This window comes from Hymenobacter bucti (assembly GCF_042681145.1).
GTDB lineage: Bacteria > Bacteroidota > Bacteroidia > Cytophagales > Hymenobacteraceae > Hymenobacter > Hymenobacter bucti.
The window spans coordinates 195,346-253,016 of the sequence record NZ_JBHUFD010000006.1; the positions used below are offsets into that span (position 1 = coordinate 195,346).

36 protein-coding genes (2 of these 36 only partly in view) are annotated in these 57,671 nt (G+C 60.8%); 31 read left to right on the top strand and 5 right to left on the bottom strand.

Going from position 1 to position 57,671, the window contains the following annotated elements; translation table 11 throughout:
- The 21 genes from ACFSDX_RS17240 to ACFSDX_RS17340 all read left to right on the top strand — a co-directional run.
- Positions 1-739, top strand: the final stretch of a protein-coding gene (locus ACFSDX_RS17240) for a glycoside hydrolase family 35 protein (protein WP_382315768.1). Its footprint begins 1,124 nt before the window's first position; only the last 739 of its 1,863 coding nucleotides appear in the window; its start codon lies off the left edge, out of view; the stop codon is at positions 737-739.
- Between the two features lie 154 nt (positions 740-893).
- Positions 894-3,281, top strand: a complete 2,388-nt coding sequence (locus tag ACFSDX_RS17245; RefSeq protein WP_382315770.1) for a glycoside hydrolase family 3 N-terminal domain-containing protein — start codon at positions 894-896, stop codon at positions 3,279-3,281.
- Between the two features lie 83 nt (positions 3,282-3,364).
- The gene (locus ACFSDX_RS17250) at positions 3,365-4,399 is read left to right on the top strand and encodes a sialidase family protein (protein WP_382315772.1); all 1,035 of its coding nucleotides are present in this window, start codon (positions 3,365-3,367) and stop codon (positions 4,397-4,399) included.
- A gap of 158 nt (positions 4,400-4,557) precedes the next feature.
- Positions 4,558-5,808, top strand: a complete 1,251-nt coding sequence (locus ACFSDX_RS17255; RefSeq protein ID WP_382315773.1) for an ROK family transcriptional regulator — start codon at positions 4,558-4,560, stop codon at positions 5,806-5,808.
- Between the two features lie 106 nt (positions 5,809-5,914).
- Complete coding sequence (nagB, locus tag ACFSDX_RS17260; RefSeq protein WP_382315775.1) at positions 5,915-7,858, top strand: glucosamine-6-phosphate deaminase; 1,944 nt, start codon at positions 5,915-5,917, stop codon at positions 7,856-7,858.
- A gap of 67 nt (positions 7,859-7,925) precedes the next feature.
- Positions 7,926-8,810 carry an ROK family protein gene (locus ACFSDX_RS17265; protein WP_382315777.1) on the top strand — a complete coding sequence of 295 codons (885 nt, stop codon included), beginning with the start codon at positions 7,926-7,928 and terminating at the stop codon, positions 8,808-8,810.
- 32 nt (positions 8,811-8,842) lie between these two features.
- Positions 8,843-11,143: a glycoside hydrolase family 20 protein gene (locus ACFSDX_RS17270; protein WP_382315779.1), complete on the top strand. Its 2,301-nt coding sequence runs from the start codon at positions 8,843-8,845 to the stop codon at positions 11,141-11,143.
- Between the two features lie 108 nt (positions 11,144-11,251).
- Positions 11,252-12,541: a sugar MFS transporter gene (locus ACFSDX_RS17275; RefSeq protein ID WP_382315781.1), complete on the top strand. Its 1,290-nt coding sequence runs from the start codon at positions 11,252-11,254 to the stop codon at positions 12,539-12,541.
- Positions 12,542-12,624: 83 nt separating this feature from the next.
- Entirely contained in the window at positions 12,625-15,279 is a 2,655-nt protein-coding gene (locus ACFSDX_RS17280; protein ID WP_382315783.1) for a glycosyl hydrolase 2 galactose-binding domain-containing protein, read from the top strand.
- A gap of 22 nt (positions 15,280-15,301) precedes the next feature.
- A complete protein-coding gene (locus ACFSDX_RS17285) occupies positions 15,302-17,590 on the top strand; it encodes a family 20 glycosylhydrolase (RefSeq protein WP_382315785.1) in 2,289 nt (762 codons plus the stop codon).
- 67 nt (positions 17,591-17,657) lie between these two features.
- Entirely contained in the window at positions 17,658-19,961 is a 2,304-nt protein-coding gene (locus tag ACFSDX_RS17290; RefSeq protein ID WP_382315787.1) for a GH92 family glycosyl hydrolase, read from the top strand.
- Positions 19,962-20,649: 688 nt separating this feature from the next.
- Positions 20,650-23,697, top strand: coding sequence for a SusC/RagA family TonB-linked outer membrane protein (locus tag ACFSDX_RS17295; RefSeq protein WP_382315789.1), 3,048 nt, complete (start codon positions 20,650-20,652; stop codon positions 23,695-23,697).
- Positions 23,698-23,709: 12 nt separating this feature from the next.
- Positions 23,710-25,302, top strand: coding sequence for a SusD/RagB family nutrient-binding outer membrane lipoprotein (locus tag ACFSDX_RS17300; protein ID WP_382315791.1), 1,593 nt, complete (start codon positions 23,710-23,712; stop codon positions 25,300-25,302).
- Between the two features lie 101 nt (positions 25,303-25,403).
- Positions 25,404-26,516, top strand: coding sequence for a carbohydrate-binding family 9-like protein (locus tag ACFSDX_RS17305; protein ID WP_382315793.1), 1,113 nt, complete (start codon positions 25,404-25,406; stop codon positions 26,514-26,516).
- 2 nt (positions 26,517-26,518) lie between these two features.
- Positions 26,519-27,616: a glycoside hydrolase family protein gene (locus ACFSDX_RS17310; protein WP_382315795.1), complete on the top strand. Its 1,098-nt coding sequence runs from the start codon at positions 26,519-26,521 to the stop codon at positions 27,614-27,616.
- Positions 27,617-27,750: 134 nt separating this feature from the next.
- Positions 27,751-31,014, top strand: a complete 3,264-nt coding sequence (locus ACFSDX_RS17315; RefSeq protein WP_465262257.1) for a VCBS repeat-containing protein — start codon at positions 27,751-27,753, stop codon at positions 31,012-31,014.
- Positions 31,015-31,016: 2 nt separating this feature from the next.
- Complete coding sequence (locus ACFSDX_RS17320) at positions 31,017-32,360, top strand: vanadium-dependent haloperoxidase (RefSeq protein WP_382315799.1); 1,344 nt, start codon at positions 31,017-31,019, stop codon at positions 32,358-32,360.
- 117 nt (positions 32,361-32,477) lie between these two features.
- Positions 32,478-33,830, top strand: coding sequence for a sigma-54-dependent transcriptional regulator (locus tag ACFSDX_RS17325; RefSeq protein ID WP_382315801.1), 1,353 nt, complete (start codon positions 32,478-32,480; stop codon positions 33,828-33,830).
- A gap of 209 nt (positions 33,831-34,039) precedes the next feature.
- Positions 34,040-35,347, top strand: a complete 1,308-nt coding sequence (locus ACFSDX_RS17330) for an esterase-like activity of phytase family protein (RefSeq protein WP_382315802.1) — start codon at positions 34,040-34,042, stop codon at positions 35,345-35,347.
- A 178-nt stretch (positions 35,348-35,525) separates the two neighbouring features.
- Positions 35,526-36,437: an MBL fold metallo-hydrolase gene (locus tag ACFSDX_RS17335; RefSeq protein ID WP_382315804.1), complete on the top strand. Its 912-nt coding sequence runs from the start codon at positions 35,526-35,528 to the stop codon at positions 36,435-36,437.
- 151 nt (positions 36,438-36,588) lie between these two features.
- Positions 36,589-38,046, top strand: coding sequence for a sensor histidine kinase (locus ACFSDX_RS17340; RefSeq protein WP_382315806.1), 1,458 nt, complete (start codon positions 36,589-36,591; stop codon positions 38,044-38,046).
- Here the strand turns inward: ACFSDX_RS17340 and ACFSDX_RS17345 are convergent.
- Entirely contained in the window at positions 38,024-38,479 is a 456-nt protein-coding gene (locus ACFSDX_RS17345) for a hypothetical protein (protein ID WP_382315808.1), read from the bottom strand. The two genes, ACFSDX_RS17340 and ACFSDX_RS17345, sit on opposite strands and share 23 nt — an antisense overlap.
- A gap of 332 nt (positions 38,480-38,811) precedes the next feature.
- Between ACFSDX_RS17345 and pulA the strand changes: the two genes are divergently transcribed.
- Positions 38,812-40,815, top strand: a complete 2,004-nt coding sequence (gene pulA / locus ACFSDX_RS17350) for a type I pullulanase (protein WP_382315810.1) — start codon at positions 38,812-38,814, stop codon at positions 40,813-40,815.
- A 4-nt stretch (positions 40,816-40,819) separates the two neighbouring features.
- On the opposite strand, the gene ACFSDX_RS17355 is transcribed toward pulA, so the two are convergent.
- Positions 40,820-41,383 (bottom strand): c-type cytochrome, encoded by a 564-nt coding sequence (locus tag ACFSDX_RS17355; protein WP_382315812.1) that lies wholly within the window; start codon positions 41,381-41,383, stop codon positions 40,820-40,822.
- Between the two features lie 356 nt (positions 41,384-41,739).
- Here ACFSDX_RS17355 and ACFSDX_RS17360 point away from each other — a divergent pair, with 356 nt between their 5' ends.
- The 9 genes from ACFSDX_RS17360 to ACFSDX_RS17400 all read left to right on the top strand — a co-directional run bounded on the left by ACFSDX_RS17360 (position 41,740) and on the right by ACFSDX_RS17400 (position 55,430).
- Entirely contained in the window at positions 41,740-44,961 is a 3,222-nt protein-coding gene (locus ACFSDX_RS17360) for a TonB-dependent receptor (RefSeq protein ID WP_382315814.1), read from the top strand.
- A gap of 165 nt (positions 44,962-45,126) precedes the next feature.
- On the top strand, positions 45,127-46,212 hold the full coding sequence (fbaA, locus tag ACFSDX_RS17365) for a class II fructose-bisphosphate aldolase (RefSeq protein WP_382315816.1): 1,086 nt from the start codon (positions 45,127-45,129) through the stop codon (positions 46,210-46,212).
- A 99-nt stretch (positions 46,213-46,311) separates the two neighbouring features.
- Entirely contained in the window at positions 46,312-46,989 is a 678-nt protein-coding gene (locus ACFSDX_RS17370; protein WP_382315818.1) for a response regulator transcription factor, read from the top strand.
- A gap of 110 nt (positions 46,990-47,099) precedes the next feature.
- The gene (locus tag ACFSDX_RS17375) at positions 47,100-48,395 is read left to right on the top strand and encodes a sensor histidine kinase (protein ID WP_382315820.1); all 1,296 of its coding nucleotides are present in this window, start codon (positions 47,100-47,102) and stop codon (positions 48,393-48,395) included.
- Between the two features lie 138 nt (positions 48,396-48,533).
- Positions 48,534-48,812: a hypothetical protein gene (locus tag ACFSDX_RS17380; RefSeq protein ID WP_382315822.1), complete on the top strand. Its 279-nt coding sequence runs from the start codon at positions 48,534-48,536 to the stop codon at positions 48,810-48,812.
- A 55-nt stretch (positions 48,813-48,867) separates the two neighbouring features.
- Positions 48,868-50,040, top strand: a complete 1,173-nt coding sequence (locus tag ACFSDX_RS17385) for an efflux RND transporter periplasmic adaptor subunit (protein ID WP_382315824.1) — start codon at positions 48,868-48,870, stop codon at positions 50,038-50,040.
- Between the two features lie 99 nt (positions 50,041-50,139).
- Positions 50,140-53,307, top strand: a complete 3,168-nt coding sequence (locus ACFSDX_RS17390; protein WP_382315826.1) for an efflux RND transporter permease subunit — start codon at positions 50,140-50,142, stop codon at positions 53,305-53,307.
- Between the two features lie 298 nt (positions 53,308-53,605).
- A complete protein-coding gene (locus tag ACFSDX_RS17395) occupies positions 53,606-55,072 on the top strand; it encodes an efflux transporter outer membrane subunit (RefSeq protein WP_382315828.1) in 1,467 nt (488 codons plus the stop codon).
- A gap of 91 nt (positions 55,073-55,163) precedes the next feature.
- Positions 55,164-55,430 (top strand): hypothetical protein, encoded by a 267-nt coding sequence (locus ACFSDX_RS17400; RefSeq protein ID WP_382315829.1) that lies wholly within the window; start codon positions 55,164-55,166, stop codon positions 55,428-55,430.
- Between the two features lie 152 nt (positions 55,431-55,582).
- Here ACFSDX_RS17400 and ACFSDX_RS17405 read toward each other — a convergent pair whose 3' ends face one another.
- The 3 genes from ACFSDX_RS17405 to ACFSDX_RS17415 form a co-directional block, all read right to left on the bottom strand.
- The gene (locus ACFSDX_RS17405) at positions 55,583-56,446 is read right to left on the bottom strand and encodes an SDR family oxidoreductase (protein ID WP_382315831.1); all 864 of its coding nucleotides are present in this window, start codon (positions 56,444-56,446) and stop codon (positions 55,583-55,585) included.
- A gap of 100 nt (positions 56,447-56,546) precedes the next feature.
- Positions 56,547-57,275, bottom strand: a complete 729-nt coding sequence (locus ACFSDX_RS17410) for a DUF92 domain-containing protein (RefSeq protein ID WP_382315833.1) — start codon at positions 57,273-57,275, stop codon at positions 56,547-56,549.
- A 173-nt stretch (positions 57,276-57,448) separates the two neighbouring features.
- Positions 57,449-57,671, bottom strand: the end of a protein-coding gene (locus tag ACFSDX_RS17415) for an EthD domain-containing protein (protein WP_382315835.1). 803 nt of this gene lie beyond the right edge of the window; the window shows 223 of its 1,026 coding nt (coding positions 804-1,026); the start codon falls outside the window, past its right edge; its stop codon occupies positions 57,449-57,451.

The following is a 57,671-nucleotide window of genomic DNA, read 5'->3' on the forward strand; positions in this document are numbered from 1 at the left end:
CATTACCCTGCCGCCCATCGCGCTCAGCAAGGCGGTCGAATTATTTGACTTGAAACGTGACTTGAAGCCCGTTTCTAACGATACACCGCTGTCGTTTGAGGACCTAGGCCAGAGCCACGGCTACGTGCTGTACAGCAAGCGCTTCACGCAGCCGGCGCAGGGCAAGCTTGAGGTGAAAGGCCTGCGCGACTACGCCACGGTGTATGTCAATGGCAAGCTGGTGGGCGAGCTGAACCGCCAGCAAAACAAGTACGAGCTGGACGTGCAGATTCCCTTCAACGCGACCCTGGAGCTACTGGTCGAGAACATGGGCCGCATCAACTATGGCGCTGATATCGTGCACAATACCAAGGGTATCATCTCGCCCATCGTGCTCAACGGCGCCGAGGTCACGGGCAATTGGAACATGTACAAGCTACCCTTCGACCGGGTACCCGACCTAGCCAAGTACCCGGCCAAAAACAAGGAAGGCAAGCCCACGCTCTACACTGGCTTCTTCGAAGTAAAGCAAACCGGCGATACCTTCCTGGACATGCGCAGCTGGGGCAAGGGCATTGTCTTCGTCAATGGCCATAACCTAGGGCGTTACTGGAAAATCGGCCCGCAGCAAACGCTGTACGTGCCCGGCTGCTGGCTGGCCAAAGGCAAAAACGCCGTGGTGGTGCTGGAACAGCAAAACGACGTGCTGCACAAAGAGCTAAAAACCACCGACAAGCCGATTCTGGAAGACGCGCAGTAGCCAGTAGCTTGGACTTTGTAGTCCGAGCGCGAGCGTAGTTCGCATCCGCGTTTGCCTGGCCATCACCAAATTACTTAGGTGCCAGATGCTCGCTGCGCGAGCGCTCGGACTACAAAGTCCAAGCTACACTCTCTCTATTCATTATCCCTCATCCATGCCTAATTACCTAGCGCTTAGCCTATGCCTGCTCGGCGCCACTGCCACCTACGCCCAGTCGAGCAAGCCGCTTTACCAAAACCGCCAGGCAACTACCGAGGCCCGCGTGCAGGACTTGTTGGGCCGGATGACGGTGGAAGAAAAGGTGGGGCAGCTCTCGACGCTCCTAGGGTGGGAAATGTACCAGAAAGACGGTCAGAAGGTTAACTACAGCACAGCGTACAAAAAGGCGGTAGATGAGCGCTACGTCGGCGCGCTGTGGGCTACCCTGCGCGCCGACCCCTGGACCAAGAAAACGCTACTCACGGGTCTGAATCCCAAGCTAGCCGCCGAAGCCACTAACGCCTTGCAGAAATACGCCGTGGAGCACACGAGGCTGCACATCCCACTGCTGCTGGCCGAGGAGTGCCCGCACGGCCACATGGCCATCGGCACCACGGTTTTTCCGACCTCCATCGGGCAAAGCAGCACCTGGGACCCGGCCCTGATTAAGCGCATGGCGGCTACCATCGCCACCGAGGCGCGGGTGCAGGGCGCGCACATTGGCTACGGCCCGGTGCTGGACCTGGCCCGCGAGCCCCGCTGGTCGCGGGTCGAGGAAACCTACGGCGAAGACCCCGTGCTCAACAGCCAGATGGGCGTGGCCATGGTGCAGGGCTTCCAGGGTAGCAGCCTCAAGAGCGGCGTCAATATCGTCTCCACCCTCAAGCACTTCACAGCCTACGGCGTGCCCGAGGGCGGCCACAACGGCGGCAGCATCAGCACGGGTCAGCGCGAGCTATTTCAGAGTTTCCTCCCCCCCTTCCGGGCAGCGGTCAAGGCCGGGGCGCAGTCCATCATGACGGCCTACAATTCCATCGACGGGGTGCCGTGCTCGGCTAATACGTACCTGCTCACCGACGTGCTGCGCAAGCAGTGGGGCTTCCAGGGCTTCACGGTATCGGACCTAGGCAGCATTACGGGCCTGGCCACCAACCATCGCGTAGCCGCCACGCCGCCCGAGGCGGCGGCGCTGGCCATTAACGCAGGCCTCGACGACGACCTGAGTGGCTACGGCTACGATAAGGAGCTGCTAGAAGCTGTTAAGCAGAAGCTAGTTGCACCCGAGGTGCTGGACCGCGCCGTGGGCCGCGTGCTGCGGGTAAAGTTTGAGATGGGGCTATTTGAAAACCCTTACGTGGACCCTAGCAAGGCCGCCAAACTGGTGAAAACGCCAGCCAACGTGCAGCTAGCGCGGCAGGTAGCGCGCGAGTCGGTGGTACTGCTGAAGAACGAAAAGGACCTGCTGCCGCTGACTAAAACGTTGCAGCGCATCGCCGTTATCGGCCCCAACGCCGATAACATATACAACCAGCTCGGCGACTACACCGCGCCCCAGCCCGAAAGCAACGTGGTGACGGTGCTGGAAGGCATCAAGGCAAAAGTTTCGGCCGCCACGCAGGTGACGTACGTGAAGGGCTGCGCCATTCGGGATACCACCAGTGCTAACATTGCCGAAGCCGTGGCGGCGGCCCGTAACGCGCAGGTAGCCATTGTGGTACTGGGTGGCTCCAGCGCCCGCGACTTCAAAACAGAGTATCAGAGCACGGGCGCGGCCACCGTCACGGCCGCCGCGGGCGGGCAGGTTATCAGCGACATGGAAAGCGGCGAAGGCTACGACCGCGCCACCCTCGACCTACTGGGCAAGCAGCAGGAGTTGCTGCAAGCGGTAGTGGCCACCGGCACGCCAGTAGTGGTGGTGCTCATCAAGGGCCGCCCCTTGAATCTCAACTGGATGGCAGTCCACGTGCCGGCCCTGCTCGATGCCTGGTACCCCGGCCAGGAGGGTGGCAACGCGGTGGCCGACGTGCTGTTTGGCGACTACAACCCGGCCGGCCGCCTACCCATCTCGGTGCCCAAGAGCGTGGGCCAGCTGCCGGTGTACTACAACGCCAAGCGCCCTACTCCACACGACTATGTCGAGGTCAATAACAAGCCACTCTACAGCTTCGGTCACGGTCTGAGCTACAGTAAGTTCGAGTACTCCGACTTGCATGTAAGCGCGGCCGAAACGCCGGGCGCGGTGCAAATAAAGGTGCGGTTTAAAGTCAAAAACACTAGCTCGCGGGCGGGCGACGAAGTCGCGCAGCTTTACCTAGGCGATGATGTCAGCTCGGTCGTAACCCCGGCCAAGCAGCTCAAAAAGTTTCAGCGCCTGTCGCTGAAAGCCGGCGAGCAGCAGGAAGTAACCCTGGAGCTAACGGCCGACGACCTAATGCTGCTGAACAGCGGCCTGAAATGGGTAGTGGAGCCCGGCACTTTCACAGTGCACCTAGGGGCTTCGTCGGAAGACATCCGGTTAAAAGCGCAGTTCAAAGTGAACCAGGCGGTGGAAAAAGCCCAGTAATTCAAGCCATTTTGTTCGCGGGTTTGGTCGGTGCTGCCCGCTGCTTTTACTCCAATTATTATCCTTCCTAGGTAGCCAGCTTTATGAAGAAAAGCCTCCTATTCGCGGTGCTTGCGCTAGGGTGCTGCCTGCCCGCAATGGCTCAGCAACAGTGGGCCATCGCTAAGCAAGAGCTGCTTTTTACGGCGGCGCCTTTCCAGCAGTGCCACGCCTCTACGCTGGTAGAAGTGGCCAAGGACAAATTCTTGGTAGCCTGCTTTGGGGGCACGCAGGAGAGCAAGCCGGATGTTGCCATTTGGCTCGCCACGGTTGATAAACAAGGCGTTTCGCAACCAAAAAACGTGGCCGATGGCGTGGTGAATGACACGTTGCGCTACCCCGCCTGGAACCCAGTGCTATTCAAAGTTCGCGGGGGTGACCTGCTCCTGTTCTACAAAGTGGGGCCTAACCCCCGCGAGTGGTGGGGTATGGTAAAATCCTCGGCGGATGGCGGCCGCAAGTGGTCGGCCGCGCAGCGGCTGCCGCCGGGCATCCTGGGGCCCATCAAAAACAAGCCAGTGCAGCTGGCCAATGGGACCATCCTAGCCCCGTCGAGCGTGGAGGAAGAGGCTGGCCGCTGGCGGGCTCACCTCGAAAAATCTACCGACCTAGGGAAAACCTGGCAGCTCATCCCGATTGATGCTACCTCGGAACTTGATGTTATTCAGCCCAGTATCCTAGCGTACCCGGCTGGGCGCTTACAGCTGCTGTGCCGCAGCAAGCAGGGGCGCATTGCGCAGGCGTGGTCCACGGATGGCGGCGCGAGCTGGGGCAAGCTGTCGCAAACGAACCTGCTGAATCCTAATTCTGGCACCGATGCCGTGACGCTGAAAAGTGGCGCGCAACTACTCGTGTACAACCCCGCCCTGCCGGGTAAAGACTGGGCCGATGGCCGCGGCAAGCTGCGGGTGGCCCAATCGGCCGATGGCCAGAATTGGCACGACATAGCCGTGCTGGAAGACGGCTCAACCGAAGAGTATAGCTACCCCGCTATTATTGAGGGTCAAAATGGGCAGGTGCACATCACTTATACCTACAATCGCAAGAACATCAAGCACGTAGTGCTACAGAAAAAATAGCATTCTGCCTGAGAATAGTTAAGTATGAGGGAATGAACGCGTGTTCATTCCCTCATTTTTTTATGCTTTAGGGTACACTTTTACTAAATTTTTATAAAAGTCCTTGGACTTCAAGAAAAAGATAACTTTATTTACAAAAAAATATAAGCTCCCTCCCTATGAGTTCATTATTAGCCCTGGAGGAAACTCACCTTGCGCGGCTCAATAACGTTGAGCGGCGCAAGCACATCCAAAAGCTTAAGATTGTTAAGCATTTGTATGTGAAAGGGGCTAAAACGAACGCTGATATTTGCACGCGCTTCAACATCAGCTCGCCCACGTCCATCGCTATTCTTAACGAGCTGGTGGCCGAAGGGCTGGTGGAGAAGCAAGGCCGGGGCAAGTCGCTGGGGGGCCGCAAGCCCGAGCTCTACGGGCTGTGCGACGGGTCGCTGTTTGTGCTGAGCATCCACATGGAGCAGTTCAAGACGCGGATGGCCATCTTTGATAATAACAACCATATTATCAGCGGCGTACATACCTTCGCTATCGAGCTCACGCCCGACCTAGGGGCGCTCACGCAGCTGCACGAGCACGCCCAGGCGCTGCTAGAGGAGTCGGGAATCGAACGGAAGAAATTGGTGGGCGTGGGCATTAGCATGCCGGGCCTGGTCGATTCGAAAGAAGGCAACAACCACACCTACCTGCTCACGGCCGGCCAGCCCGAGTCGTTGCAACAGCTTCTGGAGCAGCAGTTTGGCAAGCCGGTTTTTCTGCAAAACGACGCCAAGAGCGCGGCCCTGGCCGAGTACCGCTTTGGCCTGGCCCACGGCCTGCGCGACGTGCTGGTGCTGTCCATGGACTGGGGCATTGGCATGGGCGTGATACTGGACGGCAAGTTGCGGAGCGGCGCCTCGGGCTTCGCCGGCGAGTTTGGCCACGTTCCGCTCGTGGATGGGGGCGCGCTGTGCCACTGCGGCAAGCGCGGCTGCCTCGAAACGGTGGCCTCGGGCAGCGCCATTGTGCGGATAGCCACGGCCGGCATCCGGGCGGGGCAGCACACCATGCTGAGCCAGCTACCGGCCGCGCAAATGGCCCAATTAACGCCCGAGCACGTGTACGAAGCCGCCCACCACGGCGACCAGTTTGCCATTAATATCCTGGCCGAAGTTGGCACCAACCTAGGGAAGGGCATCGCGATTCTGACCCAGCTTTTCAACCCCGAGCTCATCATCTTGGGGGGCGCGGTGGCGCCGGCCAAGCAGTTCATTTTGCCTAACATTCAGCAGGCCATCAACACCTACTGCATGGCCCAGCTGCGCGAAAAAACCAGCCTGGTGGTGTCAGAATTAGGTAGTAATGCCGTGATACTGGGCTCGGTAGCCACCGTGATGGAAAATATCTTCGAAAGCTACCTCGAGCTAGCCTGAGCCGCCTAGGCTCCGTGGGCCCGCGGGGGCCGCGTGTAGTTGCCCCGTTCGCTTTGTTTTGCCTCATCCACTTTAGCACTTCCGCAACCTACTAAGCCTCAGCGCTATGCAGAACGTCACGCTACCCATCATGACCCGACTGAATCTCCTGGAGGAGACACGCTTTGAAAAGCTGCCGGTGACCGTTTACCGCAACAAGCAGGTGGCCTCCGTGAAGGTGGCCGAGCGCATCGCCGACCTGATTAGGGACAAGCAGGCGCGGGGCGAAAAAGCGGTACTGGGCCTGGCCACGGGCGCTACGCCGGTGGGCGTATACGAGGAGCTCGTGCGCCTGCACCGCGAGGAAGGCCTGAGCTTTCAGAACGTGGTGACGTTCAACCTAGACGAGTACTACCCCATGCACCCCACGTCGCCGCAGAGCTACGTGACGTTCATGAACGAAAACCTGTTTGACCACATCGACATCGAGCAGGAGAATGTTCACATTCCGGATGGTACGCTGGCCCCCGATGAGGTGGCCGCTTTCTGCCTCAATTACGAGCGCCAGATAGAAGCGCACGGCGGGCTCGATTTGCAGCTGCTGGGCATCGGGCGCACGGGCCACGTGGGCTTCAACGAGCCAGGCTCGGCCCCCAACTCGGGCACGCGCCTGGTGACGCTTGATGACCTGACCCGCCGCGACGCCTCGCGCGACTTTGGCGGCAAGGAAAACGTGCCGACCAAGGCAATTACGATGGGCATCGGCACCATTTTCAAGGCCCACGAGATAGTGCTGCTGGCCTGGAGCGGCAAAAAGGCGCCCATTGTGAAAAAGGCCGTGGAGGGCGAGGTGTCGAGCGAAGTGCCCGCCACCTACCTCCAGCTGGCTGATAACGTGGAGTTTGTGCTGGATGAGGACGCCGCCGCCGAGCTCACGCGCTTCGACAAGCCCTGGCTGGTGAAGGACTGCGAGTGGGATGATATGCTCATCAAAAAGGCCGTTATCTGGCTTTCGAATACGCTGAATAAGCCCATTCTGAAGCTGACCGACGAGGACTACAACGCTAACGGCATGGCCCAGCTGGCCACCGAGCGCGGCCCGGCCTACAACATTAACATCCACATTTTCAACAAGCTCCAGCACACCATTACGGGGTGGCCGGGCGGCAAGCCGGGGGCCGACGACTCGCAGCGCCCCGAGCGGGCGCTGCCCGAGAAGAAGCGCGCCATCGTGTTTTCGCCCCACCCCGACGACGATGTGATTTCGATGGGCGGCACGTTTATTCGCCTCATCGACCAAGGGCACGACGTGCATGTGGCCTACCAAACCTCGGGCAACACGGCGGTGTGGGACGATGACGTGCTGCGCTACATGGAGTTCGCCGTCGACTTTGAGGGCAGCCTAGGCAAGGATACCAACCAGCTGAAGGCGGTGTACGAGGATATGCGCCAGTTCATTCAGCACAAGCAGCCCAACCAGCCTGATACCCAAGAGATTCGCAACGTAAAAAGCTTTATCCGCAAGAGCGAAGCCATTGCGGGGGCGCGCTACGCGGGCCTCTCCGACGACCACATTCACTTCCAGGCACTACCGTTTTACGAGTCGGGCCGCACGGCGAAGCTCTCGGTCACGGATAAGGACATCGAGCTGACGATGGCGCTGTTGCAGCAGGTGAAGCCGCAGCAGGTGTTCGTGGCCGGTGACTTTGCCGACCCCAACGGCACGCACTTGGTGTGCTTCAATATCGTGACCGAGTCGCTGCGGCGCCTGCGCGAAACCGAGGCTTGGGTCGAGGACTGCTGGGTGTGGATGTACCGCGGCGCGTGGCACGAGTTCAAGCCCTACGAGATTGAGATGGCCGTGCCGCTCTCGCCGCAGGAGGTGCTGCGCAAGCGCAACGCCATTTTCAAGCACCAGAGCCAGAAAGACACGCCGGTATTCCCCGGCGACGATTCGCGCGAGTTCTGGGTGCGGGCCGAGCACCGCAACCGCGAAACGGCCCAGCAATACGACCGCCTGGGCATGGCCAACTACGAGGCCATGGAGGCCTTCGTGCGCTGGAAGTTCTAGGTTGATTCGCAGGACTTTTTCAAATTTCTGCTAAGGACGAGGCAGAGTGCACGCACGTTGAAACCACATGAGCAGCAGCAAGTACCTAGGCGTTGATATTGGCGGGACGAAGGTTCAGGTTGGCGTCGTGCAAGATGGCGAACTGATTCAGGAAGTCCGTTTCGAGACTGCCGCCAACGCCTCTAAGGAGCAGATTTTAGTCGAGTTGGTGCACCACCTAGCCCCGCTGGTGACGGCCGACGTGGCGGGCATCGGCATCGGCGTGCCGGGTTTGGTCGATGAGGAAGAAGGCATCGTGCACAACGTGCAGAATATCCCCTCGTGGCGCGAAGTGCACCTGAAACGGTACCTAGGCGGCCACTTCGAGCAGCCAGTGTACCTCACTAACGATGCCAACGCGTTTGCCATCGGCGAGAAGATGTACGGCCAGGGCAAGCCCTACGCCAACCTAGTGGGCCTGGCGCTCGGCACGGGGCTGGGGGCGGGTATCATCATCAACCACCAGCTTTATTCAGGTACGCTTTCGAGCGCCGGCGAATTTGGGATGATTCCGTACCTCGACAAGACGATTGAGGACTATTGCAGCGGCAAGTTTTTTGGGCAGCGCACGAGCCGGCCGGGCGCTGCGTGGCACGCCCTCGCCCAGCAAGGCGATACCGAGGCGCTGGCCGTGTATACCGAGTTTGGCCGGCACCTAGGGCAGGCGCTGCACATCATCCTGTACGCGCTCTCGCCGGAGGCTATCTTCCTGGGTGGCTCGGTGAGCCAGGGATACAGTTTTTTCCGCGATGGTTTGTACGAAAGCTTAGAAGCTTTTCCGTTTCGCCAGGTAACTGACCGTCTGGTAGTAGCGCCTTCGCTCATTGGCAACGCGGCCGTGCTGGGCGCGGCGGCTCTCTGCCACATGAAGCAGACCCCTACCTCCCACCCGCATACGGAACTAGCGCTATGAAAAGGAAATTGTTAGCCTCCGTGACGGCCCTAATGAGCCTAGGTTGTTGGGCAACCGCTTACGGCCAGCAGGCCCCGCCTAGCCAAAGTACTATTGCGGTTATTCCGCAGCCCGTGCGGCTCACGCCGGGCACTGGCAGCTTCGCCATTACCCCCAACACCAAGATTTACGTTGGCCCCAAGAACGACGAACTGCGCCGCATTGGGCAGTCGTTGAGCCATGAAGTCATGCGCGCTACCGGCGTGCAACCGCCCGTGGTGGCGGCCGCGCCGGGCAAGCAGCCGGCCGGGTCCATCTATTTGAAAATCACAGCCCCTGCCGATACCCTAGGGGCCGAGGGCTACACGCTCAGCGTGCAGACGGCGCAGGTGGTGCTGGCCGCCAACCAGCCGCAGGGGCTGTACCTAGGTACCCAAACTATCCGGCAATTGCTGCCCGCGCAGCGCACAGCGGGCGCCAGCCTACCCGCGCTGGAAATAGTGGATAAGCCGCGCTACAACTGGCGCGGCATGCACCTCGACGTGAGCCGCCACTTCTTCTCGACCGATTTCGTGAAGAAGTACATCAACTACCTGGCGCTGCACAAGATGAACACCTTCCACTGGCACCTCACGGACGACCAGGGCTGGCGCATCGAAATCAAGAAATACCCCAAGCTGACCACCGTGGGCGGCTACCGCGAGGGCACGCTCATTGGGCACTACGGCGAGAAAGTGCCGCGCTACGACAACGTGCGCTACGGCGGCTTCTACACCCAAGAACAAATAAAAGAAGTAGTTAAGTACGCCCAGGACCGCTACATCACGGTGGTGCCCGAAATCGAGATGCCCGGCCACGCGCTGGCGGCGCTCACGGCCTACCCCGAGCTGTCGTGCACCGGTGGCCCGTTTAAAGTGGGGCAGACCTGGGGCGTGTACGACGACATTTTTTGCGCCGGCAACGAGCAGACGTTCGCCTTCTTGCAAGACGTGCTGACGGAGGTGATGCCCTTGTTTCCGAGCAAAATCGTGCACATCGGCGGCGATGAGGCGCCCAAAACCCGCTGGAAAACCTGCCCCAAGTGCCAGGCCCGCATCAAGGCCGAACACCTCCAGGACGAGCACGAACTGCAGAGCTACTTCGTGCAGCGCATGGAGAAATTCATGAACGGCAAGGGCAAAACCATCATCGGCTGGGATGAAATCCTGGAGGGCGGCCTGGCCCCGAACGCCGCCGTGATGTCGTGGCGCGGCATGGAAGGCGGCATTGCCGCCGCCAAGCAGAAGCACCAGGTCGTAATGACGCCCGGCGAGTTTGTGTACTTCGACCACGCCCAGGGCGACCCTAGCCTGGAGCCGCTCAGCATCGGCGGCTACCTACCGCTGGAAAAAGTCTATTCCTTCGAGCCCACGCCCCCCGAACTGACCGCCGCCGAGCGCAAGTATGTCATCGGCGCGCAGGCGAACCTCTGGACCGAGTACATCCCGACCGAGCAGCAGGTCGAGTACATGGTGCTACCCCGCCTATCGGCCCTAGCCGAAGTGCTCTGGACGCCCGCCAACCTCAAAAATTGGGAGAGCTTTAAGGTGCGCATGCAGCCGCAATACCAGCGTTTTGCCGCCCTAGGGGCCAACTACGCCAAGAGCGCCTTCAACGTGCGCCAGCAGTTCGTGCCCGACACCACCAAGGGCGCCGACGTAGTGAGCCTGCTACTCGATGCCACCGGCCCGCAGATACACTACACCCTCGACGGCGCCGCGCCGACCCTCTCCTCCCCCACCTACACCGCGCCATTTGCCCTTACCAGCTCGGCCGTGGTTAAGGCGGCTTCCTTCGAAAACGGGCAGCCGGCGGGCAAGATGACCACTACGCAGGTACTGGCGCACAAAGCGTTTGCGACCCCTACCAAGCTGGCCAGCGAGCCTCATAAGAATTACCGGGGCACCGGCCCGCTCACGCTGGTCGATGGCCTGAAAGGCTCGCTCAGCCACACCGACGGGCACTGGCTCGGCTTTTTGGGCAGCGACCTAGTGGCTACGCTCGACCTAAAAAAAGCTGCGGAAATCAGCGCCGTGCGCAGCACCTTTTTACAGAAGCCGGAAGATAAAATACTATTACCAACTACGCTGGAAGTAGCCGTCTCGATAGATGGCCGCACCTACAAAACGGTGTATTCGACACCCGTGGCCGCCGCCCAGCCCGGCACCGGCATCAGCGAAGTAAAGGCCGACTGGAAAAAGACGAAAGCCCGCTTCATCCGCGTCACGGCTAAAAACGCCCAGCCCCCGGCCGCGGGCACCAGCCCGCAGGCGCCCGACACCTGGCTGTTTGCCGACGAGTTGGTGGTGCAGTAACGCGGACTTTTAGTCCGCGAGTACCAAGCGCTATCGACTTGCGGACTGAAAGTCCGTGCTACTGCCCGCCCCTACCCTCTCTCCTCGCTTTACCTCATCCCGAACAGCATGCCGAACGTAGCTTCCCCCACCAGCGCCGCGCTGGCGCCCCCAGCCACCAGCCAGCAAAACCGGTCGATTGTCATCATCGGGTCGCTGTTTTTCATCTTCGGCTTCGTCACCTGGCTCAACTCGGTGCTGATTCCGTACCTGAAAATCTCCTGCGAGCTCACCAATTTTGAGGCCTATCTAATTCCGTTTGCCTTTTATGTTTCCTACCTGATGGCCATTCCATCGGCCTGGGTGCTGAAACAGGTAGGGTATAAGAAAGGTATGTCAGTCGGGCTACTAGTGATGGGCGTCGGAGCGCTGCTGTTTGTGCCGGCCGCGCTCACGCGTACTTACAGCTTGTTTTTATTAGGCTTGTTTGTGCAAGCCACTGGCCTGACACTGCTCCAAACAGCAGCCAATCCTTACATCACCATTCTAGGACCACGCGAAAGCGCTGCGAAGCGCATCAGTGTCATGGGAATCTGCAATAAGGTAGCTGGCATGATAGCGCCAATCGCCTTAGGAGCCGTAGCCCTAAAAGACGCTGACGCCTTAGTGAAGCGCCTAGGAACCTTAGGGGCCGCCGCGAAAGCTGCTGAGCTTGATACACTGGCTGCTCGCGTAATTATTCCTTACCTGCTCATAATAGCAGTATTGGCGCTGTTGGCTGGGCTTATTTATTTCTCATCGCTACCCGAAATTGACACTGACCACGAAGATGAAGCCGTAGCAGCCGCTAATACTGGCAAATCTAGCATTTTTCACTTTTCCCACTTGCTGCTAGGAGCGCTGGCCATGTTCTTCTACGTAGGCGTGGAAGTCATTGCTGTCGACACAATCATCAGCTACGGCACAGCACAAGGCATTGCATTCAGTAGCGCTAAGTATCTAGCAAGCTGCGTCTTATTTGCCATGATTTTAGGATATGCCATCGGAATCGTGGCCATACCTAAGTATCTCTCACAAGAGAGAGCACTGCAAGTTTCGGCAGTAGCTGGGGGCCTTTTTGCTATAGGAGCCATCTTTACTAGCGGCTTCACATCCGTATTATTCATCATTTTACTGGGCCTAGCCAACTCTCTCATCTTCCCAGCCATCTGGCCACTCGCCATTGCGGGGCTAGGGCGCTTCACCAAACTAGGCTCATCGCTACTCATCATGGCCATTGCCGGTGGCGCGGTACTGTCGCTGATTTATGGGTTGTTAGTTGACCGCTTTACGGCGCAACATGCTTACTGGCTGGTCATTCCGTGCTACTTGTTTTTGCTGTTCTACGGCGTGGCGGGGCACAAGGCCCGGCGCGCCTAGGTACTGGCTTGCCCATTATGCAACGCGCAGCGACGCATGACGGCTTAAAATTTAAGACACTGAGATTTAGGTTTTCCTTTCGAATGACAAAGTTTCGCTACCTGCTTTTATTGCTCACCCTGGTCGGCGCGTACCCGGTGGCCGCCCAGCAACGCTACGAGCTAAACTCGGGCTGGCAGGGCCTGCCTATCGGCAAAGTAAAGGCCACCGGGCCGCAGCTTTCGCAGCCGGGCTACGCGCTTACGGGCTGGCAGCCAGCCGTGGTGCCGGGCACGGTGCTCACCACCCAGCTGGTGAATAAGCAGGTACCCGACCCTTTCTTCGGGATGAACAACGAGCGCATTCCGGACATCTACCGCACCGGGCGCGACTACTACACTTACTGGTTTGTCAAGGACTTCCAGGAAGCTGCTGCCGCGGGCGACGACCAGGTGTGGCTGCACTTCCGGGGCGTGAACTACAGCTGCGAGGTGTACTTAAATGGGCAGAAGCTCAACAAGCAGACGCACCACGGCATGTTCCTGCGCCAGGCCTACAATATCACATCCTATCTGGCCAAAGGCGGCCGCAACCGCCTGGCCGTGGTGGTGTACCCGCCCGACCCGGTGGGCAACCCCAACGGCGGCCAGGGCGGCGATGGTACTATTGCCCGCAACGTATCTATTCAGTACACCGCGGGTTGGGACTGGATTCGGCCCATCCGGGACCGTAACACCGGCATCTGGGACAAGGTGACGATTGAGAAAACTAAGCAGGTCAACCTCAAAAACCCGCATGTAGTAACCCGCGTGCCCGGCGTGCGCCAGCCCAAAGGTGCCCAGCAACCCGCCACCATTCAGGTAACGGCCGAGTTGGAAAACCCCACCGCCAAACCAGTGGCCGGCGTGGTGCAGTACACCCTAGGGGGCCAAGTAGTGAAGCAAGCCGTGACGGTGCCCGCCCGCACCACCCGGCAAGTGAGCCTGCCTGCGCTCACCCTACAAAATCCTAAGCTGTGGTGGCCCAATGGCTACGGCCCGCAAAACCTCTACCCGCTGCAAATGCAATTTCTGGTGGGCGGCAAAACGGTGTCGGACGAGGAAAATCTGCAAGTGGGCGTGCGCGAAATCGGCCACCAGTGGAATGCCAAAACCGAGAGCATGCAGGTGCTGCTCAATGGCCAAAAGGTATTCATCAAGGGTGGCAACTGGATTATCTCAGATGCCATGCTGCGCTTCACGAAGGCGCGCTACGATGCCGAAATCCGGTTTCACCGCGATATGAATTTGAACCTCATCCGGGTTTGGGGCGGCGCGCTGGTCGAGCGGCCCGAGTTTTACGAGGCCTGCGATAAGTACGGCATGCTCTTGATGCAGGACTTCTGGATGAGCGGTGACGCCAACGGCCGCTGGGTAGACCCCCAGAAGCTAGAGGACCAGTACACCCGCCGCAAGTACCCCAACGACCACCGGCTATTCGTGAACTCGGTGGCCGACCAGGTGAAGATGGTGCGCAACTACCCCTCGCTGGCCATCTGGTGCGGCGGTAACGAAATCACGCCGCCCAAGGATATTCTGGCCGCGATGCAGGACACCCTCCTGCCCCGGCTCGATGGCACGCGGTGGTTTATTCCATTCTCCAACGCCGACAGCATGTCCTACAACAACCTGGGCGGCAACGGCGACGGGCCCTACGGCATTCAGCCCATTAGCCAGTTTTGGGGGCACCGCACGTTCCCCTTCAACTCGGAAGTAGGCTCGGTGGGCGTGGGCGATATGGAGTCGCTGGAACGCTTTCTACCGACCGCCAACCAAACGCCGCCGCGCTACCTAGGCCCCACCAGCAAGCCCACCGAGCAGGTCGACTCGATGTGGACCTACCACACCTACATCAGCTACGAGCAGTACCTACTGCCCTACGGCGCCCCCAAAACAGCGCAAGACTTCGGCCTGAAGGCTCAGCTCGTCAACTATGACCAGTACCGCGCGCTCATGGAAGGCTTCAGCTCGCACATGTGGGACTGGTACACCGGCAGCATCATCTGGAAAACCCAGAACCCCTGGACCTCCCTGCGCGGCCAGATGTACGACTATTACCTCGACCCTAACGCCTGCCTCTACGGCCTGCGCAGCGGCAGCGAGCCCCTGCACGTGATGTACAACCCGGTGGACAGCATGGTGACGCTCGTCAATAACTCATTCGAGGTGAAGCGCGACATGATGCTGGTGGTGGACGCCTACGACATGGCTGGCAAGAAGACGCCCGTCACGCAAGTAATCGTCGAAATCAACCCCTCGTCGTCGAAGCGCTACCTGCCCATCAACGCGCTCGTGAAGCGGCTGGGGATGCAGCAGGGCATGTTCCTGTCGTTACAATTGCAAGACTTTGATAAGAAGGTCATCAGCAATAATTTCTACTGGCTGCCTGATGCTAAAGGTGAGTATTCAGGTCTGAAGAGCATGGCCAAAACGGCCCCTAGGCTAACCGCCCGCCAAGCGGCACCCGGCAAAATAGAAGTCACGCTCGCTAACCCGGCTAACGCGCCGGTGGCTTTCTTCAACCGCTTGTCTTTAGTAAATCCCAGCACGCAGAAGCGCATTCTGCCCGTGTTTTACAGCGACAATTACGTGTCGGTGCTGCCCGGCGAAAGCAAAACTGTGGTGCTCGACTACACGCCCTCCGCGGACGTGCCCGCGCCGCAGGTTTCGGTGGAAGGCTGGAACGTGGCCAAGCAATTGATTCATATTACCGGCAAATAATTAGCCTAGTAACAAGCACCTCATGTCCACTAAAACGCTCGTCTGCTTACTTGGATACCTGCTCCTGGGGCGGGCGGCGGGCGCGCAGTCGGTGGGCAATGAGTACGCGCTGATTCCGTACCCGACTTCGCTGGTGCCGGCGCGGGGCAGCTTCGTCGTCACGGCAGCTACCCGCCTGGCGCAGCCCAGCGGGGCCAAGTTCGCGTCGGAAGCGCAGCAGCTGCAAAGCTTGCTCGCCCACGGCCTAGGTAAGCCGCTGACTACAACCAAGCTGGCCGCGGCCAACAGCATTGCGCTGGTGTACGACCCAGCCATTACGGCGCCCGAAGGCTACCGCCTGACCATCACGCCCCAGCGCGTGACGCTGGCGGCCAAGGAGCCGGCGGGCATGTTCCGGGCCGTGCAAACCATCCGGCAGCTGCTGCCGCCCACCATCGAAAAGTCGGGCAAGGCGCCGCCGCTGCGGCTCCCCGCCGTGCAGATTCAGGACCAGCCCGCCTACGCCTGGCGCGGCATGCACCTCGACGTAGCCCGCCATTTTTTCTCGGTCGAGTACCTCAAAAAGTACATCGACCTGCTGGCGCTCTACAAATTCAACAAGCTGCACCTGCACCTGACCGACGACCAGGGCTGGCGCATCGAAATCAAGAAATACCCTGAGCTGACGACCCTAGGGGCCTGGCGGCAGCTCAATAACCAGGATTCGTCTTGCATCCGAAAGTCGAAGGATAACCCCGATTTTGCGCTGGACCCCAAGCACCTGCGGCAGCGCAACGGCCACACCGAATACGGCGGCTTCTACACCCAGCAGCAACTGCGCGACATCGTGGCCTTTGCGGCGGCGCGGCACATCGAGGTCATTCCGGAAGTGGACATGCCCGGCCACATGATGGCGGCCCTGCGCGCCTACCCTACCCTGAGCTGCACGGGCAGCGCCACGTGGGGCAAGGAGTTTTCGGTGCCGCTGTGCCCCTGCAACGAGAGCACCTACGAGTTTGCCGAAAACGTGCTGAGCGAGGTGGCCGCCCTCTTCCCGAGCCGCTACGTGCACATCGGGGCCGATGAGGTGGAGAAAACCACCTGGGCCCAGGCCAGCGCCTGCACCGAGCTGATGCAGCGCGAAGGCATCAAGGATGTGAATGGGCTGCAAAGCTATTTTGTGCGCCGCATCGAGCGGTTTTTGCAGAGCAAGGGCAAGAAAATGATTGGCTGGGACGAGGTGCTCGACGGCGGCGTAGACGCGGCCACCACCGTCATGTACTGGCGCAGCTGGGTGCCCGATGCGCCCGCCCGCGCCGCCCGCAACGGCAACCAGGTCATCATGACCACCAATAACCCGCTGTATTTCGACTACCTGCCCGATAAAAATTCGATTGACAAAGTCTATCACTTTGCAGTTACGCCCGCGGGGCTGAGCGCCAAGGAAGCCAAGGCCATCCTAGGGGCTCAGGCCAACCTCTGGACTGAAACAGTGCCTACGGAGAACCGCGCCGACTACATGGTAGCGCCCCGCCTGACGGCCCTAGCCGAAGTAGTTTGGACCAACAAGCCTAACTACGCGGGGTATCTGCAACGGCTGAAGCAGCACTACGCCCGGCTGGCCCAGCTGGGGGTGCACTACCGCGTGCCTGACCTGAGTGGCTTTGCGGAGGAGAGCGTTTTCACTACCAGCACTACCCTGGCGGTGCAAAAACCGCTGGCTAACCTCAGCCTGCGCTACACCACCGATGGCAGCGCGCCTACCCCGGCCTCCCCGGTACTAGATAAGCCCCTGCCTATCAGCCAGCCGACTACGGTGAAGCTGGCCGCTTACACCCCCGAGGGCCTAAAGGGCGATACCTACACCATCAATTACAAACAGCAGAATTACGCCGAGCCGGTGCATGCGCAAGCGGCCGCTGGCCTGACGGCTAGCTACTTCGACGGCTACTTCCCGAAGTCGGCCGCCATGCAGCAGGCCACGGCCAAAGGCAGCGCCGTGGTAAATGCCATAGCTGTGCCCAAGCAGGCCGAAACTGATAAGTTCGGCGTACAGTTCCGCGGGTACCTCGACGTGCCCGAAACGGGCATCTATACTTTTTATCTGACTTGCGACGACGGCGGTATCCTGCGCATCGCCGACCGCCTGGTAGTTGACAACGGCGGCCTGCATTCGGCCATCGAAAAGAGCGGCCAAGTAGCCCTAGGCAAAGGGTTACAGCCGTTCGCGCTCGACTTTGTGGAGGGTGGCGGCGGCTACACGCTGCTGCTGCAATACAGTCTCAATGGCAGTCCGCCGCAACCCATACCGGCCGGCTGGCTGCGACATTAGCACCTTATAATCTGCCTACTAGCCCTTGCTTGTTTCCCACCCCGCTTCAGTTGATTACGTGCGTTTTATGAAGTTCTGCTCTCTCCAATTTCGTTATTCGGCAACCGCGCTGGCTTGCGGCCTCGCGGGCTTTGCCGCGGCGGCCGGCACCCCGCCAGGCAAGGCCCTGCGCCCGGCCCCGGCGGCCAGCCTTACGCAGTACGTGGACCCCTACATTGGGACCGGGTTTCACGGCCACGTGTTTCTGGGAGCCAACGTGCCGTTTGGGGGCGTGCAGCTCGGGCCGGTTAACCGGTCGGAAGGCTGGGACTGGTGCTCAGGCTACCACTACTCCGACTCTACCATTGTGGGTTTTTCGCACACGCACCTCAGTGGCACCGGCATCGGGGACCTAGGCGACGTGGCCGTGATGCCCACCACCGGCGCGGTGCGCGTGGTGAAAGGCACGCCGAAAAACCCTGACAAGGGCTTCATTTCACTGTTTTCGCATAAAGAAGAGCGCGTGCGGCCGGGCTACTACAGCGTGCGCCTCAAGCGCTACAACATCAAGGCCGAGCTGACGGCCACTGAGCGGGTGGGCTTCCACCAGTACACTTTCCCGAAGTCCGACGCGGCGCACCTCGTGTTCGACTTGCAGCAGGGCATCGGCTGGGACTTGGCTACCGATACTCACATCGAAAAGCTCAACGACAGCACGCTGGTGGGCTACCGCTTCTCCAAAGGATGGGCCGTGGACCAGCGCCTGTACTTCGCGGCCGTTTTTTCGAAGCCCATCCGGCAGTTCACCAGCTTGCAGGTAACAGACTCGCTGGGCAACACCACGCCCGCCGCCTCCGGCAACCGGCTGAAAGGCGTGGTTACGTTCACAACCAAAGAAGGTGAAGTAGTGAAGCTGAAAGTGGGCATTTCGCCCGTCAGCACCACGAATGCGCTGGCTAATATCCGGGCCGAAATTCCGGGCTGGAACTTCCCTAGGGTAGTGGCCGCCGCCGATGCGGCCTGGAACCAAGAGCTGCAAAAAGTGCGCGTGCAGGCCGACCCGGCCCGCATGAAAACCTTCTACACGGCGCTCTACCACACCATGGTAGCGCCGTCGATTTTCAACGACCACAACGGCGACTACTGGGGCACCGACAAAAAGGTGCACACCAACCCCGGCTTCACCAACCTCACCACCTTCTCGCTCTGGGATACGTACCGAGCGGCGCACCCATTGTTTACGCTGTTGCAACCCAAGCGCGTCAATGACATGGTGAGCTCCATGCTGGCTATTTATCAGCAGCAGGGCAAGCTGCCGGTGTGGCACCTCATGGCCAACGAAACCAACTGCATGGTCGGCTACAGCGCCGTGCCGGTGGTGGTCGATGCCTACCTCAAGGGCTTCAAAGGCTTCGACGCCAACCTCGCCTACGAGGCCGTGAAGGCCACCGCCATGCGCGACGACTGGGGCCTGAAGGACGTGAAAGCCCTAGGCTTCATCCCGGCCAACAATGAAATCGAAAGCGTGTCGAAAGGCATGGAATACGCCATCGACGACTGGTGCATCGCGCAGATGGCCAAGAAGATGGGCAAAACCGACGACTACGCCTACTTCAGCAAGCGCGCCCAGAACTACCAGAATTACTTCGATAAAAAGGTAGGCTTCATGCGCGGCCGCGTCTCGCAAACCGAGTGGCGCACACCGTTCAGCCCGTTCTCGTCGGTGCACATGAAAAGCGACTTCACCGAGGGCAACGCCTGGCAGTACACCTGGCTGGTGCCGCAGGACGTGGAAGGCCTCATCGGCCTCCTAGGGGGCGAAAAGCGCTTTAGCCAGAAGCTCGATTCGCTGTTCACGGTGAAGGGCGACATGGGCGCCGAGGCCTCGCCCGATATCTCGGGCCTCATCGGGATGTACGCGCACGGCAACGAGCCGGGCCACCACATCACCTACCTCTACAGCTACGTGGGCCAGCCTTGGAAAACAGCCGAGAAAGTCCGCTTCATCACCGAGAACTTCTACACCACCAAGCCCGATGGCATCATCGGCAACGAAGACGTGGGGCAGATGTCGGCCTGGCACGTGCTTTCGACCCTAGGCTTCTACCCGCTCAACCCCGCCAACGGTACTTATATCTTTGGTAGTCCGTCAGTTAACCAAGCTACCCTGACGCTGGGCGGCGGCAAAACCCTGACCATCGAGGCCCGCAACAATAGCGCGGCCAACAAGTACATTCAGCGCGCAGTGCGGAATGGCCAGCCTTATTCGAAATCTTACATTACGCACCAAGACCTACTGCAAGGCGGCACGCTGGTATTTGAGATGGGTAGCCAGCCCAGCCCTACCTGGGGCGTGGCCCCGCAAGACCGCCCCAAATCGGTGCTGAACTGAGTGAAGAATGCTCCGCACGGCCTATTTCGACCAGTTTGCCCGCCCACTTTCCCGATGGGCTTCGCACCGCCAACTCAGGAGGCCTTTGCCCTAGGCCAGATAGCAGCAAACGCTTTGGTTATGAGCGCATCAACCCCGCACGACAAGCCTAGAAAGAATAGCGCTTCGCTACCCGATTTAAGCAGGAATATGAAATAATTAATTTGCTTTATCACAGGCAAGTGATTACTTTTGAGTTACCTCCTCGTTAATTCTTTTCTCAATAAAGTTAGAGGTTGATAACAAGGTCATTAGTCCTGCGCATTCCAACCAGCAAGACGAGCTGAGTATGCGATGGTTCGCAGGTAGCCAGGCAGGTCCGAGAGCAACTACTCCCACCCGAATAATTCTCCAAAAATTCATATTTACTAAGAAGTTTTCGAAGTAAAGAATCAAGCTGATTTTCGCGTGCCACCCGGCTATTAGGTCCCCGAGTCTATTGTGTTTCTCTAAGTATCATTCCGGTCTCATTGCCTTGCTTTCGTTCGGCTGCGGCTCGTGCCGCTTTCCCTGCGTTGCAGGCTTGCTTAAAGCTTTTACCTAAAGGCTTTCCAAGCTTTTAAGCCACTGCATCTCACACGTTTTTCACTCCCCTTTACAATTAATCCACTTTACCCCACTTGCCATGAGAAGAACCATACAGTTACTTGTGCTACTCTTGCTGCTGTGTCAAGGCTATGCCTATGCCCAAGCCAGCAAGGTGTCTGGTAAGATTACCAGCACCAACAACGAGCCCCTTATCGGGGTGAGCATCCTGGTGAGCGGTACCACCCAGGGCACCACGTCGGATGTGGACGGCAACTACGCCGTGAACGTGCCCGGCGATGCTACGCTGGTGTTTTCCTACGTGGGCTACGTGAGCCAGACCGTGGCCGTGAAGGGCCGCTCCTCCATCAACCTCATTATGGCGGTTGACAGCAAGGAGATTGGCGAGGTGGTCGTGACCGCCCTAGGTATTAAAAAGGACGAGCGCAAAATCGGCTACGCCGTAACTAAAGTGGACGGCGGCCTGCTCAACGTGGCCCGCGAAACCAACGTGGCCAACTCGCTGCAAGGCCGCGTGGCCGGCCTCAACGTAGCGGGCTCCAGCGGCGGCCCCGGCTCGGCGGTGCGCCTCAACATCCGGGGCGTTACGTCCTTCTCGGGCACTTCCTCGCCCCTGATTGTTATCAACGGGGTACCAATGGACAACACGGTGCGCGGTAGCGCCGGCGAGTGGGGCGGCGCCGACCTAGGCGACGGTATCAGCAACATCAACCCCGATGACATTGAGAATGTGACGGTGCTGAAGGGTTCGACCGCCTCGGCCCTGTACGGCGCCCGGGCGGCCAACGGCGTAATTCAGATTACGACCAAGAGCGGCTCGCGCACCAAAACCACGATTGAGTACAACACCAACTTCCAGATTGACCGGGCGGTTGACAATACCAACTTCCAGGACCAGTACGGCCAGGGTAGCCAGAACCTGCGCCCCACCGACAAGGCTTCGGCCATCGTATCGGGCAACACGGCCTGGGGCCAGCGCCTCGACGGCGCGCAGACCATCGGCATCGATGGCCAGCAGCACGCCTACTCGAAGGTGAACGGCAACATCAACAACTTCTACCGCACGGCGCCTTCCTGGACCAACACGGTGGCCATCTCGGGCGGCGGCGAAAAAGGCACCTACCGCCTGTCGCTGTCGAACCTCGACAACAAGTCTATCCTGCGCAACAGCGGCCTGACGCGCCGCACGGTCAACTTCAACACGTCGTACGACCTGACCAAGAAGCTGAGCTTTAACCTAACGGCCAGCTACACCGACCAGAACGACCAGAACCGGCCGAGCCTGAGCGATTCGCCCTTGAACGCCAACAACATCCTGTTTTTGGCGCCCAACATCGACCAGGCCACCCTGAACCCCGGCTACGACGTGAACAACAACGGCCTAGAAACGGCCTGGAACGCGGATAGCTATGCCACCAACCCGTGGTTTGTGGTGAACCAATACCGCAACGACTTGTCGCGCAAGCGCCTTATCACGTCGCTCTCGGGCCGCTACGCCTTCACCGACTACCTTTCTTTTCAGGCTCGCCTGGGCTACGACTACTCCAGCGACCGCCGCTTTAGCGTGACGCCCTACGGCACGCTGTACTCAAACGCCGGTGAGGGTGCCCTCGACAACCTGACCCTGGGCAGCCGCCTCGAAATGAACTCCGACGCACTGCTGTCGTTCAGCAAGAACCTGAACCAGGATTTCTCCATCAGCGCCAGCATCGGGGCCAACTATCGCCGCAACAAGTTCGAGAGCAGCCGCTTGTACGGTGGCAACTTCATCGTGCCCTACCTGTACACGCCCACCAACCTGCGTACCCGCAACCTCGAGTACCAGTTCTCGGAGCTGATTACGCCTTCGGTGTACTACACCGCCGACTTCACATATAAGTTCCTGACCCTGAGCACCACGGGCCGCTACGACCGCTTCTCGACGCTGCCCACCAACAACCGCAGCATTTTCACGCCTTCGGTGGCCGGTAGCTTCATCTTCTCGGACCTAATTGACTCGCCGGCTCTGAGCTACGGCAAGCTGCGCGCTTCGTATGCCAAAACTAGCGGCGAGGCTGCTAACCCCTACCTGACCGCCCCGTACTTCAACATCGGCAACCCCATCAATGGTGTGCCGCGGGCTTCTACCAGCTCTACGCTGCCCAACGCCAACCTGCGGCCCTATAACCTGCGGGAGTTTGAAATCGGCACGGAGCTGAAATTCCTCAACGGCCGCATTGGCCTGGACGTAGCGTACTTCGACCGCAAAACCACCGGTGAGATTGTCGGCGCGGCGCTCTCGATTGCCTCGGGCTACGATGGAGCTACCGTGAACCTAGGCTCGACCTTGAACCGCGGCGTTGAACTGGCCCTGACCGTGGTGCCCATCAAGCGCGGCGCCTTTACCTGGAGCTCGACCTTCAACTTCACTAAGCTGCACAACGAAGTACTGGACATCGACGGTGGTAGCAACAACCCACTGCAAACCGGCACCTACCGCCCCATGAACGCCAACATCGGCATCGTGAAGGGCTTGGCCATCTCGCAGATTCGGGCCTACGACTTCAAGCGCGATGCTAGCGGCAACGTGATTGTGGGCGCTGATGGCGTGCCGCTGCGCGGCGACCTCAAGCCTATGGGCTCGGGCATTGCCAACCTGTACGGCGGCTGGAACAACGATTTCACCTTCAAGAACTTTAGCCTGTCGGCCCTGATTGACTACCGCTTCAACAACAAGATTCTGTCGGCTACCGAATATTACTCCTACAACCGTGGCCTCAACCAGGCTACGCTGGCGGGCCGCGAAACCGGCGTAACGGCCGTGGGCGTGAAAGAAAACGGCCAGGTCAACGACATCGTGGTACCCGCCTACGAGTACTACCCCAAGCTGGCTACCAACGTGTCGGCCCTGTCGGTACTCGACGGCAGCTTCATCAAGTTCCGTCAGCTCACCTTCGGCTACACCTTCAACCAAGCTTTCCTGGCGCGCACGCCGTTCCAGGCCATCACCTTGTCGCTGGTGGGGCGCAACCTGTTCACCATCATGAAGCGCACCGACAACATCGACCCGGAGAACACCATCTCGCCCTTGGTTTCTTATGCCGGGGTAGAAGGCGGCTCGCTGCCCTTCGCCCGCACGTATGGCGCCACCCTCAATGTTAAATTCAAGTAAGCTATAAGTGCGATGAGAAAGACTATTATCTGCGCGGCCTTAACGACCGTCTTGTTTGGCACTTCCTGTTCGGAGCAATACCTCGACCAGATAAATACCAACCCCAACGCGGCCTCGGCGGCCAACCTCAACCCCAACTACCTGCTGACCGATGCGCAGCTGAACTTCGCCAACGCCGGGTATGCGCAGCTGCTCTACCCCGCCACGTCGATTCAGGGGCTGGCCAGCACCTTCAACTACTACGGCAACGGCGATAAGTATATCAATTCTGGTGGCTTCGTCGGCTACCAAGGCCTCATTTTTGGCCAGGGCTACTCGTCGCTGACCCGCTTGCAGCAGGCTATTGATGTGGCCAACACCCAGAGCGCAACCCGCTACGCCAACGTGATTGCCATCAGCAATATCATGAAAGTCATGATATTCCAGCGCATCACCGATGCCTACGGCGACATTCCGTACTCGCAGGCTTTGCAGGCAGGGTCGGGCATCACCACGCCCCAGTACGACAAGCAGCAGGACATTTACCCGGCCCTGCTGACGCAGCTGGATGCGGCCATCGCTAGCCTCAGCACCACGGCGCCCACCGCCTCGGGCGACCTAGTGTACGCAGGCAACGTGGCCCAGTGGAGAAAGCTTGCTTACTCGCTGATGGTGCGCGTGGCAATGCGCATGACCAAGGTGAACCCCACCCTGGCTCGCACCTACGCCGAGAAAGCCGCTGCGGCCGGCACTATGGCCAACTACACTGACAATGCGCTGGTGCGGGGTGATATCGCCTTCGGCGACACCCAGAATGCCACGACCAACGCGCTACTCACAACCGACGACTTCCGGGAAGTGAAGTGGAGCAAGACCCTGATTGACTACCTGCGCACCACCAGCGACCCGCGCCTAGGTGCCATTGCAGAGGTTCCGGCGGCAGGCGCCACCAACAACGCCAACCAGGCGCTGGTGGGCGACAACACGCCGGCCTTGCAGCGCGGCCTGCCCAACGGCTTCGACCTGACGGGCGGCGCCTTTGACATTCGCAAGCGCACCGACTACCCCGGCGCCACGGGAACCGGCGCCGACGCGGCTCCGCTCGGCAACTACTCGCGGCCCCGCCTGGCCGTGTACATTCAGCGGGCCGCGCCCAACTTCCTACTGACCTACGCCGAAACCGAGCTGCTGCTGGCCGAAGCCGCCAACCGCGGCTGGAGCGTGGGCGCTACCGCCGCCGTGCACTACGCCAACGGCGTGCGTGGGGCCATGCTGTCGCTGTCGCAGATAAACTCGGCGGCCACTATCACCCAAGGCACCATTGATGCTTATGTGCTGGCCAACCCCCTAGGGGCTACCAACCCGCTCAAGCAAATCAACGAGCAGTACTGGCTGGAGGCGTGCACGACCTTCAACTTCATTGAGGGCTGGAACAACTGGCGCCGCTCGGGCTACCCCGAGCTGGTGCCTGTGAACTACCCCGGCAACGTGACCAACGCCACCATTCCGCGCCGCTTCCCCTACCCAGCCACGGAAATCTCCAACAACCCGGCCGGCTATGCCGCGGGCGTGGCCAGCCTCACCGGCGGCGATTTGCTGACCTCGCGCGTGTGGTGGGATAAATAATTCCTGACGCACTCGAGTAATACGAGAGGCTTTACGCTGGGCAAACCTGGGGTAAAGCCTCTCTTTTTTTAGCCGCTGGCCAACCAGTAAATACCGGGTACATGCAGACTTCGCGCACATCTTTTCGCTTACCGCTTACCGTTCTCTCACCGCTGATACTCGCCCTAGGACTCGCCGCGCCCGCGCGTGCCCAAGCACCGTTCAAGGGGCTGGAGGAGCTCTTTACGCCGCCCAAGGGCTACGTGGTGCAGCACACCAACCAGCCCCTGACGCTGGACGGCAACCTGCAAGAAAGCGACTGGCAAAAAGCCGCCTGGACCACTGACTTCGTCGATATTGAGGGCGCCAAGAAGCCGCTGCCTACGTTCCAGACGCGGGTAAAAATGCTCTGGAACGACTCGACGCTGTTCATCGCGGCCACCTTGCAGGAGCCCCAAATCTGGGCCACCCAGACGCACCACGACGATATTATCTATAAGGACAACGACTTCGAAGTCTTCATCGACCCCGACAACAACGCCCACCAGTATTTCGAGGTTGAGGTCAACACGATTAATAAGATTTTTGACCTCTACCTGCCCAAGCCCTACCGCGACAAGGGTGACGCCCTCATCAGCTGGGATGCGGCCGGGCTGCGCTCGGGCGTGGCTATCGATGGCACGCTCAACCAGCCCCAGGACCAGGATAAGAGTTGGACCGTGGAAATGGCCATTCCGCTAAAAACGCTGCGCATGGGCTTCCCGTGGCAGCCGCCCGCTGAGGGCGCGCTCTGGCGCATCAACTTTTCGCGGGTGGAATGGGACACGCGGGTAGCGGGCACTAAAAACCCGAAGGTGCAGGATGCCAGCGGCAAGGACCTGCCCGAACACAACTGGGTGTGGTCGCCGCAGGGCGTCATCAACATGCACTACCCCGAGCGCTGGGGCTACTTGCAGTTTACGCGCCAGGCCAACACCACCTGGCAAATGCCGCCGGCCGAGCTGCGCAAGCAGTACCTGTGGCTGGTGTACTACCGCCAGCAGGAATTCCGGAAAAGGACGGGCAAGTATGCCAGCACCCTGACCGAGCTGAAAATCACCCCCCAGGCAACGGTTGGCAAGCAAGCCAATCAGCTGCAACTGGCGGCCACGCCCTACCAGTTTACCGCCACCATTACGGCGGCCGGCAGCGCTGCCATCCGCATCAACGACGAAGGCCTAATCGAAACCCTATAGCCATGACGAGCCGCCGCAAATTCATTCAAACCAGCGCTATGCTGGGCCTAGGTGCCCCGCTGCTACCGGGCGCCGCCCAAGCCGCCCTGCCCACCGCCGCGCCCAAGGCCGGCTGGAAGCACTGGGTCTGGACCAACCCCGACCAGAAAGACACCGCCGCGCAGCTCGCCGAGCGCTACCGCAAATACTACGAAGCCGGCGTGCGCGGCATCTTCTTCGAGGCCGATAGCGAGCGGCATTTCCGCGCCGCCAAGGCCCAGAAACTAGAAGCCCACCGCTGGATTTGGACCATGAACCGCGGCGAAAAAACCTTGCTGGCGGACCACCCCGAGTGGTACGCCGTGAGCCGCAAAGGCGAATCGTGCGCTACGCACCCGCCCTACGTCGATTATTACCGCTGGCTGTGCCCCTCGCGCGAGGAGGTGAAGCAGTACCTGGAGCAGGACTACGCCGCCGCCCTCAAGAAGGATTACATCGACGGCATTCATCTTGATTACGTGCGGTTTTGCGACGTAATTTTGCCCGTGAACCTGTGGGCCAACTACAAGATTGTGCAAACTAGTGAGCTGCCGGAGTACGACTTCTGCTACTGCTCGGTGTGCAAAGCGGCCTACAAAGCCGAGTACGGCACCGACATCGACACGGTGCAGTACCCAGAGGCCAGCCCGTCGTGGCGGGCCTTCCGCTACCAGCGCGTGAACGAGGTGGTGCGGCGCCTCACTGCCGTGGCCAAGCAGTACCGCAAGCCCATCACGGCCGCCGTTTTTCCGACCCCCGACATTGCCCACCGCAACGTGAAGCAGGACTGGGTAAACTGGAACATCAGCGCCGTGTGCCCCATGATTTACCACGGCTTCTATAAGGAAAACATCACCTGGATTGGCCAGGCCGTGAAGGAAGGCGTGACGGCGCTGAACGGCAAATTCCCACTCTACGCGGGCCTGTACTTACCAGATTTTAAGAACGACGCTGAAGTGCAGCAGGGCATCGAAAACGCCCTCAGCCACGGCGCGGCGGGCGTGTCGCTATTCGGCAATGTATCGGACGGCGCGCTGCTGGCGCTCAAAACGGCGTCGGCCAAAACCAGCCAGTTAAAATAGGCTGCGGTTCAGCTTCGCGGGTTGTATCTTTTAACCAGCAAACCCATGCCCGGGCTCGGTTTTTTTACCTTTTGAGTGCTTTTAGTCCTATTATATTCATGCGAACTCGCTGTTTCGTAGTCAGTTGCCGTTTTTTGCTTACGCTCGCTTTCCTAGGGCTGGCCTTAGGCAGCCGGGCGCAGCAGCCGCTGTTTAGCTTGCTGAGCGCGCAGGAAACGGGCATCAGTTTCAACAATGCCGTTAGCGAAACTGAAGCGCTGAATATCCTGTCCTACGAGTACTTCTACAACGGCGGCGGCGTAGCCGTCGGTGATATCAACAACGACGGCCTGGCCGACCTGTTCTTCACGGGCAACATGCGCTCCAACCGGCTGTATGTCAACCTAGGCGGCTTTAAATTCAAGGACATTACCGACCAAGCGGCGCCAGGCCTGGGCGGGCGCAAAGATGGCTGGAAAACCGGCGTAACGATGGCCGATGTCAACGGCGACGGCCTACTGGACATCTACGTCTGCTACTCGGGCAAGAAGGCGGAAGATGTGCGCCGCAACCAGCTGTTCATCAACCTAGGCAACAGTAAGTTTGAGGAAAAAGCTAGCAGCTACGGCCTCGATGACCCCGGCTACAGCACCCAAACCGCCTTTTTCGACTATGACAATGACGGCGACCTTGACATGTTTTTGCTCAATCACAACATCAAAAAGATTGACAACATGGAGTTTGCCAGCCACAAAAACGAGGTGGACGCGCTGGCCGGCAACAAGCTGTTTAAGAACGACAACGGGCACTTCACCGACGTTTCCAAAGCCGCCGGTATCATCCAAAGCCCGCTAACATTTGGCCTGGGCATCGCCGTGGCCGACATCAACAAGGATGGCTGGCAGGACATCTACGTGACCAATGACTACAACGAGCCCGATTACCTGTATTTGAATAATAAAAACGGCACGTTCACCGACCATTCCAAGCAGGTGCTGCGGCACCACTCGCACTTTTCGATGGGCGTGGATATCGCTGATTTTAACAACGATGCGCAGCCCGATATCTTCACCTTGGATATGCTGCCGGCGGACAACCACCGCCAAAAATCGCTGCAGTTGCAGGAGAATTACGAGACGTTTGAATTGCTGCGCCAGCAGGATTTGTACCCGCAGTACATGCGCAACATGCTGCACCTCAACAACGGCGACGGCACGTTTAGCGAGGTGGGGCAGCTGGCCGGCGTGTCGAAAACCGACTGGAGCTGGTGCCCGCTGATTGCTGACTTCGACAACGACGGCTACAAGGATATTTACATCAGCAACGGCTACCTGCGCGACTACACCAACAAGGATTTTCTGCGCTACTGGGGCGATTACAAAATCAAAAAGGCAATGGCTAAGGAGCCATTCCAGCTGATGGATTTGGTGACCGCCATGCCCTCGACCTCGGTGCCCGACTACATCTTTAAGAACGAGCACAACCTGACGTTCAGCAACAAGCAGGCAGAGTGGGGCCTGAACCAAACCAACATGTCGAACGGCGCCGTGTACGCCGACCTCGACAACGACGGCGACCTGGATTTGGTCGTCAATACCATCAACCAGCCGGCCGGTATCTACCAAAATCACAGCACCGACGTGCACCACACGGCCTACCTGGCGCTGAAGCTAAAGGGCACCGACAAGAACAGCCAGGCGGTGGGCGCCAAGGTGTACGTGTACGCGCCCGGCCTGGTGCAATACCAGGAATTGAATCCCAACCGGGGATACTTGTCGTGCGTGTCAACGGTGCTGAATTTTGGCCTGGGTACCAACCAGCGCGCCGATTCGGTGCGGGTCATTTGGCCCAACCAGACAACGCAGCTGCTTACCAATGTCAAGGCCAACCAACTGCTCCAGCTCAGCGGCCAGCCTAAGGACAAGCCGATGGCCCCGGCCGCGGTGGCCGCGAAAATGGTGTTCAAGCCCGCTGCTCCCCTATTCGACTTCAAGCCGGAGGAAGTGACGCTGAACGACTTTAAGCGCCAGCTACTCATGGTATTCATGTACTCCAAAACCGCGCCCGTGATGGCAAAGGCGGACGTAAATAAGGACGGGCTGGACGACCTGTTCGTGAGCGGCGGCAAAGACGAAATGGGCAAGCTGTACCTGCAGCAGCCGGGCGCCAAGTTCGTGGAAGCGCCCCTAGGGCGCCCCGCCGACCGCGCGGCCGGCACGGTGGCCGCTGCCACTTTCCTGGATGCGAACGGCGACGGCTTCCCCGACTTGTACGTGGCCAAGGGCGGCTACGCGCTCTACGAAGCCGGGCAGGAGGACTTGCAGGATGAGCTGTACCTCAACGACGGCAAAGGTCACCTGGCCCTGTCGGCCACCGGGCTGCCGCCGCTCACGGCCAGCAGCAAAAGCTGCGTGCGCGCCGCCGACGCCGACAACGACGGCGACATGGACCTGTTTGTGGGCGGCCGCGTGATACCGGGCCGCTACCCCCTCCCTCCCACCAGCTACCTGCTGCTCAATGACGGCAAGGGTCACTTCACCGCCGCTACCGTGCCCTTTGCCCAGGCCGGCATGGTGACTGATGCCCAGTGGGTGGACCTGAACAAGGACGGCCGCAAGGACCTCGTGCTGTGCGGCGAAATGATGCCGATAACCGTCTGGGTAAACACCGCCCAAGGCTTCAAAAACCAAACCAACGAGTACTTCGCCGCGCCCCAGGCCGGGTTCTGGTTTAGCCTGCACGTGGCCGATGTCAACGCCGACGGCCAGCCCGACCTAGTGGCCGGCAACCTAGGGCTGAATAGCCCGCTGCGGGCCACTGCGCAGGAACCCGCCACCCTGTACTACGCTGATTTTGACAACAATGGCTCCATCGACCCCTTCCTCAACTTCTACGTGGATGGTAAGAGCTACCCCTATGTGAGCCGCGACGAGTTGAACGACGTGATATACCCCATGCGCCGCCGCTTCACTTCGTACAAGGCCTACGCCGACGCGGGCATGAGCGATATTTTCAGCAGCGAAGACCTCGCCAAGGCCGGCAAACTCGAAGCTACGGAGTTGCGCACCATGTTGTTTCTCAACAACAAGGGCAAGTTCACGCCGACCGAGCTGCCCGTGGAGGCCCAGTTTTCAGCCGTCAGCCAGATTACGAGCGGCGACTACAACCACGACGGCAAACCCGACCTGCTGCTGCTCGGCAACCACACCGACAACCGCCTCAAAATCGGCAGCCTCGATGCCAACTACGGCTGCCTGCTGCAAGGCGATGGCAAAGGTCATTTTAGCTACGTGAAGCAGCCAGCCGCGGGCCTCTGCGTGCTCGGCGACGTGAAATCGGTGAGCGAAATCAAGGTCAATAAGCAGCCCTATCTGATGGTGGGCGTGAGCAACGGCCCCGTACAATTTTACAAAGAATAGTGATGCGTAAGATTAGTCTGGTATTTGCGGCCGTAGCCGCGCTAACGGGCAGCCAGTTACAGGCCCACGGCCCACGCCTGGCCGGGCAGCTCGACCCTGGCAAGGCGTTGAACATCATTAATATGGTGATGGTGCACGACGTTATCGCTCCTCCCGTGGCAGCGCGCTACTACGCCTATACCACGCTGGCGTCGTACAGCATTGTGGCGGCGCGCACCACGAGCTTGCCGGCCCCGCAGCGCTTGATAAAATCCTTTACCGCCGACTTGCGCCTCGACACCGTGAAAGCGGCCTACGACTACCAGATAGCCGCCTACTATAGCATGCTGGAAACGGCTCGCCTGCTGCTGCCCTCCGGCGAAACCCTGGGTGAGGAAGAGCAGAGTTTTTTGCAGGTAATGACCAAGCAAGGCGTGAAGCCCGCCGTGCTGAGCCAGTCGGTGAAGGTGGGCAAGCTGGCCGCCGCTGCCGTGGTAAAGTTCTCGAAAGGTGACCACTACGGGCAGCTAAGCGCCCTCAAGCGCTACACTCCGGTAAAAACCGAGGGCAGCTGGTACCCCACGCCGCCCGCCTACCTGGATGCCGTGGAGCCCAACTGGAAAACCATTCGCCCGCTGGTTATCGATTCGGCCAGCGCGTTTCGGCCGGTGGCGCCCTACCCCTTCAGCAAGGACACGACCTCGGCCTTTTACCACGAGGTGCTGGCGGTGTACAAGGTGTCGAAGCACCTAACGCCCGAGCAGCTGGAGGTAACCCAGTTTTGGGATTGCAACCCGTTTGCCGTCAACACGTCGGGTCACATGTCCATTGGCTTCAAAAAAATCAGCCCCGGCGGACACTGGATGAACATTGCCGCCCTGGTAGCCAGGCAGCAGAAAGTTGGGTTTGATAAAACCATCTACGTGCTTTTCGCCGAAGGCACGACCCTCATGGATGCCTTCATCAGCACCTGGGAGGCCAAGTATACAAGCAACCGCATCCGGCCCGAAACCTACATCAACCGGTACCTGGACGTGAAGTGGCAGCCCGCGCTGCAGACGCCGCCCTTCCCCGAATACACCAGCGGCCACGCCGTGGTGTCCAGCGCCTCGGCCGAGGTGCTAAGCTACCTGCTGGGCGATAAAATTGCCTACGTCGACGATACCGAAATCCCTTTCGGCAGCGGCAAGCGGTCGTTTACGTCCTTCCGGCAGGCGGCCGCTGAGGCCTCCATCTCGCGCTACTACGGCGGCATTCACTACCGGGAAAGCTGCACCAACGGCAACGCCCAGGGGCAGCGCATAGGCCGCTACATCGTGTCCGCCTTGCAGAAGGCAGCAAGCAAGTCGCTTAGCGTCAATAAGTAATATCCGCCCGTCAGGACAGCGCATTCGCAGAGCTTGGTGATTTAGCACGAAGGCCTAAGGGCTCCCGTAAGCAGTAGTTGCCTGCCGTTCTTTGCAGCCGCACTAGCTACTTTACTTATGCCCACCGGAACCTTACTCCTCATCGACGACGAAGCGCGCCTGCGCCAGCTCTTGGCCCAGGTGCTGGAGCTGGAAGGCTACACCGTGCTGCAAGCCCCCGATGCCTACCGGGGCCTAGCGCTGCTGGGCCAGCACGCGGCCGAAGTGCTAGTGGTGCTGAGCGACGTGAAGCTGCCCGATGCCCACGGCGTGGACCTATTGCCCCGCTTCAAGGCGCTGGCGCCCGAGGCCGAGGTGGTGCTGCTCACGGCCTTCGGCACCATCCCCGACGGAGTGCGGGCCATGAAGCAGGGTGCGTTTGACTACCTCACCAAGGGCGATTTTGAGCAGCAGCTGGTAGTGGTGGTGGAGCGCGCCGCCGAAAAAGCCCGCCTGCGCCGCCGCGTGGCCGAGCTCGAAAAGCGCATGAATCAGGGCCAGCACACCTTTGAGAGCATGATAGGTGAGGCGCCGGCCCTGCGCCGCGCCCAGGCCCTGGCCCGCCAGGTGGCCCCCACCGACAGTACCGTGCTGCTCGAAGGCCCCACCGGCGCGGGCAAGGAGCTATTTGCCCAAGCGCTGCACCAGGCCAGCGGGCGCAAAAGCAAGCCCTTCGTGGCCGTCAACTGCTCGGCCTTCCCCAAAGACCTGCTGGAAAGCGAGCTTTTTGGCTACAAAAAAGGCGCTTTCACGGGCGCGCTTTCTGATAAAAAAGGTCTATTGGAAGAAGCCAATGGCGGCACGCTATTTCTGGATGAAATCGGCGAGCTGGAGCTAAACGTGCAGGCCAAGTTTCTGCGGGTGCTGGAGCTGCAGCAGTTCACCAAGCTCGGCGACACCAAGCCTACCAAGGTCGATGTGCGGCTGGTGGCCGCCACTAACCGCAACCTCAAGCAGGAAGCCGCGCAGGGCAACTTCCGGCCCGACTTGTACTACCGGCTCTCGGTGTTCACCATTGTGGTGCCGCCGCTCAGCGACCGCCGTACCGACGTGCCGCTGCTGGCCGCGTTTTTCTTGCAGCACTTTGCCGCCCGGCTGGCTAAGCGCCTGCCCGGCTTCGAGCCCGAAACGCTGGACTTATTGCAGCGCTACCCCTGGCCCGGCAATGTGCGCGAGCTCAAAAACGTGCTGGAGCGCGCCGCCATCCTGGCGCCGGCCGGCGAGCCGCTGGCCCCGGCCTACCTGCCCGACGAGTTTCACGGCGCGGCCGCCCGCCCGGCCGCCGATGACGAGAGCCTGCGCGGACTGGAGGCGCGGCACATTCAGCGGCTAATGGGTGAGCTGCTGGGAAACAAGCCGGAGGTAGCCAAGCGCTTAGGTATCGGGCTCACGACGCTGTACCGCAAGCTGCAGGAGTACGGGGTAGAGTAGATTCAGCCTGTAGCTTGGACTCTGCGAGTCCGAGCGTGAGCGGAGCGAACATCCCGCGTAAGCAAACGCCTATCAGCGTAGATGCGAGCTACGCTTGCGCTCGGACTACAAAGTCCACACTACTGCACCCAAAAGCGTAGCTTAACGGCAACACTCAGGAAACACTGCCCCCGGAATTTTGCGAGATATTCCAAAATTCCCTCCGCAGGATGCAAAATAAATACCTCTCGCTAGCTCTCCTTTTTGGCAGCGTCTCTCTAGCCAGCTGCAACAAAGACAACGACGTAACGGCCGCCATCACCTACCCCGCCTACGCCGAGGCTAGCAACCCCAAGGTGCTCTCGACCGCTCCCAACGGCACGGTGCTCTACAACGGGGGCTTCGGCTCGTCCATCGCGCCCGACCCCAACGACCCAACCGTTTTCTACCTGCTAACCGACCGCGGGCCAAACGCGGCAGGCGTAGCGGCCAACTCCATCGTGTTTGGCAAGGCTGACTTCACGCCCCAGATTGGCAAGTTTCGGCTTAAGGACGGGCAGCTGACGCTGGAGCAAACCATTCTGCTCAAAAACGCCGCCGGCCAGCCGCTCACCGGCCTGCCCAACCCCGCTGGCCAGGGCAGCACGGGCGAAACGGCCCTCGACCTCAACGGCCAGGCCCTAGGTACCAGCGCCGACGGCATCGACTCGGAAGGCTTGGTGCTGGCCCCCGATGGCACCTTCTGGATTAGCGACGAGTACGGCCCGCACATCGCCCACTTCGACGCCACGGGCAAGCAGCTCGAACGCATCAACCCCTTTGGCACGGGCCAGGGCGGGCGCACGCTGCCGCTGGTGCTGGCCCGCCGCCGCCCCAACCGCGGCATGGAAGGCCTGACCCTCACGCCCGACGGCAAGACGCTGGTCGGGCTGATGCAGTCGCCGATGTACAACCCGTCGTCCTCGGCCGTGAGCGGCTCCGTGGTGCTGCGGGTCGTGGCGTTTGACCTCGCCAGCGGCACCTCTAAGCAGTACGCTTACCTCATGGAAAACGCCAGCCTGACCGGGTGCAGCGAGGTAGCGGCCATCACCAACACCACCTTCCTGGCCCTGGAGCGCGACGGCCTCTACGGCGGCAATGCTGCGGCGCCGGCTACCTTCAAGCGCGTGTATAAGTTTGACCTGGCGGGCGCTACCGACATTTCGGACGCCGGCAACACCGCCGCGGGCAAGCTCTACAACGGCCTCACCGTGGAGCAGCTGAAAACCTCGGCTGGCCTAACCACGGCCGGCGTGGTGCCCGTAACTAAAACGCTGGTGCTCGACCTGCTGGGCTCGGCCATCTCGCCGGTGTACCCGCACGACAAGGCGGAGGGCATCGCCCTCATCGGCAACGACCGGCTGGCCATTTCCAATGACGATGATTTTGGCGTGGTCGACAACGGCAGCAATGGCTTCGCGCCCAAGATTTTGCCCGCTACTGGCAAAGTCGATGTCAACCGTATCTATTTCGTGCAGCTACCGACCCCGCTGCGCTAACCGTAGCGCGGACTTTCAGGCCGCGAGTACTGTGGTTTGCGCGCATCTAAGGACGCATTCACTCGCGGACTAAAAGTCCGCGCTACATGCCGCAAAAACCCCTAAGAGCTATCTGGCTCTTAGGGGCTTTTGTATAAGCTTCCTGATGCGGAGCGAGGCAGCCGCTTTCTTTGCGGCCATGAAAACCCGCTTGCTCGCCGCCCTGCTGGGCCTGGCCCTACCGGCTTTAGCCCAGACTCAGCAGCTCGTTATTTTGGGTGTAGCACAGGATGCGGGATACCCGCAAATCGGGGCCACGCAAGAGTTTGTCGCCGCGGAACTGGGGCAGCGGGCGCGGCAAAAAGTAGTGGCGCTGGGCGTAGTAGATGAAACTGCGGGGCAAAAATTCCTTTTCGAAGCTACGCCCGACCTGCCGGCCCAGCTATTTGCCCTCAACGAGGCACTCTCCACGCCGGGCACGCTGCCCACCGGTATCTTCCTCACCCACGGGCACATCGGCCACTACACCGGCCTGATGTACCTAGGGCGCGAAGCCAGCGGCGCGAGCGCGGTGCCCGTGTACGCCATGCCGCGCATGGCCAGCTTCCTGACCGCCAACGCGCCCTGGAGCCAGCTCGTGGCGCTGCAAAACATTGCGCTGCGCCCGCTGGCCGCCGGGCAGGAAATCGCGCTCAATCCGGTGCTGAAAGTCCGGCCGTTTCTAGTGCCGCACCGCGACGAGTTTACCGAAACCGTCGGCTTCGAGATTACGGGCCGGCACAAGAAAGCCCTCTTTATTCCCGACATCGATAAATGGAGCAAGTGGCCTACTAACCTGCCGGAGATAATCAAAAAGGCTGATTACGTGCTTATCGACGCCACTTTTTACCGCAACGGCGAAATCCCCCGCGATATGGCCGAGGTGCCGCACCCCTTCGTGGAAGAGACCCTGAAACTGCTGCAAGCGCTGCCCGCTGCCGAGCGCGCCAAGGTGTACTTTATCCACTTCAACCACACCAACCCACTGCTGAACCCCGACAGCCCCGAACGCCGCGAACTACAGCGCCTAGGTTTCCACGTAGCCACCGAGGGCCTGGAGCTGCCGCTGTAATGAAGTAGCACCTAGGGCGAATAGTAGCTCGGGCTTTGTAGTCCGAGCACGAGCGCAGCTCGCATGCTGCGTAAGCGGACATCTGCTAGCGTGAATGCGAGCCGCGCTCGCGCTCAGACTACAAAGCCCAAGCTACAGTTACTTCGCAGCCATGTCCTTAAAAACCCAAATTCGCCTCGGCGTTTTCATCATGCTGGGCCTGCTGCTGAGCTTGGGCAGCTACGTCATTTTTACGGTGCACCAGCTTGAGTACGAAGCACCCACTGTGCAGCAAGCCAATGCCCGCATGGCCCAACACGCGGTGTATTTGTTCTTGGGCATCAGCACTTTGCTGGGGATTTTACTTATGGTGCGGCTGCCGCGCCTCGTGACGCGGCCGCTGCACCGCCTCACCGCCGACGTGGAGCGGGTGGCCGGCCCCGGCCCCGCCACGCGCGTGGCGGTGGCCAAAAACAACGAGGTGGGCACCGTGGCCGCCGCCGTCAACCGGGTGCTGCGGCAGGCCGAAGACGAGCGCCGCGCCACCCTGGCCGAGCTCATTACACAGCGCAACCGCACTGAGAGCCTCGTGCGCAGCCTCGACGAGGGCCTGCTACTCATTGACCAGCAAGGTATTATTGTGCTCACTAACCCCGTGGCGTGCCTGCTGCTGGGGCTGCCCGCCAAGGAGCTCCTTGGTCGCCCGGCCGCCCAGGTAGCTCAGCACAGCGATATGCTGCGCGAGTGGCTAGCCGCGCTGCACGCCCCGCACCCAGCCGAAAATGGCAGCCTAGGGCCGACGTATCTGGTGCGGCCGCACGGCGAGAATCTGCACTATCAGCTCACCGTTACGGCCATCGAGGCGTTTAATGAGGAGTTAAAAAAGAGCGAGGCGGCCGGCCACGTATTTTGCCTGCGCAACGTGTCCGATTTCAAGAATCTGGACCAACTCAAATCCACTTTCCTGGCCACGATTTCGCACGAGCTCAAAACGCCGCTCGCCAGCATCAACCTCAGCCTGATGCTGCTGCGCGACGAGCGACTGAACGCGGCCAAACGCCAGGAAATTGCCGACGGCATCCGGGCCGAAACCCAGCGGCTGCTGGGGCTGGTGGGCCAGCTCATCGAGGTGGCCCGGCTCGACGCGGGCGGCGAGCTCAAGCTGAATTTGCAAACCATTCCGCTGCCCGAGGTGGTGCGCTACGCCACCGACACCATCAAGGCCCAGCTCGACGACAAGGCCCTCAACCTACGCGTGCAGCTGGCCGAGCCGCTGCCCGCTGCCCAGGCCGACCTAGAGAAAACCACCTGGGTGCTTATCAACCTCTTATCCAACGCTATCCGCTACTCGCCGCACGGCGCCAACCTCACCATCAAGGCTAAGCCCTGGGGCGAAATGGTGCAGCTGAGCGTGGAAGACGAGGGCCCTGGCATTCCAAAAGAATATCACATTCGCATCTTTCAGCGCTTTGCGGGGGGCCCTAGGCCGGCCGGGATGCCGGGCGGCGGCTCGGGGCTGGGGCTGAGTATCAGCCGCGAGTTTATCACGGCGCAGGGCGGGCAGCTGTGGGTCGAAAGCCAGGCCGGCCAGGGCAGCTGCTTCACCTTTACGCTGCCGGCGGTGGCCTAAAGCCGGCTTGCGCCAGCGCCTCGCGGCTGCGGTGCTGGCACTGCGTGAGCCAGGTCGTGAGCGGGCCTTCTTCGGAGAAAAACGCCACCTGGGCCGGGCTGCCGACGGGGGGCACCATGTCCTGCATCATGCTGGGCGACAGCAAATACGCTAGGCAAGCGGGCTCGGGCAGGCGGCTGGCCAGCTCCGGAATAAACCGCTGGAGTAACCACCGCCGGCCATCGTCGTCGGGCAGCGTGTCGCGGCCACGCAGGTCGAGCTGCCAGTAGGGGCAGTTGGTTTGGCGGGCGAGGCGCAGCATGGCCCGGTAGCCCGCCCGAAACTCGGCCCCCGACACCGGGCGCTGCCAGCGGCCCACCAGCCGGTGCAGGTCGGGGCGGTAGCGAAGGGTGAGGTAGTCAGTCTGGACGAGGGCAATGGAAAGCGCGCACATGGCAAACCAGGAATTAGGGCAATGAATAATTTTTAGTAAGTATTTGACATATAAGCACTAAGGCAAAGATGAAGTACCGCGCACCCTAGGCGGCTGCCGCTACCATAGCACCGTCGCGGCCGGCCTACGCTTTGGAGCCCGCAAGGTGCGGCGTAGCGTATGACTTAACCGTGAAATTCTATTCAATAGCTACCCTAGGAGCCACAAAGGTGGCCGGGCGTTGCCCCAGCCGGAGCTGGTATCGGCCAGCCTAGGCGGTTTCTAGACCAACAGCCCGAATACATCGGGCAATCCGGAGGCGCTGGACGGTGTTCCGGCCCGAACTTTGGCTTATGACCCGCCTTTTGCTGCTGCTCTTCGTGCTCCTTGCCCCTACCCTCGCCCACGCGCAGAAGCGCCCGGCCGAAGCTTTCCCGCTCGCAAAATATCCCGTTTACAACGGCCCCGACCTAGGGCTGACCTTCGACCGCGCCGGGCAGGGCACGCTGCGGGTGTGGGCGCCCACAGCCGAGGCGCTGCGCCTGCGCCTCTACGCGGCCGGCACGGGTGGCACGGCCACCGCTACCCACGAGCTGACGCGCAGCACCAGCGGCACCTGGACCCTGGCGCTGCCCGCCGGCACCACGGGCTTCTACACCGTGCAGGCCACCATCAAGGGCCAAGCTCTGGCCGAAGTGTGCGAGCCCTACGCCCGCGCTGTGGGCATGAACGGACGCCGCGCCGCTTGGCTCGACCCCACTACCGCCGCGCCCGCCGCCTGGGCCGACGACCTGCGCCCCAAGCCCGGCGCGCCCACCGACATTGTAGTGGGTGAAGCCAGCGTGCGCGACCTCTCTAGCGCGCCCACTTCCGGTATTCAGCACAAAGGCCAGTACCTGGGCCTGACCGAAACCGGCACCATCGGGCCGGGCGGCGTGCGCACCGGCTTAGGTCACCTGTTGGAGCTGGGCATCACGCACGTGCACCTGCTGCCAACCTACGATTTCGCGGCCATTGACGAGAGCCTGCCGCCCTCCCCCACCCGCTACAGCTGGGGCTACGACCCGGTGAATTATTTCGTGCCCGAGGGCTCGTACGCCACCGATGCCCTCGACCCCGCCGTGCGCATTCGGGAGTATAAGCAGCTGGTACAGACGCTACACAACCACCAGCTGCGCGTGATTTCCGATGTGGTATTCAACCACGTGGCCGATGCGGGCACCAGCGCCTTCGAGCAGTTAGTGCCGGGCTATTACTTTCGCCACCAGGCCGATGGCTCGTATTCCAACGCCACCGCCTGCGGCAACGAAGTGGCCTCCGAGCGGCCCATGGTGCGCAAGCTCATCGTGGACTGCGTGAGCTACTGGGCGCGGCAATACCACGTCGATGGCTTCCGCTTCGACCTGATGGGCGTGCTCGACCTTGAAACCATGCGCGCCGTGCGCGTGGCCTTGGACCAGCAAGACCACAGCATTTTTGTGTACGGCGAAGGCTGGGCGGCCGGCCCTAGCCCCCTGCCCGAAGCCCAACGCGCCGTGAAGGCCAACGTGGCCAAGCTGCCGCGCATCGCCGCCTTCGGCGACGAGCTGCGCGACGCTATGAAAGGCCACTACGCTCACCAGGCCGAGGGTGGCTTCGCGGGCGGCCAGCCGGGCCTGGAGGAAAGCGTGAAATTTGGCATCGTAGCCGCCACCCAGCACCCGCAGCTCGACTACGCCAAAGTCAACTACAGCAAAGCGCCCTGGGCCAGCCAGCCAAGCCAAGCCATCAGCTACGTGTCGTGCCACGACGACCGGCTGCTGTGGGATAAGCTGGTGGTAGCCCACCCTAGGGCTTCGGAAGAAGACCTCATCAAGCTCGACGTGCTGAGCAATACCATCGTGTTCACCTCGCAGGGCATCCCGTTTCTACCCATTGGCGACGAGTTTTTGCGCACTAAAAAAGGCGCTAGCAACTCCTATAATCTCCCCGACAGCATCAACCAGCTCGATTGGGCCCGCAAGGCCAAGTACCAGCAGGTGTTCACCTTTTATCGCCAGCTGCTGGCCTTGCGCAAGGCGCACCCCGCCTTCCGGCTTCCCACGCAGGAGCTGATTGCGCAGCACTTAAAGTTCTTGCTGGGCCTACCCGCAGGCACCATCGGCTACCAGCTAGTAGACCACGCCGGCGGCGATACCTGGCAGACAATTACGGTGCTTTTTAATGGCACCGGGCAAACGGCAACGTTGCCCGTACCCGCCGGCAAGTACTCAACGGTGTTGCGCGGGTTGGAAATCAACCAGCACGGCCTAGGTCCGGTGGTGAGCCCGGGCGCGGTGGAAGTGCCGGGGTATTCGGCACTGGTACTGGTGCAGTAGAAGCCTATTTGGTATTCACCGCTACCGCTCCTGCATCCGTCCCGCTTGAGTCGGCGCTGCCTTCTTGTGCCTCTACCCAGGCGACAATATTCTTAATATCCTTATCCGATAGCTGCGGAAAGGAGGGCATCTGCTGCTTGCCGTAATCATCGAAAAGCTTTACGGCGTAGGCGTCGCCGCTGGCAATAACCTTGGCTGGGTTATGCACCCACGAAACTAGCCAGGAAGCGGGGCGCCGCTTAGTAATGCCCGCTAATGCTGGCCCTACTACCTTTTCATTGACGGCGTGGCACTGGGTGCAATTGGCTTTGAAGAGCGCATCGCCGGCCTCGATAGCGGCTTTCTCGCCTGGGGCGAGCGGCTTCTTACTTTTTGCGGATACGAGCAGGTCGGTAGAATCAGTTGGGGCCGGCGAGGTGCCTGCACCAGTTGGCTGCGCTTGCTCAGTCTGGGCGTCAGTGGCTGAGAAACCGACCAAGCCCGCGGCGCTCAAACCCAGAAATCCTATTAACACGACGATGAGGCCCATGCCCACAGTCAGGGCGAAGCCGGTCAAATTTGTACGCATGCCACAAGTAGTTAAGTGAGCGATACCCTTCAGCTAGATACTAACCAGCGACGAGGCAATATGCTTACTCCAATGTTAAGTTTTTGATGAGGTGCGGGCTGCAATAAAGGGGCGCTTTTGCCTGCTTTCGCCTTGTCACACTAATCTCATCAACTTTCTTACCACCAATAATATATCTATTAAAAAACGCTGTCCTACTAGCTAGTATAGCTATACTCAACAGTTTTGCCATACTGCGAACCGAGCAGCGTTTCTCGTAATAGCTATGAAGTTTCAGTTAATTATCCAAGCGCAGCGCGCCGTAATTTTGGGAAAATTCTAGGGGTGGGCTCTGGAAATTCACAAAGAGGGTAACTATGAAACAAAACGTACTGATTCCACTGCTGGGCATTGTGTGCCTGGTGGGTAGCCAGTCGGCGCAGGCGCAGGGCGTCACCACGTCGGCCATTAAAGGGCTGGTGCTGGATGCCAAGGGCGAGCCGCTGCCGGGCGCTACGGTGCTAGCCGTGCACCTGCCTACGGGCACCAAATACGGGGTGAGCACCCGCGACAACGGGCAGTTTGACCTGCTGAACCTGCGCATCGGCGGGCCCTACGAGATTACCATCTCGTTTGTGGGCTACGAAACCTTCGTGGAGCGCAACGTGCAGCTGGCGCTGGGCAAAACCTACGAAACCCGCGCCGTGCTGCGCGAGGGCGCCGGCCAGCAGTTGGAGGAAGTGGTGGTGCGCGGCAACCGCGACGGCCAAATCAATCCCGACCGCACGGGGGCGGCAACCAATATCGGCTCGGCGGCCATCCGGTCACTGCCGACCATCAGCCGCTCGCAGGAGGACTTTACGCGCCTCACGCCGCAGGCCAGCGGCAACGGCCTGAGCTTTGGCGGGCGCAACCCGCTGTACAACAACTTCTCGCTCGACGGCTCCATCTTCAACAACTCGTTTGGGCTGGACTCGCCTACCCCCGGCGGGCAAACCAACTCGCAGCCGGTGAGCCTCGATGCCATCGACCAGATTCAGGTGAGCCTGGCGCCGTATGACGTGCGGCAGGGTGGTTTTTCGGGCGCCGGCGTGAACGCTGTGACCAAGAGCGGCACCAACTCCTTCAAGGGCACGGTGTACACGTACTACCGCAACGAGAGCCTGATTGGGCGCAAGGTGGAGGGCGCTGACATCGACAACCCAAGCCTGAAGTTCAACCAGACGGGCTTTGCTCTAGGTGGCCCAATTGTGAAGAACAAGCTGTTCTTCTTCGTCAACGGCGAGTTTACGCGCCAAACCGACCCCGGCCAGACCTTCCGGCCCGCCGCCAGTGCGGCTGAGGCGCAGGCGGCCCTAGGTGGTCAGGTGAGCGGCGTGAGCCGGGTATTAGGGTCCGACCTGGAGGCTATTCGGCAGCGCCTGATTTCGAGCTACGGCTACGACCCGGGCACGTACCAGGGCTTCAACTACCAAACGTATTCAAACAAGCTGCTGGCGAAAATCGACTGGAACATCAACGCGAACAACACCTTTTCGGTGCGGTATAACTACCTGCGCAGCTACCGCCAGCAGGGGCCGCACCCCATTGCCATCGCGCCATCGTCGCGGGTGCCGGGCGTGAACACGTTGCAGTTTTCGAACTCGGGCTACACCATTAACAACAACCTGAACTCGGTGGTAGCCGAGCTGAACAGCACCTTCGGGCGCGGCAAATTCAGCAACAAGGCGCAGGTAAGCTACTCGGCGTTTGACGATTTCCGGGACTTGCCGAGCAGCACGTTCTTCCCGATGATTGACATCACGCAGGGCGGCACGACCTACACCAGCGTGGGCACCGAGCAGTTTTCGGCCAATAACACGCTGAACCAGCACATTTTGCAGCTCACCGACAACCTAAGCTACTTCGCGGGCAAGCACATTTTCACGGTGGGCGCCAACTACGAGCGGTTCAAGTTCGCCAACGGCTTCAACTTGCAGCGCTACGGCTACCAGCGCCTCGAGCTGAGCGATTTCTTCGCCAACACCGTGCCCGGCCGGCCCGGCTTTCTGGACCTGAACGCCCAGGCCGCGGCCGGTGGCCAGGCGCCCATCAAGCAGGCTAACATCGACGTGGCGCAGCTGGGGGTGTACGTGCAGGATGAGTTTCAGCTCAACCCGGCCGTGAAACTGACCCTAGGCGTGCGCGCCGACCTACCGATTTACAACACCACGGTGGCGCCCAACCCGCAGGTGGCGGCGGCTACCTTCCTCACCTCGGAGGGCCAGTCCACGCGCCTCGACGTGACGCAGTTTCCAAAGTCAACGCCGCTGTTTTCGCCGCGCCTAGGCTTCAACTACAACTCGCAGGGCAGCGGGCCGAAGACGCAATTGCGCGGCGGCACGGGCATTTTCACGGGCCGCATTCCGTTCGTCTGGATTTCCAACCAGGCCTCCAACTCGCGGTTTGACAACGGCTACACGTTCCAGATTAACACGACGGGCCGCGACTTCAAGTTTCCGCAGGTGTGGCGCTCGAACTTGGCCGTGGACCAGGAGCTGCCCGGCGGCATCGTGGGCACGATTGAGGCCATTTATGGCAAGGACATCAACGCGGTTATTCACCGCAACTACAACTTCGTGACGCCCACCCAGACGCTGAGCGGCGCCAACGGCGGCGACAACCGCCAGATTTACCCCACCGCTGGCCCGCGCCTCAACTCGTTTACGGGCCCCAACGGGCAGTTCACCTTCCTCGATGCGGGCGTTATTGGGCTCGAAAACACCAACCAGGGCTACCAGTACTCGCTCACCGGGCAGTTGCGCAAGGAGTTTGTGAGCGGCTTCTACATCACGGCGGCCTACACCTACGCCCAGGCTAAGGACGTGACCTCGAACCCCGGCGAGATTGCGGGCGACGCCTACCAGCGCCTGCCCGTGGTGGGCAACCCCAACCAGCCCAAGCTGGCCTACAGCGACTTTGGCTTGCAGCACCGCTTCATCGCGGCGGGCGGCCGGCGCTTCTCGTACGCTAATGACCACATGGCCACGACCCTAGGCTTCTTCTTCGAGGCGGGCCAGGGCAACCGCTTTAGCTACACCTACGCCGGCGACCTCAACCGCGACGGTATCGACGGCAACGACCTGTTCTTCGTGCCCACTGCTCAAAACCAGATTAACCTGGTAGCTTACACCAACGCCGCCGGCCAGGTGGTATCGGCCGCGCAGCAGTGGCAGCAGCTCGACAGCTACATTTCGCAAGACAAGTACCTGAGCCAGCACCGCGGCGAGTACACCGAGCGCAACGGCGCCATCAGCCGCTGGTATACGCAGTTTGATTTTAAAGTACTGCAAGACTTCGCCATCACGACCAGCGGCGGCAAAAAGAACACCTTGCAGTTCAGCTTTGATATTCTGAACGCGGGCAACCTGCTGAACCGCAATTGGGGCAACCGCTACCTGGTGGGCAACAACCGCCTCGTGCAGGCCGCCTACCCCAGCACCACCAGCCCCGACGCGCCGGCCTACACCTTCAACGGCGGCAGCCAAACCTTCTTCACCGATACCAGCCTTGCCAGCCGCTGGCGGGCCCAGGTGGGCGTGCGCTACATCTTCGACTAGTCGCACGGCTTACGCGCTATACCAAAGCCCGGGGGATTCCTCCGGGCTTTTTGGTGCGCCGGCAATTCGCCTAGGGTATTCCTGGCCGAGATTAGCCCGTCAAACTAATCCGTAGATTTTTCCTAAAAACCACCGAACTTCGCGGCCTTCAACGTTTCTTTTCTCATGGCAACATCCACCCTCACCGGCCTGCGCGCCGGCGTACTGCACGGCGACGAAGTGCAGGCTCTCTTCCAGCACGCCAAGGCTAACGGCTACGCCCTACCGGCCGTGAACGTGACCGGCACCGACACCGTGAATGCCGTGCTCGAAGCGGCCCGCGACCTCAACTCGCCGGTTATCATTCAGTTTTCGAACGGCGGCGCCCAGTTCTTCGCCGGCAAAGGTCTGCCCAACGACAAGCAGCAAGCCAGCATCGCGGGCGGCATTTCGGGCGCGCACCACGTGCACCTGATGGCTGAGGCCTACGGCGTGCCCGTGATTTTGCACACCGACCACGCCGCCAAAAAACTCCTGCCCTGGATTGATGGCTTGCTCGACGCGGGCGAGAAATACTTCGCCGAGCACGGCCAGCCGCTCTACAGCTCGCACATGCTCGACTTGTCGGAGGAGCCGATTGAGGAGAACATCGAAACCTGCGTAAAATACCTCGAGCGCATGGCCAAAATCGGCATGACGCTCGAAATCGAGCTCGGTGTGACCGGCGGCGAGGAAGACGGCGTGGACAACTCCGACGTCGATTCTTCGAAGCTCTACACCCAGCCTGAGGAAGTGGCCTACGCCTACGAGCATCTGAATGCCGTGAGCCCGCGCTTCACCATCGCCGCCGCTTTCGGCAACGTGCACGGCGTGTACAAGCCTGGCAACGTGAAGCTGGAGCCCAAGATTTTGCACAACTCGCAGGAATTTCTGCGCCAGAAGCACAACATCGAAGAGGCGCTGCCCATCAACTTCGTATTCCACGGTGGTTCGGGCTCGAGCCAGGCCGAAATCCGTGAGGCCATCGGCTACGGCGCCATCAAAATGAACATCGACACCGACTTGCAGTGGGCCTTCTGGGAAGGCATTCAGCAGTACTACGTGAAAAACGAAGGCTTCCTGCAAGGCCAAATCGGCAACCCCAACGGCCCCGACTCGCCTAACAAGAAGTACTACGACCCGCGCGTGTGGCTGCGCAAAGGCGAAGAAACCTTCGTGAAGCGCCTGAAATCAGCGTTTGAGGATTTGAACGCCGTGAACCGCCGGCCCTAGGTTCGGTTGACTAGGTGTCGAAGCACCCTGACCCGAAAAAGCCCTGCTTGCCTCCCGCAAGCAGGGCTTTTTACTTTTGCCCTCCTACCTGCGCCGCCCATGAAAATCCTGCTAGTCGAAGACGAGCCCAAGCTGGCCTCGTTCATCAAAAAAGGGCTGACCAGCGAGGGCTATGACCTGCTCATCGCCTACGACGGGCAAATGGGCCTCTCGCTGGCCCAGCAGCAGCCCTTCGACCTCATTATCCTCGATGTTAATCTGCCGCTGCTCAACGGCTTTGAACTGTGCCGCCGCATTCGGGCCGATTACCCGCACGTACCGATTATCTTCCTGACCGCTTTTGACAGCCTGGAAGACAAGGTCTTGGGCTTCGAGGCCGGCGCCGACGACTACCTGGTCAAGCCCTTCGCCTTCCAAGAATTATTGCTGCGGGTGCGCGCCCTAGGTCGTCGCCAAACGTCTGCCGAAGCCGTGCGCCACGTTATTAGCTTGGCTGATTTGGAGCTAAACCTCGACGCAAAAGTGGTAACCCGCGCCGGCCAGCGCATCGACCTCACGACTCGCGAGTACGCGCTGCTCGAATATCTGCTGCTCAACCAAGGCCGCATCATTTCGCGGGTGGCCATTGCCGAGCACGTTTGGGATGTGAATTTTGACACTAACACTAACCTCGTGGACGTGTACGTGAGCTACTTGCGCAAGAAGCTGGACCGCGGGTTTTCGCCCAAGCTCATTCATACCGTGGTGGGCATGGGCTACGTGATGCGGGCCGAGTAAGCGCGGTGTACCGTGGACCCTGTGGGTCCGCGAGTGGGCACGACAAGTCAGTTTAAAACCAACCCCTTCACACGCGCGGACCCGCAGGGTCCACGGTACGCCGACACACTATGCTCATTCGCACCAAGCTTATCCTGCGCTTTACCTTACTCGTGGCGGGACTGCTGGTGGGGTTTTCGGCGTTTGTGTACTACTTCCAAGCGGCGGCGCGGCGGCAGCGGTTTGTGCACCGCATGGAAGCCAGCGCCTTGCTGGCGGCGCGGGTGCTCATCCGGAGCGGGCACCCGGCGGGGCCGGTGCACCCGCGCGATTTATTGATGATGACTGGCGAGCGCATCCGCATCCTCAGCCCCGCTGGGCAAGTGCTCTTTGCCGAAGCGGCGGCGGTGCCGGCCGGGCTGGCGGGCCAGCTCGAAAGCACCCGCGTACCCTACACTGCGCAAGGCACCAGGTACCAGGTAGAAATAGCGGCTATCGACCGCCTAGGGCGCTCGCAGCTCGATACGCTACGCCTGATACTGGTGGTGGGCAACGTGGGGGCGCTGCTGCTCATCATCGGAGCGGGGTGGTTTTTTGCCGATGAATTTCTGCGGCCCATTGCCCGCGTGGTCGAGCAGGTCGAGCAGATTACGGCCTCCAACCTCAGCCAGCGGGTGGACGAGGGCAACCGACGCGACGAAATCGCGCGCCTCGCCATCACGTTTAATCAGATGCTGGCCGGCGTGGAGCAGGCGTTTGAGGCGCAGAAAAGCTTTTTATCGCACGCTTCGCACGAGCTGCGCACGCCGCTGGCCACGCTGCTGGGCACGTTGGAAACCTCACTGGCCTACGACGACAACCTAGGCGACAGCAAGGAGAGCATCGAGTCGGGCCTGGAAGACGTGCGCCACCTCATCGCCCTCACCAACGGCCTGCTCACGCTGGCCCGCGCCGATGCGCCCTCGCCGCGCCTGCTGCCCGTGCGCCTCGACGAGTGCCTGACCCAGGCCCTAGGCTACGCCCAGGCCAAATATCCCGGCCGCGACGTGCAGCTGCACGTTGGCCCGGTGCCCGCTGCGGCCGAGCCCTTCAGCCTGCCCGGCAACGCAGAGCTGCTGACCACGGCCCTCTTCAACCTGCTCGACAACGCCTGCAAATACTCGCAAGCGGCCGTGAGTGTAGACCTTAGCTACGCCGACGCCCACACCCTGCGAGTGCGCGTAGCCGACACCGGCCCCGGCATCGCGCCTGCCGACCAGGCGCGGCTGTTCGAGCCACTCTTTCGGGCGCGCAGCGCGGCCGGGCGGCCGGGCTTCGGCCTAGGGCTTCCGTTGACGCAGAAAGTAGTGCGCCTGCACGGCGGGCAATTAGAGATAGAATCGGCGGCGGGCGCGGGCACTACGGCCACCGTGCGGCTGCCGGTGTAGCGCGGACTTTCAGTCCGCGAGTGGGTAGTTACACTGAGCACGCCTCGATACTCGCGGACTGAAAGTGCGCGCTACACTTTTAATCTATTCTAACACCGTTCTCAGACGGTTTTAATGTCGGCGCGGGTGCTTTGCACTATGAACCGCCCCTTACCCCTTGCCGATACCCGCTACCGCGTGCTGGCTGCGCTGCTCGCCGTGGCGCTGCTGCTGTCGGGGGCGCTCAATTGCTACCTGCTGACCCGCGCTGATGGCCTGGCCGCCTACTCTTCGCTGCTCGGTGACGATGACGAGGCCGACGACCTCAGCGCCACCCGCGCCGAGCTCACGCTCACCCAAACCATGCTGGCCCGCTGCCAGGCCGCCAACCTGCGCCGCGACTCGACCAACCTAGCGGTACACCCGCCGGGGCGCTAACGCATGCCTGGCGTTTGCGTACTATTCTAAATTCACGAATTCTACACCTCTCCAAGTGTCTCTTTTTCAATATAAAGTAGCGGGCCACAGCACTATTTTGGCGAGCCTAGCCGCGAGCCTGCTGCTGCTGAGCGGCTGCGGCAAGGGCCAGGCCGAAACCACCAAAGAGGCGGAAGATGCCCCGCCCCAGGTGCCCGTGTTGGCCCTGCGCACCACCGACCAGCGCCTCTACCACGAGCACGTGGCCGACATTCAGGCCAAGCGCAACGTGGAGGTGCGGGCCAAGGTGCGTGGCTTTCTCGACCACATTTTTGTGGATGAGGGCAAGTTTGTGAAGAAGGGCCAGCCGCTGTTTCAGATTAATCCCAGCGAATACCAAAACCAGCTGGCCAGCGCCCGCGCCGCCGAAACCAGCGCCGAGGCCGAAGTAGCCTCCGCCAAGGTGCAGCTCGGGCGCGTGCAGTTGCTGGTGGGCAAAAACATCATCGCCAAGACCGAAACCGACTTGGCGCTGGCCAACCTGCGCACCGCGCAGTCGCACGTGGCCGAAGCCCGCGCCCGCCAAAGCACGGCCCGCCTCAACCTCAATTACACGCTGGTGCGCGCGCCCTTCGACGGCATCATCAACCGCATCCCGCTCAAGGTGGGCAGTCTCATTGAAGACACCACGCTACTCACCACCGTATCGGACCTAGGCGAGGTGTTCGCCTACTTCGAAGTACCGGAGAGTGAGTACCTAGAGATAACGCGCCTGCGCCAAACCCACCCCGAGCGCAGCCGCTCCGACACCATCGCGCTGGTGCTGGCCGACAACAGCCGCTACCCCTACCCCGGCTACATCGAAACCTCGGAGGGCGAGATTGACGAAAACACCGGCTCCATCGCCTTCCGCGCCCGCTTCGACAACCCGCAGCACCTGCTCAAGCACGGTGCCACCGGCCGCGTGCGCCTCGCCAACGTGGTGACTGATGCGCTGCTGGTGCCGCAAAAAGCGGTATTCGAAATTCAGGACAAGAGCTACGTGTATGTGGTTGATAGTAATAACGTTGCTCACTCCCGCGCCTTTGTGCCCGGCAACCGCACCGGCAATGACTACGTGGTAAAAAGCGGCCTTAAGCCCGGCGAGCGCGTGGTTTACGAGGGCACGCAGCAGGTGAAGGACGGCCAGAAAGTGGTGCCGCGCAAGGCTGAGGTACCGCAGGCGCCGGACGTGGCAAAAGTGCGATAATCGGTGTACTGTGGACCCTGCGGGTCCGCGAGTTATTATAAAGTATTCAACGCTAGCCTACTACTCACGCGCGGACCCACAGGGTCCACGGTACATTCTATGTTCGATATCTTCATTCGCCGCCCGGTCCTCTCGCTGGTTATCTCCTTGCTGATAACTCTCCTAGGTGGCCTGGCGCTGTTTCAACTGCCCATCACGCAGTTTCCCGACATCGTGCCACCCTCCGTAACCGTGACGGCGCACTACACCGGGGCCAACGCCGAGGTGTGCGCCAAGGCCGTGGCCACGCCGCTGGAGCGCGCTATTAACGGCGTGCCGGGCATGACGTCGATGACGTCGGTGAACAGCAACGACGGTACCACGCTCATCGAGGTTTTTTTCCAGGTCGGCACCGACCCCGACCTAGCGGCCGTGGCCGTGCAGGGCCGCGTGCAAACTGTGATTGACGAGCTGCCCGAGGAGGTAATCAAGGCCGGCGTGACGGCCGAAAAGGAGGTAAACTCCATGCTACTCTACCTCAACATCACGAGCACCGACAAGGCGGCGGGCGAGAAATTTATTTACAACTTCGCCGATATCAACATCTTGCAGGAGCTCAAGCGCATCAACGGCGTGGGCCTAGCCGAGATTATGGGCGCCCGCGAATACTCGATGCGCGTGTGGCTGAAACCCGACCGCATGGCCGCCTACAACGTGGGCACTGAGGACGTGGTGGCCGCCATCCGGGCCGAAAACGTGGAGGCCGCCCCCGGCAAATCGGGCGAAAGCTCGGGCCGCAAAGCCCACGACCTGCAATACGTGCTGCGCTACACCGGCAAAATGTTCGAGCCCGAGCAGTACCGCAACATCGTGCTGCGCGCCAACCCCGACGGCTCGGTACTGAAGCTCAAGGAGGTAGCTGACATTGAGTTTGGCTCGCTCACCTACGGCATGGTGTCGAAGGAGGACGGCAAGCCCTCGGCGGCCATCATGCTCAAGCAGCGCCCCGGCTCCAACGCCAGCGAGGTTATCGCGGGCGTAAAGGCGCGCATGGCCGAGCTGAAAGAAACCAGCTTCCCGCCCGGCATGACGTACAGCGTGGCCTACGACGTGTCGCGCTTCCTTGACGCTAGTATTCACGAAGTGCTGAAGACGCTGGTCGAGGCGTTTATCCTGGTATTCATTGTGGTGTTCCTGTTTTTGCAGGATTTCCGCTCCACGCTCATCCCAGCGCTGGCGGTACCGGTGGCGCTTATCGGTACGCTGTTCATTATGAGCCTCCTAGGGTTCAGTATCAACCTACTGACGCTCTTTGCCTTGGTGCTGGCCATCGGTATTGTGGTCGATGACGCCATTGTGGTGGTCGAGGCGGTGCACGCCAAGATGCACAATGAGCACCTAGCACCGCGGGAGGCCACTTTCGCGGCCATGCACGAAATCAGCGGGGCCATCGTGGCTATTACGCTGGTAATGACGGCGGTATTCGTGCCCACGTCGTTTTTGAGCGGGCCGGTGGGCGTGTTCTACCGCCAGTTTTCGCTCACGCTGGCCTCGGCCATTTTGATTTCCGCTATCAATGCTTTGACGCTAACGCCGGCCTTGTGCGCGCTGCTGCTCAAGGAAGTGGACCACGACAAAAAACCGGGCTTGATGGGCCGGTTTTTCAACTGGTTTAACGCCCGCTACGACAACCTGGCCGACGGCTACAAGAAGGTGCTGAGCGTGGTGGCGCACCGCCGCGTGGTGACCCTAGGTGCCCTGTTGGTCTTCATCGGGCTGGCTTACGGCACGAGCCAGATTTTGCCCGCCGGCTTCATTCCGACCGAAGACCAGGGCATGATTTACGTGAACGTGACCACGCCCGCCGGCGCCACCGTGGAGCGCACCGAGGAAGTGCTCGACCAAATTCAGCGCGTGGCGGCCAAGCTCAAGCCCGTGGAGTCGGTTTCGACCCTGGCCGGCTACAGCCTGCTCAACGACGTGGCGGGCTCGACCTACGGCATGGGCATGATAAACCTGGCCGCCTGGGAAGGCCGCGAGCAATCAGTAGATGAGCTCATTACCATCCTGCGCGAGAAAACCAAGGGCATTTCCGACGCCAGCATCGAATTCTTCCCGCCGCCTTCGGTGCCGGGTTTCGGCAACGCCAGCGGGGTGGAGCTGCGGGTGCTCGATAAGTCGGGCACCGGCAACTTGCAGCGCACCGCCGAAGTCACCAAAGACTTCATCACGGCCCTCGACAAGACGCCCGCCGTGGGCTCGGCTTTCACCAACTACGACGCCAATTTTCCGCAGTACCTCATCCACGTGGACCAGGAGCAGGCCGCCAAAAAAGGCGTGACCGTGGACCAGGCCATGAGCACCCTGCAAACGATGATTGGCAGCTACTACGCCTCCAACTTCATCCGCTTCGGGCAGCTCTACAAGGTGATGGTGCAGGCCGGCCCCGAGTACCGCGCCAACCCCGAAGACCTGCTGAAGCTGTACGTGAAAAACAACCGCGGCGAGCTCGTGCCCTACTCCACCTTCGTGCGCTTGGAGCGCGTGTACGGCCCCGACCAGCTCACGCGCTACAACATGTACACCTCGGCCATGGTGAGCAGCGAGGCCGCGCCTGGCCGCAGCACCGGCGACGTGATTAAGGCCGTTGAGGAAACCGCTAAGAAGGTACTACCCAAGGGCTACAGCTTCGAGTGGAGCGGCATGACCCGCGAGCAGGTGCTCTCGGGCAACCAGGCCATCTACATTTTCGCGCTGGTTATCGTGTTCGTCTACCTCATTCTGGCCGCGCAGTACGAGAGCTTCCTGCTGCCGCTGCCGGTGCTGCTGAGCTTGCCCACGGGCATTTTTGGGGCCTTCCTGTTCCTGAAAATCCTAGGTCTCGAAAACAACATCTACGCCCAGGTAGCGCTGGTCATGCTCATCGGTTTGCTGGGCAAAAACGCCATCCTCGTCATCGAGGTGGCCGAGCAGCGCCGCCGCGCCGGGGCCTCCGTTTTCGACGCCGTTATTGAGGGCACGCTTTCCCGACTGCGGCCGATTTTGATGACTTCGTTCGCCTTCATCTTGGGGCTGATGCCGCTGGTTATCGCCCACGGTGCGGGTGCCCTAGGTAACCGCAGCATCGGCACGGCGGCGGCGGGCGGCATGCTGCTGGGCACCACGTTTGGGCTGCTGCTAGTGCCGGGGCTCTACGTGATTTTCGCCGGCATGATGCCGAAAGAGGACAAGGAAGAACCGGCCCCAGAAGAGGTAAAGGAGAAAGAGCCGGAACCGGCTCACGCCTAGGCTCGCCGCCTGGGTAACCTCACCCCCCAGCCCCCTCTCCTTGGGGAGAGGGGGAACTAGCTTCTAGTTCTAGATTCTAAAAACTAGGGCTAGTTCCCCCTCTCCCCAAGGAGAGGGGGCTAGGGGGTGAGGTCAACGGGCGGCTAGGGCGGCTCTCAGAGCCAAACGGATTACTGAATTTGAACTACAATGTCTGATGTCTTTAGCTAGATTTTTCACTTCTGCTCTCACCAAAACAAGTCGCGTCCGACTCCCGTCCCCCGCAGGATTCCGCGCATTAAGCGGAGAAGGGCCGGGGGTGGGGCCACATGTCCGCCGAGCCCTAGCGGTAGCAACGGGCGTTTTCCTGTTCAGCGCCTGCCAGCTTTCCGCGCCCCGCTCCTACCCCGCCGCTACCCCGCTGCCGACTTCCTACGGCCCTCCCGCACCCAATGATAGCACCAGCATCGGCGATTTGTCGTGGAATAAGTTTTTTGCTGACCAAACCCTCGTAGGGCTCATCGACACGGCCTTACAGTATAACCTAGATATTCGCCAGGCCAGCCAGCGCGTGGAGCAGCAGCGCGCCAACGTGCTCGAGCGCCGCGCCGCCCTGCTGCCTAGCGTCAATGCCACCGGCTCGGCGGGCTTCGACCGTTACGGCCGCTACACGTTGAATGGCGTGGGTAACTACGACACCAACTTGTCGCAGAATATCGACGGTAATCAAGCTATCCCGACCGGCTTCACGCCTGACTACTTCCTAGGTTTGCGTAGCTCGTGGGAGGTGGACTTGTGGGGCCGTTTGCGCAGCTTGCGCAACGCCGCCCAGGGCCGTTTACTAGCTTCGGAACAGGGCCGGCAGTTGGTCGTAACCGGCATCATTGCTGAGGTGGCTAATAATTATTATGAGCTGCTGACTTTTGATAACCAGTTAGCTACGCTGCAGCGCAACCTTATTTTGCAGGAACGGGCGTTTGAGATTACCAAAGTGCAGAAGCAGGCTGGCCGCGCCACCGAGCTAGCCGTGCAGCAGTTTCAGGCGCAGGTGCTGCGCACCCGCAGCCTGGCCTTCGAAACCCGGCAGCGCATCACCGAAACCGAAACCCAGCTCAACCAGCTCATGGGCCGCTACCCGCGCCGCATTGCCCGGCCTACCGAGCTAGCCGAGGTGCAGGTGCCCCGGCGCCTGCTGGCCGGCGTGCCCGCCCGCCTGGTGCTGCGCCGCCCCGACGTGCGCCAGGCCGAGCTGGCGCTGGCCGCCTATGGGGCTGACCTCTATGCGGCCCGCGCCGCCTTTTTGCCGGCCCTCACGCTCACGCCCTACGTTGGGGTCAATGCCTTTCGGTCGTCGCTGCTTTTCCAGCCCAGCTCCATAGTAGCGGGCTTCTTGGGCGGGTTGAGCGCGCCTATTCTCAACCGCCGGGCTCTGCGGGCTGACCGCAACCGCGCCACCGCCGCCAGCCTCGAAGCCTACTACGCCTACCAGCAAGCGCTGCAAACCAGCGTGCGCGAGGTCACCAATACCCTGCGCGGCGTAGCCAACTACGACAGCGCCCTCACCCTGCGCCGCCGCGAAGTGGACGTCCTGCGTGGCGCCGTCGAAACCGCCTCGCTGCTGCAATACACCGGCTACGCCACGTACCTCGAAATCATCACCGCGCAGCGCAGCGTCCTCGATGCCGAGCTGAGCCTGGCCGAGCTACGGCGCACGCAGCTGCTGCAAGCCGTGGCCTTGTACCGCGCCTTGGGCGGCGGCTGGAACACGCCGGTGCGCCAGCCCTAAAACCACGGCCGAGCCTACTGCGTACCTAGCAGCTAGCGCCACGGCGGCGGGTGCCGGAACTTTCCGCCCGCCGCCTGGGTACTTTTATACTATGGAAGTTGGTTGCTACACTTTAGCGGAGGCCACGGCCGCCGCGCCTTTTCTCGACTACGCCGTGTGCCTCGATGACTCGGCCCGCCCCGCCAACCACAGCGGCGACTGGCCAGTGCAGGGCCGCGCATACCCCGTGCGCGTGGTAGAAAGCCGCCTCGAAGGCATCCCGCTGGTGCACGTGCTCACGTTCGTGGGCGAGGCACCGTATTATAATGCTTTCGCCCCCCATCGGTTTCAGATTACGCATCGCCTGTATCTTAACTAGTTAAGGTTTTTTACAAAAACGCGCGTTCGTAATGCTGAACGCAGTGAAGCATCTTGCGTGGCGCAGTAAAACCTAACGCCTAGGTTTACTGCGCCACGCAAGATGCTTCACTGCGTTCAGCATAACATTGCTTTATGGCAGATGACAAACTCCTAGCCTTTGGGCATGCCGCCGGTCACTTCCAGTAGGCTGCCGGTCGAGTAACTGCCATCTTGCGAGGCGAAGTAGACGTAGGCGGGCGCTAGCTCCTCGGGCTGGCCGGGGCGGCCCAGCATGGTTTCGTCGCCAAACTTGGCGAGGTCTTCCTTGAGCATGGTACCGGGAATAAGCGGCGTCCAGATGGGGCCGGGCAGCACGGCGTTTACCCGGATTTTCTTGTCGCCTAGGTAGGCGGCCAGGCTCTTGGTGAAGGTGTGGATGGCGCCCTTGGTAGCAGCGTAGTCCACCTGATGCTTATTACCGACAAGACCCGCAATGCTACCAGTGTTGATGATGGCATCGCCCTCCTTCAAAAACGGAATAGCGGCCTGCGCCATAAAAATGTAGCCCTTAATGTTGGTGTCGAAGGTGCGGTGAATGTTCTCCTCCGGAATGGTTTCGAAGTGCTCGTAGCCCTTCTGGTACGCGGCATTGTTCACCAAAATATTGAAGCCGCCCAGCTCGGCGTGGGTGCGGCGCACGGCCTCGCGGCACTCGGTGGCCGAGCGCACATCGGCCTGAATGGCCAAAAACTTGCGGCCCTGGGCCTCTACGGCTTTGCCCACCACGGCGGCATCTTCGGCATTGGTCTGGTAGATGACGGCTATGTCGGCGCCTTCCATGGCGTAGGCCAGGGCTACGGCGCGGCCGATGCCCGAGTCGCCACCCGTGATGAGGGCCACTTTGCCGGTGAGCTTGTAGTTCGACATGTCCCAGTCGGGCTGCTCCTGCATGTCCGCTTCGCTCGTGGGGTAGGCCATGGGCTTAGGGCTGATTTCGCTGTTGGTCGGCCGGGGTTCGTTCTGTTCAGTACTCATAGCTGCGAATAGTTAGTTACAGCCCTGCGTACGGCCTCTAGCCACCCAAGGCTGGCCAATACCAAAATCTTATTAGTGCCTGCCTAGGTAGCGGCAGCGCTTATTTTAGAGGCCACACGGCGTATAAACCCGCCGCTACCAGCGCCCCAACGAGGGTATTCAAAAAGTTAACCCCGTCATTGGGCAAGTAGTGGCGGCGCTCCAGGGTGGCGCCCAATACTGAGTCGCCCAGGTTGCCCGCCGTGCCAGCCAGCAGCAAGATGCCAAAGGCCGGGTACCAGCCCTCGGCTGCGCAGTATACGCTGGCCAGCAGCGCACTACCCGCCAGCCCCAGCAGCGTGCCCTCGGCGCTGATGACACCATCGAGCCCGCGCTGGTCGGGCTTGAACGTCAAGATATTGACGTAGCGCCGGCCGTAGAGATTGCCCAGCTCCGAGGCCAGCGTGTCGGCCGTGGCGGCGGCAAAGCCGCCCGCCAGCATGAGGCGGCCCAGCGGCGCAAACGCGGGCACCAGCCAGGCGCCCAGGCCCAGCAAACCGGCCAGGCCGGCATTGGCCAGCACCTGCCCGGCCGTGCGGCGGCCCTTGTTGGCCTCGGCCAGCCCCAGGCGGCGCTTGTCGGCCACGCGCCAGGCCGAGGCCGCCGTGCCCAGCCCAAAAAACGTGGCCAGCAGCCCTAGGCCCATAAAACCGGCCCCTAGGTAGATGCCCACGCCTAGCACGCCGCCCGTCCACACGGCCGCCGTGGTGAGCTTGCCGGCCCGCGCGCTGTAGGCCATGCCCAAGCCCAGCAGCCCCACTACCAGCAGGAGGCGGGGCAGCGCGGGCATCTGTAAATCAAGTAATTGCACGGGTTATTCGCAGCTGATTGGTGGCACCGGGCAAAACCTAGGTGGCAGCCGCGCCACAAAGAAAGCCTCCGGCGCCATGCGAAAGAACTTCGCAGCAGCGCCGGGGGCTTGGCAGGCTGGTGGCGCGGGCCCTAGGCGAGCCCGCGCAGCAATTAATACTTGGTAGCCAGCTCGGGCAGCAGGCGGTTAATAACACTGTAGTTGAGGCCGGTCCAGTACTCGGAGCGAGCCACGTCGATGAACGTAGCTTCGTCGGCCGCGATGGTACGGTACTCGTCGCTCACTAGGTAGTCCTCTACATCATTCATCGAGGCGAAGGCGAATACCGAAATTGCATCAATCAGCTCGCCTTCGGGGTCGGGCTGCTGGGTCGAG

What these genes read in the sequence shown, in the direction of transcription:
- ACFSDX_RS17325 (WP_382315801.1), top strand. Translation starts at nt 32,478, where the DNA reads ATGCCCACCGGAACCTTACTCCTCATCGACGACGAAGCGCGCCTGCGC.
- ACFSDX_RS17310 (WP_382315795.1), top strand. Translation starts at nt 26,519, where the DNA reads ATGACGAGCCGCCGCAAATTCATTCAAACCAGCGCTATGCTGGGCCTA.
- nagB (WP_382315775.1), top strand. Translation starts at nt 5,915, where the DNA reads ATGCAGAACGTCACGCTACCCATCATGACCCGACTGAATCTCCTGGAG.
- ACFSDX_RS17255 (WP_382315773.1), top strand. Translation starts at nt 4,558, where the DNA reads ATGAGTTCATTATTAGCCCTGGAGGAAACTCACCTTGCGCGGCTCAAT.
- ACFSDX_RS17400 (WP_382315829.1), top strand. Translation starts at nt 55,164, where the DNA reads ATGGAAGTTGGTTGCTACACTTTAGCGGAGGCCACGGCCGCCGCGCCT.
- ACFSDX_RS17250 (WP_382315772.1), top strand. Translation starts at nt 3,365, where the DNA reads ATGAAGAAAAGCCTCCTATTCGCGGTGCTTGCGCTAGGGTGCTGCCTG.
- ACFSDX_RS17375 (WP_382315820.1), top strand. Translation starts at nt 47,100, where the DNA reads ATGCTCATTCGCACCAAGCTTATCCTGCGCTTTACCTTACTCGTGGCG.
- ACFSDX_RS17270 (WP_382315779.1), top strand. Translation starts at nt 8,843, where the DNA reads ATGAGCCTAGGTTGTTGGGCAACCGCTTACGGCCAGCAGGCCCCGCCT.
- ACFSDX_RS17370 (WP_382315818.1), top strand. Translation starts at nt 46,312, where the DNA reads ATGAAAATCCTGCTAGTCGAAGACGAGCCCAAGCTGGCCTCGTTCATC.
- ACFSDX_RS17355 (WP_382315812.1), bottom strand. Translation starts at nt 41,383, where the DNA reads ATGCGTACAAATTTGACCGGCTTCGCCCTGACTGTGGGCATGGGCCTC.
- ACFSDX_RS17320 (WP_382315799.1), top strand. Translation starts at nt 31,017, where the DNA reads ATGCGTAAGATTAGTCTGGTATTTGCGGCCGTAGCCGCGCTAACGGGC.
- ACFSDX_RS17380 (WP_382315822.1), top strand. Translation starts at nt 48,534, where the DNA reads ATGAACCGCCCCTTACCCCTTGCCGATACCCGCTACCGCGTGCTGGCT.
- ACFSDX_RS17275 (WP_382315781.1), top strand. Translation starts at nt 11,252, where the DNA reads ATGCCGAACGTAGCTTCCCCCACCAGCGCCGCGCTGGCGCCCCCAGCC.
- ACFSDX_RS17345 (WP_382315808.1), bottom strand. Translation starts at nt 38,479, where the DNA reads ATGTGCGCGCTTTCCATTGCCCTCGTCCAGACTGACTACCTCACCCTT.
- ACFSDX_RS17410 (WP_382315833.1), bottom strand. Translation starts at nt 57,275, where the DNA reads ATGCCCGCGCTGCCCCGCCTCCTGCTGGTAGTGGGGCTGCTGGGCTTG.
- ACFSDX_RS17290 (WP_382315787.1), top strand. Translation starts at nt 17,658, where the DNA reads ATGAAGTTCTGCTCTCTCCAATTTCGTTATTCGGCAACCGCGCTGGCT.
- ACFSDX_RS17265 (WP_382315777.1), top strand. Translation starts at nt 7,926, where the DNA reads ATGAGCAGCAGCAAGTACCTAGGCGTTGATATTGGCGGGACGAAGGTT.
- ACFSDX_RS17285 (WP_382315785.1), top strand. Translation starts at nt 15,302, where the DNA reads ATGTCCACTAAAACGCTCGTCTGCTTACTTGGATACCTGCTCCTGGGG.
- ACFSDX_RS17390 (WP_382315826.1), top strand. Translation starts at nt 50,140, where the DNA reads ATGTTCGATATCTTCATTCGCCGCCCGGTCCTCTCGCTGGTTATCTCC.
- ACFSDX_RS17405 (WP_382315831.1), bottom strand. Translation starts at nt 56,446, where the DNA reads ATGAGTACTGAACAGAACGAACCCCGGCCGACCAACAGCGAAATCAGC.
- pulA (WP_382315810.1), top strand. Translation starts at nt 38,812, where the DNA reads ATGACCCGCCTTTTGCTGCTGCTCTTCGTGCTCCTTGCCCCTACCCTC.
- ACFSDX_RS17360 (WP_382315814.1), top strand. Translation starts at nt 41,740, where the DNA reads ATGAAACAAAACGTACTGATTCCACTGCTGGGCATTGTGTGCCTGGTG.
- ACFSDX_RS17305 (WP_382315793.1), top strand. Translation starts at nt 25,404, where the DNA reads ATGCAGACTTCGCGCACATCTTTTCGCTTACCGCTTACCGTTCTCTCA.
- ACFSDX_RS17335 (WP_382315804.1), top strand. Translation starts at nt 35,526, where the DNA reads ATGAAAACCCGCTTGCTCGCCGCCCTGCTGGGCCTGGCCCTACCGGCT.
- fbaA (WP_382315816.1), top strand. Translation starts at nt 45,127, where the DNA reads ATGGCAACATCCACCCTCACCGGCCTGCGCGCCGGCGTACTGCACGGC.
- ACFSDX_RS17280 (WP_382315783.1), top strand. Translation starts at nt 12,625, where the DNA reads ATGACAAAGTTTCGCTACCTGCTTTTATTGCTCACCCTGGTCGGCGCG.
- ACFSDX_RS17340 (WP_382315806.1), top strand. Translation starts at nt 36,589, where the DNA reads ATGTCCTTAAAAACCCAAATTCGCCTCGGCGTTTTCATCATGCTGGGC.
- ACFSDX_RS17330 (WP_382315802.1), top strand. Translation starts at nt 34,040, where the DNA reads ATGCAAAATAAATACCTCTCGCTAGCTCTCCTTTTTGGCAGCGTCTCT.
- ACFSDX_RS17245 (WP_382315770.1), top strand. Translation starts at nt 894, where the DNA reads ATGCCTAATTACCTAGCGCTTAGCCTATGCCTGCTCGGCGCCACTGCC.
- ACFSDX_RS17300 (WP_382315791.1), top strand. Translation starts at nt 23,710, where the DNA reads ATGAGAAAGACTATTATCTGCGCGGCCTTAACGACCGTCTTGTTTGGC.